38 protein-coding genes (2 of these 38 only partly in view) are annotated in these 57,671 nt (G+C 61.1%); 9 read left to right on the plus strand and 29 right to left on the minus strand.

The window, feature by feature from the left end; translation table 11 throughout:
- The 11 genes from AC5PZ0_RS01765 to tssB all read right to left on the minus strand — a co-directional run.
- Positions 1 to 1,174, minus strand: the 5' portion of a protein-coding gene (locus AC5PZ0_RS01765) for a type VI secretion system Vgr family protein (protein WP_493854170.1). It extends 812 nt beyond the left edge of the window; only the first 1,174 of its 1,986 coding nucleotides appear in the window; the start codon lies at positions 1,172 to 1,174; its stop codon lies beyond the left edge, outside the window.
- 73 nt (positions 1,175 to 1,247) lie between these two features.
- A complete protein-coding gene (locus AC5PZ0_RS01770) occupies positions 1,248 to 1,763 on the minus strand; it encodes an Hcp family type VI secretion system effector (protein WP_493854171.1) in 516 nt (171 codons plus the stop codon).
- A 132-nt stretch (positions 1,764 to 1,895) separates the two neighbouring features.
- A complete protein-coding gene (icmH, locus tag AC5PZ0_RS01775; RefSeq protein WP_493854172.1) occupies positions 1,896 to 2,702 on the minus strand; it encodes a type IVB secretion system protein IcmH/DotU in 807 nt (268 codons plus the stop codon).
- Positions 2,699 to 4,042 carry a type VI secretion system baseplate subunit TssK gene (gene tssK / locus AC5PZ0_RS01780; protein WP_493854173.1) on the minus strand — a complete coding sequence of 448 codons (1,344 nt, stop codon included), beginning with the start codon at positions 4,040 to 4,042 and terminating at the stop codon, positions 2,699 to 2,701. The genes icmH and tssK overlap by 4 nt, the downstream gene beginning before the upstream one ends.
- Before the next feature lie 55 nt (positions 4,043 to 4,097).
- Positions 4,098 to 4,892 (minus strand): type VI secretion system lipoprotein TssJ, encoded by a 795-nt coding sequence (gene tssJ, locus AC5PZ0_RS01785; RefSeq protein WP_493854174.1) that lies wholly within the window; start codon positions 4,890 to 4,892, stop codon positions 4,098 to 4,100.
- The gene (locus AC5PZ0_RS01790) at positions 4,889 to 5,455 is read right to left on the minus strand and encodes an FHA domain-containing protein (protein WP_493854175.1); all 567 of its coding nucleotides are present in this window, start codon (positions 5,453 to 5,455) and stop codon (positions 4,889 to 4,891) included. The genes tssJ and AC5PZ0_RS01790 overlap by 4 nt, the downstream gene beginning before the upstream one ends.
- Positions 5,452 to 6,468 (minus strand): type VI secretion system baseplate subunit TssG, encoded by a 1,017-nt coding sequence (gene tssG, locus AC5PZ0_RS01795; protein WP_493854176.1) that lies wholly within the window; start codon positions 6,466 to 6,468, stop codon positions 5,452 to 5,454. The genes AC5PZ0_RS01790 and tssG overlap by 4 nt, the downstream gene beginning before the upstream one ends.
- Positions 6,432 to 8,198 (minus strand): type VI secretion system baseplate subunit TssF, encoded by a 1,767-nt coding sequence (tssF, locus tag AC5PZ0_RS01800; protein ID WP_493854177.1) that lies wholly within the window; start codon positions 8,196 to 8,198, stop codon positions 6,432 to 6,434. Before tssF ends, tssG begins: the two co-directional genes overlap by 37 nt.
- 3 nt (positions 8,199 to 8,201) lie before the next feature.
- Positions 8,202 to 8,612 carry a type VI secretion system baseplate subunit TssE gene (gene tssE, locus AC5PZ0_RS01805; RefSeq protein WP_099428770.1) on the minus strand — a complete coding sequence of 137 codons (411 nt, stop codon included), beginning with the start codon at positions 8,610 to 8,612 and terminating at the stop codon, positions 8,202 to 8,204.
- Positions 8,609 to 10,099 carry a type VI secretion system contractile sheath large subunit gene (gene tssC / locus AC5PZ0_RS01810; RefSeq protein WP_493854178.1) on the minus strand — a complete coding sequence of 497 codons (1,491 nt, stop codon included), beginning with the start codon at positions 10,097 to 10,099 and terminating at the stop codon, positions 8,609 to 8,611. Before tssC ends, tssE begins: the two co-directional genes overlap by 4 nt.
- A gap of 17 nt (positions 10,100 to 10,116) precedes the next feature.
- Positions 10,117 to 10,620, minus strand: a complete 504-nt coding sequence (tssB, locus tag AC5PZ0_RS01815; RefSeq protein WP_099428772.1) for a type VI secretion system contractile sheath small subunit — start codon at positions 10,618 to 10,620, stop codon at positions 10,117 to 10,119.
- A 354-nt stretch (positions 10,621 to 10,974) separates the two neighbouring features.
- Here tssB and vasI point away from each other — a divergent pair, with 354 nt between their 5' ends.
- The 4 genes from vasI to AC5PZ0_RS01835 all read left to right on the plus strand — a co-directional run bounded on the left by vasI (position 10,975) and on the right by AC5PZ0_RS01835 (position 17,626).
- The gene (gene vasI, locus AC5PZ0_RS01820; protein ID WP_099428773.1) at positions 10,975 to 11,622 is read left to right on the plus strand and encodes a type VI secretion system-associated protein VasI; all 648 of its coding nucleotides are present in this window, start codon (positions 10,975 to 10,977) and stop codon (positions 11,620 to 11,622) included.
- Positions 11,610 to 13,064: a type VI secretion system protein TssA gene (gene tssA, locus AC5PZ0_RS01825; protein WP_493854179.1), complete on the plus strand. Its 1,455-nt coding sequence runs from the start codon at positions 11,610 to 11,612 to the stop codon at positions 13,062 to 13,064. Before vasI ends, tssA begins: the two co-directional genes overlap by 13 nt.
- 8 nt (positions 13,065 to 13,072) lie before the next feature.
- Complete coding sequence (tssM, locus tag AC5PZ0_RS01830) at positions 13,073 to 16,696, plus strand: type VI secretion system membrane subunit TssM (RefSeq protein WP_493854180.1); 3,624 nt, start codon at positions 13,073 to 13,075, stop codon at positions 16,694 to 16,696.
- Positions 16,697 to 16,771: 75 nt separating this feature from the next.
- Entirely contained in the window at positions 16,772 to 17,626 is an 855-nt protein-coding gene (locus tag AC5PZ0_RS01835; protein ID WP_454244232.1) for a DMT family transporter, read from the plus strand.
- A gap of 38 nt (positions 17,627 to 17,664) precedes the next feature.
- Here the strand turns inward: AC5PZ0_RS01835 and AC5PZ0_RS01840 are convergent, their stop codons facing one another.
- Positions 17,665 to 18,180 (minus strand): DUF4880 domain-containing protein, encoded by a 516-nt coding sequence (locus AC5PZ0_RS01840; protein WP_099428776.1) that lies wholly within the window; start codon positions 18,178 to 18,180, stop codon positions 17,665 to 17,667.
- A gap of 434 nt (positions 18,181 to 18,614) precedes the next feature.
- Complete coding sequence (locus AC5PZ0_RS01845; protein ID WP_027592789.1) at positions 18,615 to 18,926, minus strand: DUF6124 family protein; 312 nt, start codon at positions 18,924 to 18,926, stop codon at positions 18,615 to 18,617.
- Positions 18,927 to 19,014: 88 nt separating this feature from the next.
- Here AC5PZ0_RS01845 and AC5PZ0_RS01850 point away from each other — a divergent pair, with 88 nt between their 5' ends.
- A complete protein-coding gene (locus AC5PZ0_RS01850) occupies positions 19,015 to 19,713 on the plus strand; it encodes a LexA family transcriptional regulator (RefSeq protein WP_033693983.1) in 699 nt (232 codons plus the stop codon).
- A gap of 192 nt (positions 19,714 to 19,905) precedes the next feature.
- Here AC5PZ0_RS01850 and AC5PZ0_RS01855 read toward each other — a convergent pair whose 3' ends face one another.
- From AC5PZ0_RS01855 to AC5PZ0_RS01870, 4 genes are read right to left on the minus strand one after another with little or no spacing between them, the layout of a single operon-like run.
- Positions 19,906 to 21,858, minus strand: coding sequence for an acetyl/propionyl/methylcrotonyl-CoA carboxylase subunit alpha (locus AC5PZ0_RS01855; protein ID WP_493854181.1), 1,953 nt, complete (start codon positions 21,856 to 21,858; stop codon positions 19,906 to 19,908).
- On the minus strand, positions 21,855 to 22,670 hold the full coding sequence (locus tag AC5PZ0_RS01860; RefSeq protein WP_493854182.1) for a gamma-carboxygeranoyl-CoA hydratase: 816 nt from the start codon (positions 22,668 to 22,670) through the stop codon (positions 21,855 to 21,857). The genes AC5PZ0_RS01855 and AC5PZ0_RS01860 overlap by 4 nt, the downstream gene beginning before the upstream one ends.
- Before the next feature lie 3 nt (positions 22,671 to 22,673).
- Positions 22,674 to 24,281: a carboxyl transferase domain-containing protein gene (locus AC5PZ0_RS01865; RefSeq protein WP_027592785.1), complete on the minus strand. Its 1,608-nt coding sequence runs from the start codon at positions 24,279 to 24,281 to the stop codon at positions 22,674 to 22,676.
- A gap of 19 nt (positions 24,282 to 24,300) precedes the next feature.
- Positions 24,301 to 25,464: an isovaleryl-CoA dehydrogenase gene (locus AC5PZ0_RS01870; protein WP_493854183.1), complete on the minus strand. Its 1,164-nt coding sequence runs from the start codon at positions 25,462 to 25,464 to the stop codon at positions 24,301 to 24,303.
- A gap of 322 nt (positions 25,465 to 25,786) precedes the next feature.
- On the opposite strand from AC5PZ0_RS01870, the gene AC5PZ0_RS01875 reads away from it, so the two are divergent.
- Positions 25,787 to 27,460 carry an AMP-binding protein gene (locus tag AC5PZ0_RS01875; RefSeq protein ID WP_493854184.1) on the plus strand — a complete coding sequence of 558 codons (1,674 nt, stop codon included), beginning with the start codon at positions 25,787 to 25,789 and terminating at the stop codon, positions 27,458 to 27,460.
- A 126-nt stretch (positions 27,461 to 27,586) separates the two neighbouring features.
- Here AC5PZ0_RS01875 and AC5PZ0_RS01880 read toward each other — a convergent pair whose 3' ends face one another.
- The 4 genes from AC5PZ0_RS01880 to AC5PZ0_RS01895 all read right to left on the minus strand — a co-directional run bounded on the left by AC5PZ0_RS01880 (position 27,587) and on the right by AC5PZ0_RS01895 (position 37,436).
- Entirely contained in the window at positions 27,587 to 27,820 is a 234-nt protein-coding gene (locus AC5PZ0_RS01880) for a hypothetical protein (RefSeq protein WP_493854185.1), read from the minus strand.
- A gap of 70 nt (positions 27,821 to 27,890) precedes the next feature.
- Positions 27,891 to 36,824 (minus strand): Tc toxin subunit A-related protein, encoded by an 8,934-nt coding sequence (locus AC5PZ0_RS01885; protein ID WP_493854186.1) that lies wholly within the window; start codon positions 36,822 to 36,824, stop codon positions 27,891 to 27,893.
- Between the two features lie 143 nt (positions 36,825 to 36,967).
- Positions 36,968 to 37,177, minus strand: a complete 210-nt coding sequence (locus AC5PZ0_RS01890; RefSeq protein ID WP_256214928.1) for a hypothetical protein — start codon at positions 37,175 to 37,177, stop codon at positions 36,968 to 36,970.
- A 97-nt stretch (positions 37,178 to 37,274) separates the two neighbouring features.
- Complete coding sequence (locus AC5PZ0_RS01895; RefSeq protein WP_003251307.1) at positions 37,275 to 37,436, minus strand: hypothetical protein; 162 nt, start codon at positions 37,434 to 37,436, stop codon at positions 37,275 to 37,277.
- A 141-nt stretch (positions 37,437 to 37,577) separates the two neighbouring features.
- Here AC5PZ0_RS01895 and AC5PZ0_RS01900 point away from each other — a divergent pair, with 141 nt between their 5' ends.
- The 3 genes from AC5PZ0_RS01900 to glgB all read left to right on the plus strand — a co-directional run bounded on the left by AC5PZ0_RS01900 (position 37,578) and on the right by glgB (position 45,338).
- Positions 37,578 to 39,596, plus strand: coding sequence for an alpha-1,4-glucan--maltose-1-phosphate maltosyltransferase (locus AC5PZ0_RS01900; RefSeq protein ID WP_493854187.1), 2,019 nt, complete (start codon positions 37,578 to 37,580; stop codon positions 39,594 to 39,596).
- A 213-nt stretch (positions 39,597 to 39,809) separates the two neighbouring features.
- Positions 39,810 to 43,127, plus strand: a complete 3,318-nt coding sequence (treS, locus tag AC5PZ0_RS01905; RefSeq protein WP_493854188.1) for a maltose alpha-D-glucosyltransferase — start codon at positions 39,810 to 39,812, stop codon at positions 43,125 to 43,127.
- Entirely contained in the window at positions 43,128 to 45,338 is a 2,211-nt protein-coding gene (glgB, locus tag AC5PZ0_RS01910) for a 1,4-alpha-glucan branching protein GlgB (RefSeq protein WP_099454766.1), read from the plus strand.
- 159 nt (positions 45,339 to 45,497) lie between these two features.
- On the opposite strand, the gene AC5PZ0_RS01915 is transcribed toward glgB, so the two are convergent.
- From AC5PZ0_RS01915 to glgA, 8 genes are all read right to left on the minus strand, one after another.
- Complete coding sequence (locus AC5PZ0_RS01915; RefSeq protein WP_085272610.1) at positions 45,498 to 46,574, minus strand: autotransporter domain-containing protein; 1,077 nt, start codon at positions 46,572 to 46,574, stop codon at positions 45,498 to 45,500.
- A 317-nt stretch (positions 46,575 to 46,891) separates the two neighbouring features.
- Positions 46,892 to 47,686: an endonuclease/exonuclease/phosphatase family protein gene (locus AC5PZ0_RS01920; RefSeq protein ID WP_085272611.1), complete on the minus strand. Its 795-nt coding sequence runs from the start codon at positions 47,684 to 47,686 to the stop codon at positions 46,892 to 46,894.
- 64 nt (positions 47,687 to 47,750) lie between these two features.
- Positions 47,751 to 49,904 carry a glycogen debranching protein GlgX gene (gene glgX / locus AC5PZ0_RS01925; protein WP_085272612.1) on the minus strand — a complete coding sequence of 718 codons (2,154 nt, stop codon included), beginning with the start codon at positions 49,902 to 49,904 and terminating at the stop codon, positions 47,751 to 47,753.
- Between the two features lie 153 nt (positions 49,905 to 50,057).
- A complete protein-coding gene (locus AC5PZ0_RS01930; protein WP_099428789.1) occupies positions 50,058 to 50,306 on the minus strand; it encodes a DUF2934 domain-containing protein in 249 nt (82 codons plus the stop codon).
- 14 nt (positions 50,307 to 50,320) lie between these two features.
- Positions 50,321 to 53,095, minus strand: a complete 2,775-nt coding sequence (locus AC5PZ0_RS01935) for a malto-oligosyltrehalose synthase (RefSeq protein WP_493854189.1) — start codon at positions 53,093 to 53,095, stop codon at positions 50,321 to 50,323.
- On the minus strand, positions 53,092 to 55,161 hold the full coding sequence (gene malQ, locus AC5PZ0_RS01940) for a 4-alpha-glucanotransferase (RefSeq protein WP_493854190.1): 2,070 nt from the start codon (positions 55,159 to 55,161) through the stop codon (positions 53,092 to 53,094). Before malQ ends, AC5PZ0_RS01935 begins: the two co-directional genes overlap by 4 nt.
- Positions 55,158 to 56,900 (minus strand): malto-oligosyltrehalose trehalohydrolase, encoded by a 1,743-nt coding sequence (treZ, locus tag AC5PZ0_RS01945; protein ID WP_493854191.1) that lies wholly within the window; start codon positions 56,898 to 56,900, stop codon positions 55,158 to 55,160. Before treZ ends, malQ begins: the two co-directional genes overlap by 4 nt.
- A gap of 14 nt (positions 56,901 to 56,914) precedes the next feature.
- Positions 56,915 to 57,671, minus strand: partial view of a glycogen synthase GlgA gene (gene glgA / locus AC5PZ0_RS01950; protein ID WP_099428793.1) — the final stretch only. The gene runs 803 nt beyond the window's last position; 757 of the gene's 1,560 nt are visible here — the last part of the coding sequence; its start codon lies off the right edge, out of view — the gene reads right to left on this strand; it ends in the stop codon at positions 56,915 to 56,917.

Below are 57,671 nucleotides of genomic sequence, written 5' to 3' on the forward strand. Positions count from 1 at the left end.
GGCCGTCGATTCGCGGTTTTGCCAGTGGGGCAGGGCGCCATTCGGTCCGGCCGGGGACCAGCACGGCGGTCTGCTCGTAGCGCGTGCTGATATCGGCGCTGGCGGCCTCTTCCTGCAGGCTGGTGAACTGGCTGCCTTTATGGGTAACGGTTTTCACTCGCCAATGCTCATTGAGATCGTCACGTGGGTGCCCAGTCAGGGTGAAGCTCAGGCCCGGTTGCAGACGAACATCGTCACCTTGGACTTCGGCAGTGCGTACATCATGGCGAAGCGCGGTGATGCGGTTTTCGGTGAACGGCTTGCCCACGGCATCGCGTTTATAACGGCCCGGGTAATCGAAGTACTCGTACTCCTTGGACTGATGCTCCAGAAAGGGCCCGGCGGCTCTGTGTTCCTGGCGGTAGGCTGGGTTGGTAAAGGTGTGGTCGCGCTGAACCTGGCGAGCGGTGCGCACCTGCTCGCTGTAGCGCAAGCGACGAAGGCAGGGTATGGCTTGATCGCCACCACTGTTGGCTTGGTACAAGACGGTGTTGGGGTCTACAGGCTCGTCGTCGTCGAAGAAGCCCTCGTCTTCATCCTCGGTTTTGATGGAGCCATGGCTGATCAGTCCGAGGGACTGCAGGCGATCGGTGATGATCAGCTTGTGCAGCTTTTCACTGTGCGCGAAGCGGTAGACGAAGCCTTCTTCAGCAGCGATGCGGGCGATGAACGCCAAGTCCGTCTCACCGGCCTGAACGCAGAATTCGCGGACCTGATGGTTCATGCTGGCGCGCAGTTCGTACTGGTTGATCCCCTGGCGCTGGAACATCAGTTCAAGAATTTGCGGGACGGTCTTGTGCTGGAAGATGCGCCAGTTCGAACGGAGGTTGGCACGGGCCAGTTGCGGCTCGACCAGCGCGTGGTAGTAGGTGCGGTAGAAGCCGCTTTCAGCTTGGCTGAAACGGCTGACAAGGCCGTGCACGTAACGTACTGGGCGATTCCCTTCCCAGATGGCGAAGAGCACCGGTTTGTCGAGCAGGTGGCCGAAGTCGACATCGTTGTCGAAGCTGATCAATTTCAGCTCCAACTCGAAGGGCTTGCTTATCCCTTCTCTAAGTTCGAACGACACCACTTCGAATTCAGCGTTGCCAACCAGCGGCTGGAAGCTGTAACGCAAGTCAGATTGGCTAGGCATAAGCAATCCTTGTCCGCCGTCTGAAGAGGCACAAAGTCCGGGCAGGTTTACCCGCCCGGGGCCTTTGTAAATATCAGGCGACTGGTGCGCGCCAATCATCAGAGCCACCAGTACCGGCGACAGTGTGCTCCCAGACGATCTTCCGATAGGTCAGCGCAACCTCGACCAGCTGCGTGTAGTTTTCGTTCACCTTGTCTTGAACGTGGGGGAGGACGGTGTTGATGCTGACGATGGTTGCGTCTACAAGTGTGGTTGAGAAGAAGTGCTCTTGTTTGCCTTCCGTCGAGGTGCGGTACCAAATGACTTCGACGATCGGCAGCATTTCCCCGTCGACCAGCGCTTGATACATCAGCGGCGTGGCCTTATTGAGTGAACTGGTGAACTTAAACGGCTTGTGTACGCGCTGGCCGCTGGGTTGGCCAGTCTGTGGGTCAGTGGGCGTGGTCACTTCGTGCTTGATTTCCTGAACCAGAATTTTATCTTTATGGCCTTCCTGGTAAATATTGCCGACGGAGTTAGCGGTGAATGCGTCAGCAGTGATGAGGCCTTGAGTTTTACCAGTGATTTGGATGTAAGCGGGTGTTGGCATGGCAGTCTCTCCTGCGTCCATGTGGATAAACACGCGCACTCAGGGTGGCGTGGCCATCGGGAGCGATGGGCTTGTCAACGAAGCAAACGCCTCGCTAATTCGTTGAAATCAGTTGCGCCGTATGCCGGCTTGCTACTGCTGCAAAATGCCGTTCAGCGACTCCAGCACCTCGGTAGTAATCAGGTGCAGTCGGTAGCTGTAGATGCTGTAGGCCACCGCCATGACGAGGGCGGAGATAGCCAGCGGGCTCCACCATGGCCATTGCCGATTCATGCGGAAGTTGCTCGGGGCGACGTTGCTGTACGGATCGCAGACGGTCTCTGGTGTCGGGCCGCGCAGCTCGCGAATGATCCCGTGGAGTTGATGTATCAATGCGTTGAGGGACTCTTCGCCTTTCGGCGCGATGGCGTACTTGCCCTTCAAACCAAGGCATAGGGCGAAGTACATAAACTCCAACACGTCCTGGTAGCGCGTGGGTTCCTGCATGAGGCGGGAGAGCACCGTGAAGAACTTCTCTCCACCCCAGGTTTCGTCGTGGAAGATGCTGAGCAGGGGCTCATGGCTCCAGCAGCTAGCCTTACCCCAAGGTCGTTCCATGACGGCTTCATCGATGAAAAGGCAAAGACCGTATGAATACGCCAGCAACTGAGCGGGTTCGTAGCCGTGCTGGCGTATCTCCTCGCGAATGTTTTCGATCTGATTGCGCACCTGCTGGTGCACATCCTTGATATTGGGCAAGGCATCCAGTGTGCGCAGACGTATCACCAGGCCGAACAGAGGCACAGCGGCATCCAGCATCAGGTTGGCGTAGCCACCGCGCAGTTGAAAGTCTGGGTCTGCTGCATACCCTGGCGACTCATCCCTTTCTTTGTTGGCTTCCTGAATCGACGCCACTAAGCGCTGGCTGACATCGTCTTCATTGCTGAAATGCCTTGTCATTTCTGTTCTCCCCTGATCGCCCAGAACTGCAGCTCTAGCCCAGGGAAGTCCCCCGCAATATGAATTCCGAAGCCATTGGCTGTTTTCATGCACGCCCACGCAGGGTCACGTCGGTCCAGCTCGAAATAGCTGAAACCTGCATGGAAGGGCAGGTCGCGAGGTGCTACCGGCAATGGGTTCAAGGGGATACCTGGCAGTTGCAAGGGCACCAGGTCATTGAGGGATTCCAGTGACGTGACCTTGGCTTTCTGCACGAACATCTGCCGCAACACCTGTGGCGGCAAGTTAGCCCGCACGGCGAGAATGAAATCGGCTTCGTCGATTAGCCGGCGATCTTCCAAGGTGGTCGTCATTACGCCGTAATCCAGCGCTTCGAGCGGAAGCGATACTGCGCGCGGTTGCAGGACGGTGCTGAGGCAGCGGCGCAGCGTGTCTTCCAACGGTTTGAAGGAGGTACGCAGCGCCGTGTGGTGATACGCGGGGTATTCCTGCGGCAGCCTGCTCTCGTCGGTAAAGGTCACGAACTCGCCACACGCCTGGCTCATGCACAGGTAGAGCTGCTCAGGGTGCGTCTGCGCCTGCCTGGCCAAGTGCTGAAAGCAGGGCCACCAGCGGTTCATGGCTTGCAGCAGGTTGAAGTCGCGAATGTCGGCGATACCCGATTGGCCAGCGCCGCCAATACGGGCGGCGAGGTTGCGTGCCCGTTCGCGCAGGGTATTGGTAATTTCTTCAAGAAACCGCTGCAGCGCCGGTACCGCCCGCACCGTAACGCTGGTGGGGTAGAAGGCCTCATCCAGTCGCAGGCTACCATCGGGGCGCCGCTCCATAATGCGAGCCAGTGCCAGGCGGGTGAAGGCGCTGCTGTCTTCTGCCTTGCGCTTGAGCTGCAGGTTGGGTACGGCAAGGTCTACCTGGACCAGGTCACCGTCGGCGGTGTGGGTATCCTTGATTTCGTGCGCCTGGGCGATGTAGCGGAAGTTGGCGGCATTGTCGGGCCAGCTCACCTCGCGTCCGCCCTCGGTGCGCAGCGGTAGGCACAGGTAAACTTCGCTGTCATTGGCGCCGTCATCGTCTATTTCCAGCGGCGGCGGTGGCGGCAGGTCGGCAGGAATATCGAACACCGTGCCGTCGGGCATGATGCCTCGCGCGCGGGTGATGGCGATCTTGCCCAGGCTCAGGTACTCGTCGCTCAACTGAAGTTCGCTGAAGCCGTAGAAGGCTGCGTTGAGGCTGCCGAGGCGCTGATGCAGGGCCGCTTCGCTCGCCCGGGCCGCCTGCTGGAAGTGCTGTGGTTTGACGAACAGGCCTTCAGGCCACAGGACGGGATTACGTGAACTCATGAGCGCTCCGTGTCAGCGTGAGTAAGCGAAAAGGACAAGCGCTGTGGCCGCGCCATCAGTCTTCCTCCTTGAGCAGGATCTGCGTGTCGTTGACCAGCACCGAAAGAATGATCTGGCGCCCACGCGGTGGAATGCGCAGTACTTGCTGCCAGGTGGCGTTCTCCTGGTTTCGGTAATCGCCGATCACCGCGACGAAGCGGGTCTCGGGGTCGATGGGCACGAAGGGGATGAACTTGAACTGGCCGGGGCGCATCAGGTAATCGTCATCGCGGATGTAGGTGCTGCGCAGGACCTTGGCTGGGTCCTCATCCAGCAGTTGATACACGCTGTTGCGCAGCAATGAGTCGTCGCGCAGTTGCAGGATCTTGATGGCGATGGGAGTAGCGACAGGCTCTGTGGTCACGGTTGGGGTGCGCGGTAAGGTCAGCACTACCGTTGGGTCGTCGTAGCTGCCAGGTGTGCTTTCTTCCATGGAAGAGCGTTGCAGCTCATCTTCGTCGTCTTCGATGATCACGACAGGGGACATCGCTGGAAATTGCTCTTGCAGGAACGCGAACAGGCTTCCGACTTTTTCTGTCAATGCGTGAGGGTCGCCGGCACTCAGGCTGACCGCGTAGGGGCTTGGCTCCAGAGCGTTTTCATGATCGGCCGAAATGTCGAGGCTGTTCGGGTTGCCATTGAGGGTAGGGCTGGCATTGATGCTGAACGCAACCTGGGTCGGATGATCTTTGGGTGACCCAATGGGCAACGAGGGGTCCATGGCCACTTGGCTCACTCTGCTCAGGTAGGTGCAACCTGAAAGCCCTATCAGCGCGGTCAGCAGGGCGATTGTGAACAGATGGCGCGTCATGGGCGTGCTCCTGCAATCAAGCGTTGCAGTGGGTCTTCTAGGGACTCGCTTGTATCTCCCACTGCGTTCAGTGCTACCAAAGGGTCATTGCCCTTGTGCGTTTCAAAGGCCGAGCAAATCTCTGTGATGGCTTGGGTGGTTGTGCTGCTGCAACCACCGTTGGCGGGCGGGTCGGCGATCAGGCGATCAAGTACGCTCGCATCAGGGCTGAGCAAATCTTCCAGCGAGCGCGCGTTGGCATGCTCTTGCGAGTGCTGAACCAGCAATCGGTAAGCGCCAATACGGAGCTGATCGCCTTCAAGCAGACGCCGGGGCGAACGTGCCCCGAGGCTGTTGATGCTGTCGTTCAGATAGGTGCGTGCGCAGCGGTCGATCACGCAGAAGCTGTCTTCGATCCAGCGAATCTCGCAGTGGATCGACGCAACGCTGTGATTACGATCATTCATCATCCAACTCGCACCTTCACTGCCGATGGTGCCGCCTTTGCAATCGAACGTGTGTCGAACGATGACGTTAGGCTGTAACTGGTCGAGGTTGGTGATGCTCATCATCAACGTGCTCATGAGCGCCCCCGGAAACGAACGACAGGGCTGATTTCGCCATGTCGGTCATCGATGAAACTGGTCCAACCCAAGTAGGCGCCCTGGCTGCCGTGCAGGCAGAACGGTGACAGCGCGTTCTGCTTGAGGCGCAATTCCAAGTCGTAGGCCATGCCGTCCCGCAAGAGGAAATCGATCAATGCGCGTAAACGGTCAAAGTTGACGCCGCTGGGCAGCAACTGGCGCAGTTGCGTTTGATCGAGCTCGCTAATGACGATGGTGAATTTGCTGCTGCGGGTGCGCGAACGGCTACCGACGGTGAACGTACTCCCTAACTGGCCATTGCTACGCCCAAGGCTGACAAGCTGCCTACCTGTGGTGGGCACCGAGCGCGTTTCAAATTCGCGGATTTGCACATGCTTCAGGTCGAAGCAATGGCCAATGATGCCGGCGACGGTGCCGGGCGCGCGGCTGCGGCTGGCGATCACGCCAGCAAAGCTGAGCAGCCGGCTCCAGGGCAATGCCGTGTCACCTCGCAGCTGTTTGTCATTCAGCCCGAGCAGGGCAAAGACGTACTGTGAGAATCCATCTTTGGCGCCTGGCTGAAAACGGATGTAGTAGCGGTACTTGCGCCAACCGCGATGCAACAGGCTCAGCAGGTAGTGGTTGAAGAAGTCGAAAAAGGCCGGACGCACACCGATACCCTGCGCATGCTCATAAGCCACCTGCTCTAGGTAATAGGTGGGCAAAGGCGAATCTGTGCCGTGCAAGCCCATGAAGGTGGTGCAGACACGGTAGCGTTGCTCCTCATCGGGCATACGCTCGGCTTTGTAGACATCCGAGACCGGAAAGGTCAGCCGTGGGTCGCAGGCAAGCCGCACGCGCCGCCGGGTGGCCTCGTTTGGCCAACGGGGCTCCAGGTCATCTCCGTGCAAGCCATGCAAGCGCTCCAGCAACTGGAAGTAGTTGTAGCGGTGCGCGTCGGCGAGCAGCTTGTCGGCTAGATCAGCGGTTGTTTGCCGGTCTGGATTGGCCATGTGTAGTGCTCGTTGTTGGTGATATTGATCACTTCCAGTTGATGGAAGGAATTGATGCTGGCGTACAGGGCAAAGAAGTGCGCCAGCACACAGCTGAAGAGGTACAAGTCGCCCTCGCAAAGAAAGGCGGCCTGATCCAATTTCAGGCGGCTGCGCAGGCCGCGAATGGGTTGCCCTTTGATCAGCCAATCCATGGGTTCTGTGTGGATCTCGCGGATGCCGTCGAGGCGCTTGCGGGTGGTGCGTGTTTGCTGGATATCGTGCAAGGCCGCGAAGTCGTAGGCGCGGATGATCTCTTTCAGCGGGTCGGCCGAGAGCAGCGACAGGTAGTTGAGCGACATGTTTGAGATCAAGGCCCACTGCAATTCGCCGTCCAGCACCGGCCGATAGGCACGGGTGGGGATACGGATGTTGGAGTAGGTCGCAAGAGGCGGCGTAAACTCGGTTACAACGTTGATGTCATCGACACCCAGCGCCTGTGGCAAATCTCTGTTGGTGCAGGTCAGGTCAATGGACGCTGTTTCCAGCTCGCCAATGTAGTGGCTGGCATCGGCGCGGACGAAAGCGATGCTGTGGGTGACGCCATCGCCGCGCAGGGACTCTTCGAGCTGGTAGCGGTAGTACAGGGCCGTGCGCCCTTGAACATGTTCGATTTCATGTGCAAACGAGTCGAAAGGACGAAAGGTCCGCAAGTGCTCACGGGTACTGCCATCGGACGTCGTTCGGGTGCTGATAACCTGATCGACACTGAAAATCTCGTAAGCGTATTGTTCTGCGCCTTTAGGTTTCAGCTGCACCTGCGCGGTATTACAGGACAGGTCAATGGGCTCGGCACTGTGCTTGAACAAGTTGACCGCGGGGCTACAGAACAGGTTGAAGTCGTTCTTTCTAACACGCAGCGTTTCCGGCAACGGACGCGAGAACTGGAATTCGATGACTACCTGCGGGCTTTGTTGTGCCGGCCATAGTTTTTGCAGGTCGGTGATGCTGAAGAAATGGAACCGCTGAGGGAAGACGAAGTATTCCTGCAGGATTCGATAGCCATCGAAGACATTCTGCGGATAGGGCAGCAAGGCCTCTTCAGGGCTGAATCCAGGAAATGCGATACAGCTGGCGGGTAGTCGGCGAACCTCGTCATTGATGGTCACGCTGACATGCTTGAGGTATTGCGAGAGCCACAGGTACAGCGTACGCGCAGCGAGATCGTCCCCACCCAGGTGAAAGTCCAGCCGTGTACAGCCCAGGGTATTCAGTGGGCGTTCGACCAGCATTTCGAGGTTGATGCGTATAATCGAGTTGTCCAGTGTCTGTGTGGAGCCCACACTGCATATCGTAAAAGGGTGCACCTTCACTTCCGTGCAAGTGCGGTACTCGCAGGCGATACCGTCTACAAGCTTGGAAAAGAGACGCGAGCCTTTTGGGATACTCTGCGATTGACTCAGCGACTGCTTGCGTGGCGTGAATTGGATAATCGTCGCGCTAGGCAGCGGCCGCAGGTAGTTCGGCCACAGCAACTGCAGCATGGGGTGCGTCAGTTCTGGCAGGTCATCTTCCAGCTTGAGCCGCAGCTTGGCCGTCAGGAACGCAAAGGCTTCCATCAGCCGCTCGACATCGGGGTCGCTACCACTGCTTCCAAGAAACCGGGCAAGCTGTGGATTATCCTTGGCGAAGTCATTTCCCAGCTCACGCAAGTAGCGCAGCTCTTCGCTGAATCGGTCCTTCAATGACATGGTTCACCTAACTCGGGTGTGTCGGTTGTGCCCGTTGACCAACAACTCCAATTGCAACTGTTCCGTCTGGTTGTTGACCTGCACATGGCAGTCCAGCCTGAAATGCAACTCAAGCGGAGCGTGACAATCGGGCACTGCCTTAAGTGCACGTACCTTGATGCGTGGCTCAAAGCGCTGGAGGGTGCGGCGGATATCCGCACTCACTTGTGCGAGTAGGTCGCCGCTGCTTACGTCATGCCCGTTGAAGTCGCGCAGGCCCAGCTCAGGGCTGCTCTGGGAGCACCCCTGGCGAGCGTTGAGCAGGGTTTCGAGGTGGCGTTTGATGGCGGCGAATTTTTGGGGCGCACTCTCCTGCCGGGATGTTTGCCGGCAGATGGACTGATCCGCCATCAAGCGATCAAAGAAACCGGTCATTGCGTGTCGAGCCGCCCAACCAGCGAGATCTCGAAGTTCGCACCCATGTATTTGAAATGCGGGCGAACGGAGAGCGAGACCTGGTACCAGCCTGGATCGCCGGCAACGTCGGAGACCTCAACTCTGGCAGCACGCAGCGGGCGACGGCTGCGAACATCGGCCGAGGGGTTTTCCTGGTCGGCGACGTATTGCTTGATCCATTTGTTGAGCTCGGATTCAAGGTCGCGTCGCTCCTTCCAGCTGCCGATCTGTTCGCGCTGTAGCACTTTGATGTAGTGAGCCAGGCGGTTGACGATGAACAGATAGGGCAACTGGGTGCCGAGCTTGTAGTTGGTCTGAGCCTGCAAGCCTTCGGGGGTCTTAGGGAAGTTCTTAGGTTTCTGCACCGAATTGGCAGAGAAGAACGCCGCGTTGTCGCTGTCCTTGCGCATGGTCAGGGTGATGAAGCCCTCTTCAGCCAACTCGAACTCCTTGCGGTCGGAGATCAGCACTTCGGTAGGGATCTTGGCCTGCAGTTGGCCCAACGATTCGTACAGATGAACCGGCAGGTCTTCGACGGCTCCCCCCGATTGCGGGCCGATGATGTTCGGGCACCAGCGGTAGCGGGCAAAGCTTTCGTTGATGCAACTGGCCAACAGGAAGGCAGAGTTGCCCCACAGGTAGTTATCATGCCGACCGTTGATATTCTCGTCGTAGTTGAAGCTTCTGCACGGCTGGTCCTGATGATGGTAAGCGGAGCGAAGCATGAAGCGTGGTCCGGTCAGGGCGGCGTGGCGAGCATCCTCGCTTTCACGGAAAGCCCGCCATTTGGCATGGCGAGGGCCGGCAAAGATGTCCTTGATCTCCTTGAGGTTGGGCAAGTCTTCGAAGGTGCTCAGGTTGAAGAATTCAGGGGCCGGTGCAGCCAGGAAGGGCGCGTGGGACATGGCACCGACGGAGGCCATGTAACTCAAGAGCTTGATATCGGGGGAAGAAGGGCCGAAGTTATAGTTGCCAACGATGGCAGCAACCGGCTCACCCCCGAACTGTCCATAACCTGCTGTATAAACATGTTTGTAAAGTCCGCTGCAGGTGATGTCGGCGGCATTCTCGAAGTCATCGAGCAGTTCTTCCTTGCTGACATGCAATACTTCAAGCTTGATGTTCTCGCGGAAGTCCGTTCGTTCGACAAGAAGTTTGAGGCTACGCCAGGCCGACTCAAGCTGCTGGAACTCAGGTTGGTGCAGAATGGCATCCATCTGCTTGCCGAGCACCCGATCCAGTTCCGCAATCATTTGATCGACACGGTGCTTGTTGATGAGTTGATCTGGATCATTACTCTTGAGGATCTCGGCAATAAAGGCTGATACACCTTGCCTGGCGACTTGATAGCCCTCTTGAGCCGGCACCAGTTTGGTTTCCGCCATGATCTGATCCAGCAGCGTGGCCTTGCTTAATGTCTCGGTAGTTGTGTCGACGGCGACAGGGGTGCTGTTCTGCTTTGGCATGGGGACGCTCCGTGGTCTCAATCTTCTTTTGGCGCCTCAAGCACCAGGTCCAGTTCTTCGGCGAGCTGCTTGCGGGCCTGCTCGTTGTTCAACAGGTGTTGCAGCTGCTTGCGAAATGTCGGCACGTTGCCGAGTGGGCCTTTCAAGGCGACAAGCGCTTCACGCAGCTCCAGTAGCTTGTTCAGCTCCGGTACCTGTTGGGCGATCTGATCTGGCCCGAAATCGTTGATGGACTTGAACTGCAGGTTGACAGCGAGCTCGGCGTCTGGAGTTGCGCTGAGCATGGAAGGCACGGACATGTCCAAGCTCACATCAGCGTCATGCAACACGTTGTTGAAACTGTGTTTATCGATGCGCATGACCGGGCGGTCTTCCAGTGCGCGGCTGTCCTCCAAACCGAAATCTCCCAGTACCAACATCTTGTGTGGCAGCTCTATTTCGGCCTGTTCATCGCCGGTGGCAGGGACGTACTTGATGTTGATGCGCTCTTTTGGCGCAACGGAGCCAATGTTCTTAGACATCAATCCATAACTCCATGGTGTGGATTTGGTGTTGCGTAGTAGGTTTTTTACTGCGTGTTTAAATGTTGTGGTTGTTCTGGTTTATGAGTTGTGGGAAATTTCCTACATATCGCCGTTTGAGAGGTTTAGTTCCCCGTCGCTATAAAAACCATGCATGTGGCAAGGACTTTTGGTCGAGTTAAAAAATGTAAGTAAATATTTATTTGTGTGCAGTTGATTGTGTGTACTAGGCTCGTGGCGAAACACTTCTTGGTGGTGTGGGTATGGCGAGGAGTTAATGGAATATTGTTGTAGGAAAATTTACTCATTGACGCATATGAGTGTTCGTGTTGTTTGGCAAAGAGTGAGTATTCAATGATTATTCGCTGCGCATATGGCGCTGGTGTTTGGCTACTGTTTTGTTTGCAGCCAGCGTTGGCCAGTCATGCCCAGAACTGTCCTGGGATCGTTTCTAACATCGAGCGTCTGGCGTGTTTCGATCAGGCGGCAGGAACACCTGCGCATACGACCCAAAAGCCATGGTCCGCCCCGGAGCACGAGGCGCCCAGTGTATTGCGCGTGATGGCCAACGAGGCCGCACGCAAGGCGGATGACCTGACGTTTCGCAGCGGGGAACGAAGCGAGGGCAGTGACGCTACTGAACTGGTTATTTCCGCACCCGCCATTGCATCCGGTGACCAACGTTCTTATCTGGTCATCAGCTGCATCCAGAACATCTCCCGGCTCCAGTTGATCACCCATAAACACATCGATACGGGCTGGGTCACGGTACGCCTGAATGGGGACGGCGGTTCTACGAATGAGACCCCCTGGAAGGTGATGGAAAACGGGCAGGTACTCGACGCAGGACGAGGCCTCCCTGCCATCGAGCAGATCAAAAAGTTGATTAGGGCCCATCGGATAGAAGTGACGAGCAACCACAGCGAGGTCGATGGGCTGACGTTCGATGCCCAAGGTCTAGACCCGCTGATCAGCCAGGCGCGGAGCACATGCCGGTGGTAGTGCGGGTATCAGGGGATGAAGTCAGTCGGCTGCTCATGCCGATTGAGCCAGCGGTTCCGGCCGGGCTGTTCGACATCGAGGATGAAACCTACCAGGCCATTGACCAGGAGATGGTCAAACTGGGTGGTTTGCAGGCGTCTTCAATCGACTGGACCTACATCGAAGAGGCGTCCCGGCAGTATTTGGGCCAGCAGTGCAAGCACCTGCGGATCGTCGCGCACTTGAGTGTCGCGTGGCTGCGTAGCGGCTGCTGGGAGCGCTGGGGGTTCACCCTGGCATTATTAGCCGGCATGGTCGAATCCTACTGGGAGTCTTCTCATCCCAAGCCAGGGCCCAAGGGTTTCCTAGGCAAGCGTAAGCTGGTTGGCCTGGTCCTCAATCGCTTGACTGATGCGTTGCCGCGCCTTGACCGCTTCACCTATACCCCGACTCATGCAACTGCAGCACAGCATGCTTTAACACGCTTGCAACAGCAGCAGGCCGTTGCGCAACTGGACGCGGCCGTCATCCATGAACTTGAGCGCCTTCTGCGCAAGTATGCAGAACTTGGCGCGGGTGTCAGCGAAATCGCAGCGCCCCAGGCGCCTGCCGCAAACATCAAGCCTGTGCCTTTGGCCGATGTCATGGCCGCACCCATCCCCAGTGTATCCATTGGCAATGAGCGCGAGACACGGCGAGCGGTGTTGAGCATGGCCGAGTTCATCAACCAACAGGATCCCTATGACCCTACCGGCTACCAACTACGTCGCTTTGGCTTGTGGGCGCACATTCAAGCGGCGCCTCAAGCGAGGCAAGGTAACCGCACGGAGTTGATGGCGGTGCCGGTGGATATTTCCGGAAGCTATGACGATGCCATCGCCGGAACGGCAATTGACCCCGCGTTACTCCAGCGTATCGAAAAAAGTGTCGCAGCCTGCCCCTACTGGATTCGAGGCAGCTTTTTAGCCGCAACTGTCGCCACGCGGCTGGCGATGGGCGAGGTCGCGGAGGCTATTCGCTGCGCGACTGCGCGTTTTGTGCAGCGCATGCCAGCACTGCAGCAATTGTGCTTCAGCGACGGCACAGGGTTCATCGATGACGCCTGCATGGCCTGGCTCAAGGGGGCGCAAGGGCAGGGCGACCATGGAGCATCCACCGCTGAGTTCAGCAGCCTGCGCGAAGAACTGGTGAGTCAGCTGGACACGGCAGGTGTAGAGCCAGTCCTCCTCCGCTTGCAAAGCCTGCAAGCGGAGCTCCGTACGCCGCGTGAGCGCTGCCACACCACAATAATTGCCGCCGACTTGTTGGCCGCACGCGGCGTGTCCTGGTTAGCCCAGGACCTGTGCGCCGGTGTTGCCCAGACGATGCAGCGAACGACCGCCGATGCCTGGGAGCCCGAGGTATTCCGGCGGCTCCAGAAGTACGCCACCTCTCCAGCGCTAGCTGATCAGAACAAGGTTTAGGAGCCCTCATGAACCCACTATGGAAACAACTCAAACGATGGGGCATACCGTTGATTTCGCGCATCGGCTTGGCGATGTCGCTGTTGCTTGGGCTCGGTGCTGTACTGATGCTGATCGCCATTTGGTGGCTCGGCCCGCAATGGGCGTGGCGAGAGCACCAACCCCTCGCCAGCGTGGCGCACCGCAGTGTGGCCAGTCTGGTGCTCGTACTGATGCCATTGCTTTGCTGGCTTATTGTGTTGCGCACGCGCTTTCACCGCCTGCAAGCGGAGCACAAGGATGCAGTGGCCGCCGAACTGGATCGTGTGTTGCCGTTGATTCGCACACAAGAGAAGGCGTTGAACCAGGCGCTTTCGCGTTACCTCGACAACGCGGGTGGGCGAAGGGCGCTGTACCGATTGCCATGGTATCTGGTGCTGGGTGACGAACAGGCTGGCAAAACCAGCTTCATTGATCGCACTGACCAAAGTTTTTCCTTGACCCGCATCGACAAGGCCCAGGCGCGTGGCCGACAAGCGCAACCTCTCGCATATCCGGTCGGCTGGTGGGTCAGTGATGACGCGGTAATCATCGACCCGCCCGGTGCTTTCATCAGCCAAGCGTCTTCGGCTGGCACGATGTCCGGGAACGCCAATGAGTCTGAACCTTCCATACCTCCCGGAACCCCGGCCAGGTTGTGGCACCACCTGCTGAGTTGGTTGCTGCGTAATCGCAGCCAGCGGGCACTCAATGGCCTGTTGCTGGTTATTGATCTGCCTGCGCTGTTGCAGGGTACGCCCGAGCAACGTGTCGCACTGGCTCATGTATTGCGTACACGGCTGTATGAAGTCAGCAGTCAGCTGGGTTCGCGCCTGCCCTTGTATGTGGTGTTATCCAAGTTCGATCTGCTCGATGGCTTTGACGCGCTTTACAGCAAGCTCTCAGCGGCTAAGCGAGAGAACTTGCTGGGCTTTACGTTCAAGCTGGATGCAGTCGATTCTTACGACGCTTGGTTGGAGGAGTACAGCGACTTCTATGATCGCTTGATCAGGCTGTTGTTCGAGCAGGTCGTGGACCAGATTGATGGGCTGGGCAGTGCACCGCAGCGATCGCGCTTGTTCTCGCTGCATGCCCAGTTGGTTGGATTGCGCCCGATTCTACTGGGCTTCTTGCGTGAGACCTTGGCAAGTGATCGTTTCACCACGCCTACCCTCGTGCGTGGGGTGTATTGGTCGTCGGTCGAGCAGCAAGGCGACATGCTCAATGCATTCGTGCGTGAGGCGGCGCAGCCATTCAAAACCAAGCCCCCACTGCGCGAAGGCAAGCCGCACGGCAAAGCGTTGGTCTACTTCATCCAGCAGGCTTTCGGTCGTGTCATCTACCAGGAAGCCGGGCTTGCTGGGGATAACGTCAGAGTGGCGCGTAGCAAGCGGCAATTGCTCTGGGTGGGCTCTGGTGTAGGCGTGCTTGCTTTGTGTGTTGCCATTGCCAGTTGGCAGCGCTACTTCGATGTCAATGGTGCCAAGGCAGCCAGCGTGCTTGCGAAAAGTCGAGAATTCAGCAATCACGAAGTGGACCAGCACCTGGACCCGACAGGGCGTAACCTGCTGCAACCACTGGATCAAATCCGTGATGCAGTATCGGTATTCGGTGACTATCGCGCCGCCTGGCCGGGGGTGGCTGATTTCGGCCTGTATCAAGGGCGCGCCATCGGGCCTCGGGTCGACGAAGCTTACTTGAGCCTGCTCTCCAGGCGTTTCTTGCCGGCGTTGGCCAGCGGCGTGATTGATGCCATGAATGCGGCACCGCCCGGCAGTGAACAGCAGATGGCCTCGCTTAGGGTTTACCGCATGATCGAGGACCGTCACAGTCGCCGGCCCGAGTGGGTCGAAGACTGGATGGCCCAGCAGTGGCAACAGGCCTTCCCAGGGCAGGGACAATTGCAGCGCGACCTCATGCAGCATCTGAAGTACGCCCTGGCCTATGCCGACACCGACCTGCCGCAATACAAGCAGCGCGTCAGCGAAGTGCAGCAGATATTACGTAAAGTGCCTATGCCACAGCGCGTGTACGCAAGCCTCAAGCAGCAGGCCCAAGAACAGTTGCACGCCGGCTTGGACTTGCGTCACCAGGTAGGGCCAGCCTTCGATATCGTTTACACATCTTCTTCCGGGTCGAAGCTGGGCGATGATGGCGTCCTGCTTGCCCCCATGCTGACGGCCAAAGGGTTTAGGGACTATTTTGAGCCTCGCAGCCAGCGGTTCGCCGAGATGGCGATGATCGATCAGTGGGCATTGGGTGAGCGCGCTCAACTCGACTATTCGGACGCCGATCGCAATGCATTGAGCGAGCGCGTACGTAACCTCTACAGCGCGGACTACATCGACAGCTGGCGACGTGCCTTGAGTGCCTTTTCAGTGGCTGACTTCAGTGATCTAGACCATGGTGTCGATATTCTGGAGCAGCTGACCGGTCCTGCGGCGCCGCTGCACAGATTGCTGGAAACAGTGAAAGACAATACTTCGCTGTCTTCTTCGGTGGCTATCGAGGTGCCCGACGAGACAACTGGCCTGCGGCCTACCAACAGCAAGCCCGAGCAGCTACAAGCCGTGGCCATCCAGCGTGCGTTCGCTGGCCTGAATGCCATGCTGCAGGCAACGGGAGAAAAGCCGAGCTACTACGATGAAACGGTCGCTGCCATTGCCGCTGTTCATGAGTACGCCAAGGCCGTACAAGACAGCCCTGAGCGCGGCAAGGCCGCGTTGCACGCCGTGCTTCAACGTTTCTCCATGACCGGGCACGACCCGATTGGCACGTTGCAGCGGGTCGCTACCGGTTTGCCGGAACCGATCAATCAACAGGTCAAGAAAGTTGCGGACCAGACAGCGCGAGTGCTGAACGTTGAAGCGCTCCGTGAGCTGGAACGACGTTGGGATGCCGAGGTGTACAGCTTCTTCCAGCAGCGCTTGGCAGGGCGTTACCCCTTCGTGGTGCGAGCGCCCGATGCTTCTTTGGATGACTTCGAGGCGTTCTTCGGGCCGAAAGGGCGCCTGCAGCAGTTTCATGACCAATACCTCAAAGTCTTCCTCAAGGACAATCTCGAAGCCTTGCAGGCCAGTCGACAGGGGCAGTCGTTAATCCGCAGCGATGTGATCGAGCAGTTGGAACTGGCGGATCGCATTCGCGAAACCTTCTTCGATCAGCGCGGCAACCTGAGCGTGCAGTTCAGTATCGAGCCCTTGGGACTGAGTGCGAACCAGCGCACCAGCTTGCTGGATCTGGATGGCCAGCTGATTTCCTACACGCATGGGCCCACCCAGATTGTCGGCGTTGTCTGGCCCAATACGTTGGGGCAGCAAGTGCGCAGCAACCTCACCTTGCTCCGGCAGAACGGCACTAGCAGTAGTTTGGAGTATCGCGGCCCTTGGTCGATGTTCCGCCTGCTCAGCCGAGGGTCGCTTAATGGCCGTACAGCCACCAGTGTGGACTTGAGCTTTAGAGCGGGAGACGGCGTGATGCGTTATCGGCTAAACGCCGAAAAAGCATTCAACCCCATTACCCAGCAGCCCTTCAAAGGTTTCACGTTACCGCGAGGTTTGCTTGAGCAGCCAGCGTCAAGGGGGGGAGTGGCCGAAGTACCTACGGTCCTGTAGTGCTAGCCCACGCTTTACGGAGCGAGAGGCAATTCGACAATAAGAACTAAAAAGGAACTGATCTTGGACATATTGATGGGTGTCGTAGCAGCCCTGTGCTGGGGCGCTACAGACTTTCTGGTCGGCCTGAACGCAAGGCTCTTTGGTGTCCAGCGCTCGGTATTCCTCGGGCAACTGCTGGGCCTGATTCTACTCAGTACCCTGCTGTTGGTTCTCGGCCGGCAAATCGACCTTCTGTATGAAGTGAAATGGCAGTTGCTGCTGACCTGTATCGCAGCCGCACTCCTGACTGTAATGGGGGCGGTCGCTCTCTCGCGAGCGTTTGCGCAAGGGAAGACTGCCGTGGTCGCGCCACTGGTCACCTCCTATGGCATGTTTACAACGTTGCTGGCCTGGATGGGCGGTGAACACATCACTGCCATACAGTGGGTGGGATTGCTGATATGCGCCAGCGGTGTTGCGATAGTGGGTCGCGGCTCTGGTAATAATGACCGCAGGCAATACAGGTCGGCGGGGACGGCGAACGTTTTTGCGCTGGTTGCTGCCGCGTTGTACGGGACTAGCTTCTGGGTTCAAGGCCAATACACGTTGCCTGCTATCGGCCCGGTCAATATGCTTTGGATCAGCTATCTGGTGGGAGTGGTGTTTCTGTCGCCCATCATGTTCAAACTCAAACCTGCGGATTCACCGGGCCTAAAAGGCTATTGTGCGCTCTGTTGCGCAAGCCTGTTTAACTTGGCGGGTTTTACGGCGTTTTCGTACGGTGCGTTGAGTGGCGCTGTAGCTATCGTCACTGTGATAAGTACGATGTCGGGCGGAATAGCGGCCATTCTGGGTTATCTGTTCTATAAAGACAGGTTAACGCTGATGCAGATTGCAGGCGTCTGTCTCGTTTTACTGGGCGCGGTGGTGCTGCACTTCGTAGCCTGAGTTAGCGCGAGCCAATGAATGTGAGTGTCGTAGCGTCATCAGGCCCAAAAGCCAAACAGCACCAACGCCGCAACACCCAGCCCAACCGCAATCGAACACCCACCCAATGACAGTGCCGCACGGCCTTGCCGGTACCAACCGTCATGCCCCAGCTGCCGTGCTGGGGCCAGCAGGCTGCGCCAGCGCAGCTCTGTATCGTGAAACGCCTGCAAGTTAGCCTGGTCCGCATCCAGCCAACGGCGAAAGTCGATTCGCTCGCAGGCGGTCACCTGAGGGCTTTGCAACCGCACATACCATTGCCCGGCAACACTCGCCAACACATCGCGGCGGGAGCGGCCTGCTTGCAATGCCTGGTCCATATGCCGCTCGATGCTCGCCAAGGGCAAATCGAGCCGGGCAGCGATGCTGGCAAAGTCCAGTTGGTCGAGGCGGTTGAGCAGGAACACTTGCTGGACACGCCGAGGCAGCCGTTTCAAGGCGTGCAACAGTTCATTGTCGGCATCGTGCTCTGTGGTTGGGGATTCGTGCTCAAGGGGCAGCAGCAGACGGGTCATGGACAGCTCCTTGCTCAAAGGGGAGGGATGGGGGCATCTTCCTTGATGCGTAATCAGCGTAGTGGAAACGAGATTGATTCTCAAGTGCTGATTCCGCAAAGTTTTGTAATGAGCGTTCACGGTCTGACACACTTTTGCTATCATGCCGGCCATTCACGATCTTCATTAGCCTGAAGAGCCAAAAAAAAGACCCGGCAAAAAGCCGGGTCAAAAACCGTGATTAGCCTGATGAGGAGATAATCTGAGAGCGACCTAAGCTCCAGGTTATCCAGCAGATCTCGCGATCAGCTGAGTGCAATAATAATCGTTATCATTTGCCAGTCAAATGATATTTCGCTAATTCGGTAAAAAAGTTTTACCGATGCGCTTCCTTGTCCCGGCAATCGGGGCCATTGCCGTTACCCGGCCGTCACGTCTCTCCCTTCCTTTTTTACCTACAGACCCGTCTGCACGGTGCGTTTGTGCTCCAGCAGTGCGCGTGCCATGTCCATCATGTGCATCAAGGCGAAAGTCAGCTCGCGCTGCGTGCCGTGCTGGTGCACGGCGGTTTCTTGTGCGGTGGCGGCGGCGCAGCGGAGCAGGGCGATGGCGTGCTCCTGGGCTTGGTCACCGGTTACGCCTTCGTGCAGCGTCCAGATTTTGTTCTCGATGGTGGGGCGTGGCGGGTTGGGGTTGAGGTAGTAGTCGAGGGCGCGGCGGGCCGCTTCGCTGTCGAGATCTGTTTCTTCGTTTTTCGGTGGTTTCATCCTGATACCTGCAAATGCCAATAGGGAAAAGGTTCAGGCCGATACTAATACCTTAAGTATTTTCATGCTTTCTGATAAATAATACAGGATGTTTATTGAGCGCTTGAAGGCAGTCCGTATCGTGCCAGCGATGAATATGGATAAATGGATTGCCCTCGTCCGTGACCGGATGGAGGAGCTTGGGCTCACCCAAGAGCAGCTAGCCGAACGCGTTGGCGTGTCTCAAGGCAGCGTGGGGCATTGGGTGAACAAACGGCGCCAGCCGAAGATCGAGTCGATGAACCGCACGTTCGTCGAGATTGGCATGCCCCACTACAACGTCAGCTTGCAACTGCGCATTGTGGGCCAGGTAGGCGAGGACCGCGGCAGCTATGACATGGATGACACCGACGATGACCTGGACCTCATGCAATACATCGTGTGCTTCCGCTACCCGGTGCTGGGCTGGGATGAGCTAGAGGGGGCAGAGGCGAGCGTATTCGAGCAGACGGACTACCTGGCCAAGGGCAAGGCTTTCTGGCTGACCGTTGAGAATGAAGCGATGAGCGCCGCCAGTGGCCGCAGTGTGCCGCAGGGGATGCGGATGCTGGTGGACCCTGGGGTGGAGGTTGAGCCGGGGCGTTTGGTTATCGCTCGACAGCCGGGCAAACCGGCGATTTTCCGTGAGCTGGCTGAGGAAGGTGGGCAGCGGTATTTGAAGGCATTGAACAGCAATTACCCAACGCTGTTGTGCGAAGACGGCTGTGAGTTTTTGGGGGTGGTTGTGCGGGTGCATGGCAGCTTCTAGCGTACTGGGGCTGCTTTGCAGCCCTTTCCGACCGGCCCGGCGCCCTGGCAAGGCCGCTATTGGATGCACGGCTGGGTTGTCGTGGCGCCTGTGAGATCGAGCGCCGCCCGCGCGGCGCTTCGCAGCACAAGGCTGCTCCTACAGGTGTTTCGGGCCAATTATTCCTGTGGCATGGGCGCGCGGCCCCTTGGTTCACTCCACCAGCTCGACCAGCACGGTCCCTTCGCTGACCATATCCCCTTCCTGGCAGAACAGCGCCTTCACCGTGCCGGCATGCGGCGCACGAATGCTGTGCTCCATCTTCATGGCCTCCAGCACCACCAGCGCTGTGCCGGCTTCTACCACCTGGCCTGGCTCGACCAGTACCCGCACGATACTGCCGTTCATGGGCGCGCCCAGGCCGCCTTGGTGGCTGTGGCTGGCCTCGGCTTCGGCGATGGGGTCGAAGGCTTCGATGGCATGCATTTCCCCTTCCCAGCGCAGGTACAACGTGCCTCCGCGGCGTATCGCCAGGTGCTGGCGGCGCACGCCCGCCTGGTCGTGCACCAGTTGCTCGCCGTTGAGTTGCCAGGTGGAAGTCGCGCTACGTTCCAGTGCCACCGCCTGGTCTTGCCCGGCGCTGGTCAGGTGCAGGCTGCTGCGCGCGGGCAAGCCCAGGCGCAGGCCATTGCGTTCAGCCCACGGCGAGCGTTTGTCGTCGTCCCGTTGCTGGCCGGCCTGGCCTTGCAGCCAGGCTTCTGCGGCGGCTTCCCAGAAGGGCGCAGGCAGCGCTTGGGGGGCGGGCAGCAGAACGTCCTGGTGACGTGGGATAAACCCGGTGTCGAGCTCGGTGTCGGCAAACGCTGGGTGCGCGAGGATGCGCCGCAGGAAGGCGATGTTGGTCTTCAGCCCGCCGATGGCAAACTCATCGAGCATCGCCAGCAGGCGCAGGCGTGCCTGCTCACGGTCTTCACCCCAGGCAATCAGCTTGCCCAGCATCGGGTCGTAGAACGGCGACACCACGTCCCCCTCGCTGACCCCGCTGTCGACCCGGCGCCCTTCGCCCGGCGCCGACTCGCGGTACAACGTCAGCGTGCCAGTGGCGGGCAGAAACTCGTTGGCTGGGTCCTCGGCATACAGGCGCACCTCGATGGCATGGCCAATCAGCGGTACCTGGTCCTGCGTGATCGGCAACGCCTCGCCACAGGCGACGCGGATCTGCCAGGCCACCAGGTCGAGGCCGGTGATGGCCTCAGTGACCGGGTGCTCGACCTGCAGGCGGGTGTTCATCTCCATGAAGAAGAACTCGCCACGGGCATCGAGCAGGAATTCCACCGTGCCCGCACCCACATAGCCGATGGCCTGGGCGGCGCGCACCGCGGCCTCGCCCATGGCCCGGCGCAACTCGGGCGACAGGCCGGGGGCGGGGGCTTCTTCGACCACCTTCTGGTGGCGGCGCTGGATCGAGCAGTCACGTTCGTTGAGGTACAGGCAGTTGCCGTGCTGGTCGGCGAACACCTGGATTTCTACGTGGCGAGGCTTGAGTACGTACTTTTCAACCAGCATGCGGGCATCGCCGAACGACGATTGCGCCTCACGCTGCGCCGAGGCCAGGGCGTCGGCCAGTTGGCTTTCGTCCTCGACCACTTTCATGCCCTTGCCACCACCACCGGCGCTGGCCTTCAGCAGTACCGGGTAGCCGATACGCTCGGCGGCGGCGCGGAAGGTTTCCAAATCTTGAGCTTCGCCATGGTAGCCCGGTACCAGGGGCACGCCGGCAGCTTCCATCAGTGCTTTGGCCGCTGACTTGCTGCCCATCGCGTCGATGGCGCTGGCCGGTGGGCCGAGGAAGATCAGCCCGGCGTGTTCGATGGCGCGGGCAAAGCCTGCGTTTTCTGAAAGAAAGCCATAGCCCGGGTGGATGGCCTGGGCGCCGCTGGCTTTGGCGGCGGCCAGCAGTTTGTCGACCTGCAGGTAGCTTTCGGCGGCCTTGGTGCCGCCGAGGTCGACGCGGATATCGGCTTCGCGGCTGTGCCGGGCGTCACGGTCGGTGGCGCTGTGCACGGCGACGGTGGTCAGGCCCATGGCCTTGGCGGTGCGCATCACCCGGCAGGCGATTTCACCGCGGTTGGCGACCAGCAGGGTGGTCAACGGGGTGCGGCTCATGGGCGCGGCTCCTTGTTGTCGTCGGTTTGCCAGGCAGGGCGGCGCTTTTCGAGGAAGGCGCGCAGGCCCTCCTGGCCTTCGGCGCTGACGCGGATGCGGGCGATGGTGTTTTCGCAGTAGCGGCGCAGGGCAGGGCTCAGCTCGCCGTCGTCGACCTCGCGTAGCAGGTCTTTGCTGGCGCGCAGGGCTTGCGGGCTGTTGAGCAGCAGGTTGGCGACCCAGGCCTCGACGTGGGCATCCAGCTCGTGGGCGGGGTACACCTCGGCCAGCAGGCCCAGTTCACGGGCACGCACGCCGCTGAAGCGCTCGGCGGTGAGGGCGTAGCGGCGGGTGGCGCGTTCGCCGATGGCCTTGACCACGAATGGGCTGATCACGGCCGGGGCCAGGCCGATGCGCACTTCCGACAGGCACAGTTGGGCGTCTTCGGCGCCGATGGCCATGTCGCAGCAACTGATCAGGCCCAGGGCGCCGCCAAAGGCCGCGCCTTGCACCACGGCCAGGGTCGGCGCCTTGAGCCGGTGCAGGGCGTACATCAGCTCGCCGAGCTCGTGGGCGTCATCAAGGTTGGTGTTGAAGTCCAATTGCGCAGACTGCTGCATCCAGGCCAGGTCGGCGCCGGCGCTGAAGTGCCGGCCACGGCCACGCAGCAGCAGAAAACGCAGGCTGCTGTCTTCGGCGATCTGGCCGAGGACGACGATCAGTTCGCGGATCATCTGTGCGTTGAAGGCGTTGTTCTTGTCTTCGCGGCTGAGCCACAGGGTGGCGAAGCCGCGAGGGTCCTTGACCACTTCTAGGGTGTTGAAATCGCTCATGGGTCACATCCGGAAAATGCCGAAGCGGCTCTGTTCGATCGGGGCGTTCAGCGCGGCAGACAACGCCAGGCCGAGCACGTCGCGGGTTTGCGCCGGGTCGATAACGCCGTCGTCCCACAGCCGGGCGCTGGAGTAGTAGGGGTGGCCCTGGTGTTCGTACTGGTCGAGGATCGGCTGCTTGAGCTTGGCTTCGTCTTCGGCGCTGAACGGCTGGCCGCTGCGCTCGCTTTGTTCGCGCTTGACCTGGGCCAGCACGCCAGCGGCTTGTTCGGCACCCATCACGCCGATGCGTGCGTTGGGCCACATCCACAGGAAGCGGGGGTCGTAAGCGCGGCCGCACATGCCATAGTTGCCGGCACCAAAGCTGCCACCGATGATCACGGTAAACTTCGGCACTTGGGCACAGGCCACTGCGGTTACCAGTTTGGCGCCGTGCTTGGCGATGCCGCCTTCTTCGTACTTTTTGCCGACCATGAAGCCGGTGATGTTCTGCAGGAACAGCAGCGGGATGCCGCGCTGGCAAGCCAGTTCGATGAAGTGCGCGCCTTTTTGCGCGGCTTCGGCAAACAGAATGCCGTTGTTGGCCAGGATCGCGATTGGGTAGCCGTGCAGGTGGGCGAAGCCGCACACCAAGGTGGTGCCGAACAGTGCCTTGAACTCATCGAACACCGAGCCATCAACCAGGCGGGCGATGACCTCGCGCACATCGAACGGTTGCTTGGCGTCGGCCGGTACCACGCCGTACAGCTCATCGGCAGCGTACAGCGGGGCGATGGGCGCCTGGCACTGCAGTTTGCCCAGCTTGTGCCAGTTGAGGTTGGCCACGCTGCGCCGGGCCAGGGCCAGGGCATGTTCGTCATTGTCGGCGTAGTGGTCGGCCACGCCGCTGATGCGGCAGTGCACGTCGGCGCCGCCGAGGTCTTCGGCACTCACCACTTCACCGGTCGCGGCCTTCACCAGCGGCGGGCCAGCCAGGAAGATGGTGGCCTGCTGGCGCACCATGATCGCTTCGTCGGCCATGGCGGGCACATAGGCGCCACCGGCGGTGCACGAGCCCATGACCACGGCGAGCTGCGGGATGCCCAGCGCGCTCATGTTGGCCTGGTTGAAGAAAATCCGCCCGAAGTGCTCGCGGTCGGGGAACACTTCGTCCTGGCGGGGCAGGTTGGCGCCGCCGGAGTCCACCAGGTAGATGCACGGCAGGCGGTTCTGCAGGGCGATGGTCTGCGCGCGCAGGTGCTTTTTGACGGTCAGCGGGTAGTACGAGCCGCCTTTGACCGTGGCGTCGTTGGCCACGATCATGCATTCCACGCCTTCTACCCGGCCAATGCCAGCAATCACGCCGGCGGCCGGCACGTCTTCGCCATACACCTCGTGGGCCGCCAGTTGGCCGATTTCGAGGAAGGGGGAGCCTGCGTCCAGCAGGCGGTCGATGCGTTCACGCGGCAGCAGTTTGCCGCGTGAGGTGTGCCGTTCCTGGGCCTTGGGGCCGCCGCCCTGCGCAATGTGCGCGAGCAGGCCACGCAGGGCCTGGACCTGTTCGAGCATGGCCGCGCTGTTGCCGGCGAATTCCGCCGAACGCGGGTTGATCTGGGTATGCAAGGTAGCCATGTGCGCCCGTCCCTTGTGCTCAGCGGGTTTCGTTGAACAATTCGCGGCCGATCAACATCCGGCGGATTTCGCTGGTGCCAGCGCCGATTTCGTACAGTTTGGCGTCGCGCAGCAGGCGGCCTGCCGGGAACTCGTTGATGTAGCCGTTGCCGCCCAGAATCTGGATCGCTTCCAGGGCCATTTGCGTGGCGCGTTCGGCGGTGTACAGGATGACCCCGGCAGCGTCCTTGCGGGTGGTCTCACCGCGGTCGCAGGCCTGGGCCACGGCGTACAGGTAGGCGCGGCTGGCGTTGAGCTGGGTGTACATGTCGGCGATCTTGCCTTGGATCAGCTGGAACTCGCCGATGCTTTGGCCAAACTGCTTGCGGTCATGGATGTAGGGCACCACCAGGTCCATGCAGCTTTGCATGATGCCGGTCGGGCCGCCGGACAGCACCACGCGCTCGTAGTCCAGGCCGCTCATCAGCACGCGCACGCCGCCGTTGAGTTGGCCGAGGATGTTTTCTTCCGGTACTTCGACGTCATCGAAGAACAGCTCGCAGGTGTTGGAGCCGCGCATGCCCAGCTTGTCGAACTTGTTGCTGCGGCTGAAGCCTTTCCAGTCGCGTTCGACGATGAACGCGGTAATGCCGTGCGCGCCCTTGTCCAGGTCGGTCTTGGCATAGATCACGTAGGTGTTGGCGTCGGGGCCGTTGGTGATCCAGGTCTTGCTGCCGTTGAGCACGTAGCGGTCGCCGCGTTTTTCGGCGCGCAGCTTCATCGACACCACGTCGGAGCCGGCGTTAGGTTCGCTCATGGCCAGGGCGCCGATGTGCTCGCCGCTGATCAGCTTGGGCAGGTACTTGAGCTTTTGCTCATGGGTGCCGTTGCGGTTGATCTGGTTTACGCAGAGGTTGGAGTGGGCGCCGTAGGACAGGGCGACCGAGGCCGAGGCGCGGCTGATTTCTTCCATCGACACCACGTGGGCCAGGTAGCCCAGGCCGGCGCCGCCGTACTCTTCCGACACGGTGATGCCCAGCAGGCCCATGTCACCGAACTTGCGCCACATGTCGGCAGGGAACAGGTTGTCGTGGTCGATCTGCGCGGCGCGCGGCGCCAGTTCGGCGTCGACGAAGGTGCTGACCTGGTCGCGGAGCATGTCGATGGTTTCGCCTAGGGCGAAGTTCAGGGAGGGGTAATGCATGCGGGGGCACCTTCTTGTTCTTGAAATTGGGTAACACCGTAGCTCATGGATTCGCCGCCGACCCCTGTGGGAGCGGGCTTGCCCGCGAATGCGTCAGCAGGACCACCGTCATTGCCTGAGTGATCGCATTCGCGGGCAAGCCCGCTCCCACAGGGGTCGACTCTTGCCTGATGGCCGGTGTCGTTCATCACCTTTACGTTAACGTAAACCTGCCTTCGGTTACTGTCAATCGCCTCATCACCTTTACGTAAACGTAAATCTGCGCCAGAGTATCTCCCGCTTGCTTCAGTCGTGCCCAGAACAACCACAAGAAGGGACACCCATGAGTCAACCGAGCTATACCCGCGGTCGCCAGGACCGGCCCTTGCTGACCCAGACCATCGGCCAGGCCTTCGATGCCACCGTGGCCCGCTGCGCCGATGGCGAAGCGTTGGTGGCGCGCCACCAGGGCCTGCGCTACAGCTGGCGGCAGTTGGCCGAACAGGTCGATGTGCACGCCCGCGCCTTGATGGCCCTGGGCGTTAACACCGGCGACCGCGTGGGCATCTGGTCGCCCAACTGCACCCAGTGGTGCATCCTGCAACTGGCCAGCGCCAAGGTTGGCGCGATCCTGGTCAACATCAACCCGGCGTATCGCGTCGGCGAGCTGGAATACGTGCTGCGCCAGTCTGGCTGCCGCTGGCTGGTGTGCGCCGATGCCTTCAAAACGTCGGATTACCACGCCATGGTCCAGGGCCTGGTGCCGGAGCTGGCCAGCGTTGCCCCCGGTGAATTGGCCAGTGAACGCCTGCCCGAGCTGCGCGGGGTGATCAGCCTGTCTGCCCAGCCGCCGCAGGGCTTCTTGCCGTGGCAGGCGCTGGCCGAGCGGGCAGGGCAAACCACGCTCGAGGCCTTCACGGCCCGCCAGCAAAGCCTGCAGTTTGACCAACCGGTGAACATCCAGTACACCTCCGGCACCACCGGCGCGCCCAAGGGCGCCACGCTCAGCCACTACAACATCCTCAACAATGGCTTGATGGTCGGCGAAAGCCTGGGCCTGACCTCGGCCGACCGCATGGTGATCCCGGTGCCGCTGTACCACTGCTTCGGCATGGTCATGGCCAACCTCGGTTGCATCACCCACGGCAGCACCATGGTCTACCCCAACGACGCCTTCGACGCCGAACTCACCCTGCGCGCCGTGGCCGAAGAACGCGCCAGCATCCTCTATGGCGTGCCCACCATGTTCATCGCCATGCTCGACCACCCGGCCCGTCAGGCCATGGACCTCTCGAGCCTGCGCAGCGGCATCATGGCCGGCGCCACCTGCCCGATCGAAGTGATGCGCCGGGTTATCGACCAGATGCACATGGCCGAAGTGCAAATTGCCTATGGCATGACCGAGACCAGCCCGGTGTCCCTGCAAACCGGCCCGGACGACGAGCTTGAGCTGCGCGTGACCACGGTCGGGCGCACCCAGCCGCAGCTGGAGAGCAAGCTGGTGGACGCCGACGGCTGCATTGTTGCCAGGGGCGAAATCGGCGAGCTGTGCACGCGGGGCTACAGCGTGATGCTCGGGTATTGGGACAACCCGCAGGCCACGGCGGATGCCATCGACCCCGCTGGCTGGATGCACTCGGGCGACTTGGCGGTCATGGACGAACAGGGGTATGTGCGTATCGTCGGGCGCAACAAGGACATGATCATCCGCGGCGGCGAGAACATCTATCCGCGCGAGCTGGAGGAGTTTTTCTATACCCACCCGGCAATCGCGGATGCCCAAGTGATCGGCATCCCGTGCAACCGTTACGGCGAAGAAATCGTGGCCTGGATCAAACTGCACCCCGGGCACAGCGCCACGGTCGATGAGCTGCAGGGCTGGTGCAAGGCACGCATCGCGCACTACAAGGTGCCGCGGCATATCCGCTTTGTTGACGAGTTCCCGATGACCGTTACCGGGAAGGTGCAGAAGTTCAGGATGCGGGAGATCAGCCTTTCGGAAATCAACAGGACCTGATGATTCAAAGCACCCTGCTTGTTCATAACAGCTAATGCGAACATGAACCGACGCGGACCCTCCGTGCACCAGGCTGCGTACACACTGAGAAACCACTCAGAGTGTACGCAGCCTGGTGCACGGGGGCTATTCAGTCTCGTTTATCTTATTCAGCAAGTTACCAACGTTCTCAAGTTCGGTCAGTTCGCTATGGGAAATGTTCAACCCTTTGAACCCTCTCGCCAGCGCTATGGCCCATTTATTTCCATCTTCATTAATGCTCATGAGCGGTGTTGATTCGTTGACTTCGTCTTTATAGCCTAGGTGCTCTTCCAGGAACGCTTGGAATGTCTCAAGCGTTGTGTTTTCTGTTGTGCTCATTGTTGTGTCCTTGTGTGGGGTAAAATGCAAAACCTGTTTACGGCCCGAGGGCTGTTAGCATTACAGGTTTTCAGTCAACGGGCGCGTCTGTTATGGGGAATGTGTAACTTGTGTCATAGACCTCGTTTTTTAATGTGAACGTATTATTTTTTTTGTCGATACTGATCAGGGTGCCACGGTCGTAATAGGCGTTGCCGTTCCCTGTCCATCGGGTGATTCTGATTTCCTTGTTCATGTTCTTTTCCAGGTAGGCAATCTTCTTGGTGATCAATTCAGCCGCTTGATCTTTTTTAAGCTTGTAAGCGTCTTCGGCTGCCTTGCGGGCGTCGGCGGCTTTTTTCGCTGCGGCTTTCGCCTCGTCGGCCGCGCTTTTGGCTTCCTCCGCCGCTTTTTCTGCGTCATCCGCTGTTGCTGCGTTGTCGGCTTTTTCTCTGGCAGCCTTGGCTTTGCTGGCTGCGGTTTGGGCTTCGGTTACCGCTGTATTGGCCGTCGTAAGTTGATCGGCAGCTTCGGTGGCTTTGAGCGCATCGGCGTCGGCGTCGTTCTGCGCGGCCTTACTCCACGCAGCGGCCTCCTGATCAGCCTTCATGGCCTCGGCCAAGGCACTAGCTCGGCGCTGGATGTCAAGACCCTGCGCAGCCAGGCTTGCAGCGACTGCGTCAGCCTCTGCTTTGAGTGCGTCGTCTCTCGCCTTTTCTGCTTTGGTGGCTTCGGCATTGGCTTCGTTCACCTTGCCAGAGGCCGACGCCGCTTCGGTTTTTTCTCTGGCTGTTGTGGCTGCTTTGGCAGCGTTCTGCGCAGCAGTGACCGCCTGCGTTGCTTTGAGCTTCTCGCCCGCTGCCACAGAGGCAGTCAACGCGGGGGCAGCGGCAGCGGCCTCGGCGGCGAGCATTGCTGCGATGGCCACCTGTTCGGCTTTCTTGGCGCTGACAATTGCATTGTGGGCATTGCCAGCCGCTCCCGATGGATTCTCAGTTGTTCCAGACGGATTTTTAGTCGAGGCGGGGATGTCGGCGACGTTGACACCGGTTTGCTGCAGTAAAGTTTTTACAGCCTTACGAAAGTCGGCCGAGCCGTCCAGCGCGGAGTAGATGATATGCACTTTAATATCCTCGAGCTTACAGGTGTCACCCTCAAACAAACTGGAGTTATTTTTTGCGCCACGCGGAAATTCGAGTCTCCAGCTGGAAAGCAATCCAGTACCTTCGAATGGCTGGTAGCGAGACTTATCGGGGATCGAGGGTTGCAGTTCATAGGTGGCAAAGTTCTCTTTATGTGACCAGATGGCAATCTTCTGGTTGGGGTTCAGGTTTAGCAGTACGTTTTTTAGGCTGCCATCTTCGACGCCGTACAGGTAATTCGCGCCGTCGGAGTCATCCGTTAGCAACACCCTGTTGGCTATCTGGTAGAGCATGCCCGAGGGCGAAGTGGGTACCGTGCCCTTACTGTATGTGAACGTGAGAAAGATGCGCTCGATCCTGCGCAGATAATGGCCGGGGAAGTGCTTATCGAAGTGGTGGGGAGCAAGGCTAAACTGAATCGGGCTTTCTTTAAGCAGCTGCTGATGCAGTTGTTCTTTGGTAACCCCAAGGTCTTTGACAAGGGAGAGCTCTGCATGAATGTCCAGTGGCCGATGGTTGTCGCGGATGGCGGCCAGGTCCATCAGCATCAGGTCCCGCGCCAGGGCCTCGCCGGCTAGCATGCCGCGCCAGTTATCCAGCCAGGCGCCAGGTTTGATCCAGGTGCTCGTGAAATCACCCAGCTCATACTGCAGGCAAGACTCGGCCATCAGGCACAGTGACAGCGTGGCATCGTAGGCGGCGGCGTAAATCTGCGAGAGCCGGCCGATCAGCCACAGGTAGGTGGTGCGGCTGGGGAACACCGAGGTCATCACCTCATACTCGGCCTGGTGGGCTGCGCGGGTGGCGTGGGCTTCTTGCAGGGCGATGCGGGCGGCCTTGAGCTGCACGTCCCTTTCGCGCAGTTGTTTGTCGAGAACGGTGAGTTCGAGGGTGGCTTGCCCGGCTTCGTACTGCCATTGTTTGGCACGGAGTTGGAATTCAGCCCTCTTGTCGAAGGCGTTAGCCTTCGTTTCCAGTAGTTCTGATACTGATTCGATGAGGTTGGCGACCGCCTCGGGTGCCTCTTCAGGTGACCAACCACCCATTGCAGCTCCACCGATAGTGGGTATAAAAGACATAAAGGAAGTAAGGTAATAGAACGGAGCTGCGGCTATGCGGGTGTTATATGAATCGGTCCAATGCGAGAGCGCAGACTCCTCCAGGTTTTTAACCCCGACGTCGTTCAGTTCCTGGTAGTAATCCAGACGTTGCTGCACCATTGCTTTGCTAGTGAGTAACGTCTCACGCTCGCGCTTGGCCAACTCCAGTGCCTGTTGCTGAAGCTGGTAAGGGAAGTCCAACAGTTTGATCAGGTTGCGCTTGCTGAGCAATTCAAGCTGCTGGGTGGCTTCGGCCTGGTAATAGCCCAGCAGCGTCTGCCCCATGCCAATCAGCTGTTCCACGGCCTCCCGGGCGAATGTGCGCGCCTCGTCATAGCGGCAAGGTGGCAGCTGCAGGTGCGTGAGCTTGTCTAGCGGACCCTCGCTGGCACTGGTGTGCCCCAGGGCGAGGCGCTCCAGGAAGTCGGGGTCGAGCATGATCGGCACGGGCTTGCCGTCCAGGCTCAGGCCGTGGCGCAGGTTGAACAGGCGGTTGCGCAGCAGGTTGCGCAGTTCGACCAGTTTGTTGTTCAGCGGCGGGGTGAACTGGTCCGGGGTGGCTTGTGCCAGCGTCGGTGCATCGGCCGGGGCGCTCGACAGGTGCTCGGGCAACAGGCCGATCAGGCGCAGGGCCTTGTCGTAGCACTGCGCGGCGGCCTCCAGCGTGGCCAGGGTGAGCTGGCGGTACAACTCGTCGCCCTCGCGTTGCCAGTTTTCCACCACGAACAGGTGTAGCGCTTTGCGGTAGCGCTCGGGCTCTGCATAGGCGATCAGGTCGGGATCGTCGGTTTTCGTGTTTTTTCGATAGGCGCCATGGTCATCTCGGATCGGCTTGCTCAACCAGTACTGCGGGGTGTCCTGGTCTGTTCTCCAGGTTCGGTAGGGGTCGAACAGGTGGCCGGTGCTCCACTGCCAGGCACCCCGGTAGTCGCGGTTTTGACGTAGCAGCCAGGCAATCAGCAGCGGGGCATGGAAGAACAATTCCCAGAAATACATGCCATTGGCACCGCGGAAGTCGACGGTACTGCTGGTACCGCCAGGTTCCAGGCGCGGTTCGGGCAGGTGCTGGGTCGGCCAGGACAGCACTTGCTGGACCGATTGCGTGGCCTCAGCGACCAGGCGCTTGCCGAACAGGGTGTTCAGGCGCAGGTAATTGACCGATAGGGCGTTTGAGGGGTCCGCTTGATTGACTTCGGACAAATCCAGGTAGAGGGCCTGCTCGGCATTGCGCCTGATGTGTACGCTGTCCACGGCATCGTCGGCTATGTCGATCAGGTTGTAAGTCAGGTTCGTCGTCTTACTGTTAGTAAGATAATAGACGGAAAAGTTGAATGAATAGCTTTTGATGGCCCGATCACGGCTGATGGGAAGTTGAAAATCAATCGTGCTCTGGCCATCGAGGGGAAGTTCATCGGCGAAGACCGGTGGATGCTCGGGGCCGAAACGGAGCAGGATGCGAACACAGGCCTCAGGTTGAAAGTGCCGAAGGCGAATAAGCGAGTCCAGACGCTTCACCAGGGCCTGGTCAAGGGGCGCGTTTACTTCAGCCAGGATGGCGGACTTTTCCATTGCGATGTACTTGCTAACAGCCTCAAACTGGGCTGCGTGCTGCGCGCGAGTGATGGCTGCATGGACCGAAATCGTGCCAGCAGAGTGCTTCGAAACATCTTTGGACGGCTCCTCTGAATCAGGGCTTGAAGTGTAGCGGGCTTTCAAAATGGAGGTCTTTATGCTGCTTAGAGCGTCCAAGTGAATGGGGCTGGTTAAGGCAGACTCTAGGTCTGTTAAATTGTATTCTTTGAGATTGTTTAAGTCTGCGATAGATAAAGGTTGTTGGAGGGTGGCTAGGGTTTCGTTTGTTGGTGATACGAAAACTGTAAGCGTTGGGAAGGCTGGGGTCAGATTCTTGTGTTGAAGTTTAATGTCATAGGTTTCATCGAGGTTGTCGTGTGTTATAGTTATACCTAAAATGCAATCCTGGTAAGCTTCGCTGAGGTTTGAGCGATAAAAAATGATTTGGTCGTGTGGGTGGCTGTGATAACGCTGTATGGGCTTGTTGTGTGAGTCGAGTTGGGAGTCAAATAGGGTGATGTCTATTTTCTCGGGACTCTCGTCTCCTATCCCCCTAAATGTGGTGATTGTAACTCCCTGGATAAGTTGGTTTGTTATGGTTGTTTCGACTTTGTGGATGACGTATGGTGCGGTATAGGAGTTTGCATCAAGAGCCATGAGTTCTAGGATTTTTAATGTGCCAATAGCCCCGAGTTTATCATGCGTCAAGGCGATCTCTGGGTATTGAATCGAACTAATGGGCTTGGAGGTTATTGGTGCTCTAATTGTGTATTTTGTTTCATGTATCCTGTTTTTTTGGTTAGGGTTGAGGTCGTCGAAATCGATGGGGTCTTCGAAATTAATAATATTGTTTAACTTAATAGTTCCCCCTAGCATTTCCCATTGCGGCTTGCTTTTTTGGTCCTCTACGGTCTGACGAGGCCCAATATAGGGATGCTGCACCGTACGCGGGTCACGGAAAAGGGTTATCCAGTTTTTTACCAGTCTTTTCTCAATGGGCCTGCCTTTCGAATCGTCCTCATCCAATGTCTTGGTGTCGAGCAGTAGGAGATCCTTGCCAATCAGGAAATATTCGTTGTCACGCTCCCAGGTGCTGGTATTGACGTTGCCCTCCGAATCCTTGACCTTCTCCACATCGAACAACATCACCATCAACCAAGGGTCATTTTCGCGCCCCCCCAGTTGATTCACCATCACCATCAAACCCGCCTGGAACTTTTTGGTCTTCAAAAATTTGTTGTTCAGGGTGCCTTTATCATCTTTACTTTCATCAAAATGTCCTTCTGCATCATGCCCATCCAGCCGCATCAACACATTGGCCGGGCTCCAGTTCCCGTCAATCTGCTGGTAGGCGAAGCACACTCGCAGCGCATGGTACTCGCTCGGTTTTTTATCCGCGCCCATGGGAATTGCCGCAGTGTCCCGCTCGACCCACACCACATACCGGCGCCCGGCGATGATGACCGGACGGATCAGGTCTACTTCCGTACGTTGGTCATCTGCGTTTTTTTGCTTCTCCAAGAGTTCCTGTGCAAGGGTCTCAGCGCTTTTGTCTTTAGTTGCTGAGTCGTTCTTCTTAGTCGTAATTTCTTTCTCGACACCCTCGACCACCGGCAGTGGCCCCTTGACCATCTCGCCACTCATTGCCAGCGTGATCTCCTCCCACTCTCCCCAAGCCAGCATGCTCGGTGCGTTGTCGGCGTCGCGTTGTTTCATGTCCAGCGTGCGCCAGTAGTACTCGGGTGGCTCGACATTGCTCTTGCCGATGAAGTGGTAGGTATCGCCCAGTGGATCAATACCGCTGGCGTACGCCGAAAGCGGCTGGATATTGCTGACGTGCTCGAAGGTACTCAGGTAGCCGAGCAGGGCGGTCTGGATTTCGTCCGGTGTGCACTTGCCTTGGGCCAACTGGGTTTCAAGCTCGGCGAAGGCGCTGCTCGTGCGCGTGCGGCGCGAGGGGTCGATGAAATTCTGCGGTTCGTTCTGGGCATCTTTGCGCAGCTTCCAGCGCTCGAAGCTGCAAGAAAAATCATCCCACTCGTCGCGCATGGCCTGGGGGATTGCCTTATCGCCATAGCCGTCCTCCAGGCGTGAGTGGATCTGTTGCAGGCAGCGCTGCAGGCTGGCGATGGCCGAGAGCACCCGGGTGGTAAGAGGTTCGTGAGAGACCTGCAGGTCGATCAGCAGGTAATCGGCCAGGGCTTCAGGGCTTTTGATCCGCTTCAGGTCCTTGTGCGGGGCGGCCCAGTGCACCAGCATCCATTGCATCAGCGCATCGCGCCAGGCCAGCTTGAGCTGGGCATCCAGCGCCTGGCATTGCTGGCTGGAGCAGCTTTGGCGCAGCGCGATGGCCGCCTGTTCGAAGGCGTTGTCATCGGTCGACGCGGTGAGTGCGCCGATGACCAGCAAGCCATCCACCGACAAGCCTTGTCGGCTCGCTTGCTGTGTCAATTGCAGTACGCGGGCTAAGGCGTGCAGCGTGGTGGGCAGAGGGATGCCGAGCTTGGCCAGGCCACCCTGGTCGTGCCCTAGCAGTGCTTCCAGGTCGGCCCAGGCCTTGGCCTTGCCTGGGGCGTCGAGCGGGGTTCGCACCTGCTTGAGGTAACGTAATAAGTCCGGCTCGTGCTTGTCGGTGGCCAGCCCGCCCAGCAGTGTCGTGTAGCCACCAAGCTGGTGCAGGGTGGTGAGGTCGAGCGGGCGAGGGATGGCGCCGAGGTTGAAGTGGTGCGGCATGATCTGGTCAAGGGCGGCATGCCCGATGCCGAACAGGCTGACCGCGCGGCTGTAACGCTGCAACGTCAACCACTGCGCCCGGTCGTCTGCGGTAAAACACTCGAGCGGTTGGCGTTTGCCTTTTGACTTCTGCACTTCTTGGTGAATGGCATCGATGCGTTTTACCAATACGTCTTCATCGACTGCGACCCAGTGCAGCAGTGGCAGCAGGTGCTCCTTGCTTGGCAGGCCTAGCGCGGTGCTCAGCTCCTGGCGCAGGTCGGGCTTGCCAGAGGCTGGTTTCGCCTTGGACGCGTACAGGCCGAACAAGGTTTTCAACCCAGACTCTTCCAGTGGCCCGTCGTGGAGGAGCACTGCCATGTCCAGAGCGTTGACGTTCTGTTGGGCAAACCACTCCATCGTTGCCATCACCCCGGCGATGGCATCGACAATGTCCGCTTGCGGTTGCTCAGCAACGACGGCGGCGCTGGCGAGGCTCGCCTTGGCATCCTGCGGCAGTGCACTTAAACGCAGGGCTAGCGCGTCGACAACCTGCCCGTCTTCAGCCAGCGCTGGTGGTAACTTCAAGGCGCCTGCGACGTGCTCGACAAGCTCGGCCTTGGTGGTGTCATCCAGTTGGTTCAGCTTGTCGGCGAGCACGTCGACGAAATCGGGTAGGGGCAGGTCCGCCAGCAGATTCAGCCGGTCCGTGACCAGGTTGAAGATTTGCACCTTGTCGGCGTCGTGCAACTCGATCAACTGAGTGAAGTGCGCGTTGACATCCTGCGTTTCGGATGGATCATCTTCCGACGGTTGTGACCGCTCGTCTGGCCCGCCTGGTAGTTCCGCGCTGGGCTGGTCTGCGGGTGCATGGGCCAGCAGTTGCTTGACCACCTGGGTGAACAGCTCGGCCTTTTGCGCGTCCTGCAAGGGTTGCGGCTGTGCCCCCAGGCTCGGGCAGCCGGCCAGTTGCTGCTGGTAAACCGGGGACTGCTTCATCAACAGCTTCAGGAGGATCCAGCCGTCCAACTGCGAGGTGCCGAAGAGGCGCGTGAGCGTGGCCAGGCGGTAGCAGGCCGACACCACCGCAAGCGAGCGCTGTGGTTTGTCCAGCTCTTGTTCTGTCGTGACGGTGTCGAGGATGGCGAGCAGTACGGGGGGGGCGACTCGCAGCGCCAACCCTAGGCGCTTGACGGTCAAGGCATCCTCACCCGTGGTGGCATTGGGGTCGAACGGCTGGTCATCGAGCACCAGTACATCCGCCAGTTTTTGCCCTTCGCTATCGTGCCGGGGCGCGAATACGCTGTCGTAGAACGACAACTGGCGCTCGGTGCCATGGCAGGGGATTTCGTGCAGCAGTGCTGCGAACTGCAGCGGCTGTACCTGGTACTTTTGTTGCAGATGGCGGAACAGGCCCAGGGCGCGCAGGGTGCTGGCAGTCAGCTGGTGCTGGGCGGGGCGTTGGCCTTCGGCGCGCAAGGCCGCCATGACCAGGGCATCGGCCTCGTCGGGGGCCAGGCCAAGTGCGCGCTGCAGGCGCAGGATGCGTTGCAGGCGATCGATATGCTGGGTGCTGATCCCAGCGATCGTGATGGTCTTCTTGGCGGTTTTTTTTGCACCGCTTGATGGCGCATCGGCCTTCTGGGTACCGGCGGCTTCCACCAGATACAGAGGGGCGCCTCCACCGGTGATGAACGTTGCGCCGTAGGCTTTGCTCGAAGCCTCGGCCACCGTTTGGCTGGTGACGTAAGGGCTGCGGGTCACCGAGGTGTTATGTTTGCCGAGGGCGCTCACGGCCAGCAGACGGCGCAGCTCCCTGCGTGTCAGGCCCAGTGCCCGGGTCAGTTGGTAGGTGGTATCGAGGTTGCCTTTCGGGCCCGTGGCGGGGATGTGGAACTGCGTCTTGTAGAAGTCCTTCGCCGCGCTGGCGGGTTGCAGCAGCAGGGTCCGCAATTGCGGCGAGAAACCGCTGCTCAGCAGCGCGGCGTTGTGCTGGGCGTTAAGCGTTGCAGCATCGAAGCTGAAGGCGGGCATGCCCATGTTCACGCTGTACAGCAGGTCCCACAGGGGCAGCTGCTTCATGGCCAGCGTGGCCTTGATCGCTTCCCAGGCGTTGTGGAAGGGAACATTACCCTTGTACACGCCCTCGGCCACAGCCCTTGGCAAGTCATTACGCGCCACCCCCGCATGCCGTTCGAGCACCTCGAGCACGATGTCGATCTTCGCCAGGCTTTTGCGGATGTTCCTGTTACTCAGCTTGAGTTGCAGCAGGTCTGGGCGGCGAGTCTGCAGCGTCACCGGCTCGGCGACCTTTGCCTCTTTCTGCAGTTCTTCAATCAGGCCCTTGAGATGGACCAAGTAGGCTGGCCGCTCATTGTCTGCCCACGGCGAGGCTGGGGCGCAGCGTTCCCGGGTTTCGGGGAACAGGTTCATGTAGGTGGCGGCGTCCGAGCGCTGGGCGGGGGTATCGTTACTGTTCGCGGTGGTGAGGTCGTTCATACCCAGCTCCCTTGCGCTGCGGTCGGCGGCCCAGGCTAGGGCCAGTGATCAAAGCCTATAGGGAGAGCAGAACGTGCACACCTAGCAAAAATGACAGGTGTTGGGTGGGTCGTAGAGGGGGAATCATTGATAAGCCTGCTGTGTCAGCGAAACCTTATCGCCTCGTCAAGCGCCTCGGCCAGCTCGCCTAGCGTGCGGTAATCGCGATCCAGAGGGATACCGTGGCATATCTCCAGCCACATTAACGCGAATTCACACTTGTCCTTGTCCAGGTGCGCAAGGCGAGTGCCCTTGTCGGGATCGACCACACCAGCATTCTGGAAACAGTCGATTACATGCCGTGTGATGTCCACAATGATGAGTTCTCCTGCCCTCAGTAAGGAGAACTCATCATCAGCACAACCGGCAGACACCGCTACTGGCAAAAATATCAGTAGCGGTGGTCTACCCTTAAGCCTTCACCGGTGGCTCCTGGCTCGGCGGGTCGCCCACCGTTGGCGGCACGGTCGGCTTGATCGGCAGCTCGTCCGGGTCCTCCTCCGGCACGGGTGGCGGCAAGCTGGGGTCGTCGATGTTTGGATCGGGGGTTTCCGGTGGAATGGGAATGTTCATGGCCTGACCTCGCGTGGGTGGATGAAGAGGTGCTGCAGGCTCTGACTGTCAGGGGCTGCCGTTCGCTCAATTTATTTGAACCCCTACGCCCGCGCCCGGCTCTGAACCCTTACCGCCACCAGCCTAAGGGAGCAAGGTCCGATGTCACGAAACGAGCCCTTCGAAAGCGTGCCCATGGCGAACGATCACCCAGACCAGGCCATCAGCCTGGCCCAGGCGCTGTTGGCGCCGCGCATCGTGATCGAAAGCACGCAACCTGCGCTCGATGGCGGCATGTTCGCCACCAAGGCCATCAGCGGCCAGGCGGTCGCGGTCAGCAGCAAGGTTTACAGCGACGGCCATGACCGCCTCGCTGTGATGCTCAACTGGCGCCAGGCCCACAGCCGACGCTGGCACTGCGTGCCTATGCATTCGCCCGGCAATGACCTGTGGCTGGGCGAGTTCACCCCAACTGAGCTGGGCCAGCACCTGTTCAGCATCGAGGCCTGGATCGACCCGTTCGCCACCTATTGCCACGACCTGGAGAAGAAGTACCACGCTGGCGTCGAGGTCAAGCTGGAGCTTGAGGAAGGCCGTCTTCTGCTGGGCAAAGGCGCAGAGCGCAGCGAGGGCTTCTTGCGTGAACAGATCGAAGCCTTGCAGGCGCGGCTGCCGACACTGCCTGAGGATGACCGGGTGGCGCTGTTGCTGGGCCCCGAAGCCACACGGCTGATGACCGAAGCCGAGCACCGCAGCTACCTTACGCGCAGCAGCGAATTCCCCGTCGACGTCGACCGCCCGGCGGCGCAGTTCGCCAGCTGGTATGAATTGTTCCCGCGCTCGATCACCGACAACCCCGAGCGCCACGGCACCTTCAACGACGTGCACGAACGCCTGCCGATGATCCGCGACATGGGCTTTGACGTGCTGTACTTCCCGCCCATTCACCCGATTGGCAAAAAACACCGCAAGGGCCGCAACAATGCCTTGCAGGCAGAGCCCAATGACCCAGGCAGCCCTTACGCCATCGGCAGCCCGGAAGGCGGCCACGACGCCATTCACCCAGCGCTGGGCACCCGCGAAGACTTCCGCCGCCTGGTGGCCGCCGCCGCCGAGCATGGCCTGGAAATCGCCCTGGACTTCGCCATCCAGTGCTCGCAAGACCACCCTTGGCTCAAAGAACACCCCGGCTGGTTCAGCTGGCGCCCCGACGGCACCATCCGCTATGCGGAAAACCCGCCGAAAAAGTACCAGGACATCGTCAACGTCGACTTCTATGCCCCAGAGGCCGTGCCTTCGCTGTGGTTGGCCCTGCGTGACGTGGTGGTTGGCTGGGTCGAGGAGGGCGTGAAGACCTTCCGCGTCGATAACCCTCACACCAAACCGTTGCCGTTCTGGCAATGGCTGATCGCCAATGTGCGCAGCCAGCACCCGGACGTGATTTTTCTGGCCGAGGCCTTCACCAAGCCGGCGATGATGGCGCGCTTGGGCAAGGTCGGTTACACCCAGAGCTACACCTATTTCACCTGGCGCAACAGCAAGCAGGAGCTGCGCGAGTTTTACGAAGAGCTCAACCAGCCGCCGTGGAGCCTGTGCTACCGGCCCAACTTCTTCGTCAACACGCCAGATATCAACCCGTTTTTCCTGCACACTTCGGGGCGGGCGGGTTTTCTTATTCGCGCGGCCTTGGCGACCATGGGCTCGGGGTTGTGGGGCATGTATTCGGGCTTCGAGCTGTGCGAAGCCACGCCGCTGCCCGGCAAAGAGGAATACCTGGACTCGGAAAAGTACGAAATCCGCCCGCGTGATTTCACCCAACCCGGCAACATCATTGCCGAAATCGCCCAGCTCAACCGTATCCGCCGGCAGAACCGCGCCTTGCAGACTCACCTTGGGGTGGCGTTTTTCAATTGCTGGAACGACAACATCCTGTACTTCGCCAAGCGTACGCCCGAGCGCGACAACTTCATTTTGGTGGCGATCAGCCTCGACCCGCACAACGCCCAGGAAGCCAGCTTCGAGCTGCCGCTGTGGGAGTTGGGCCTGGACGACAACGCCGACACTGTTGGCGAAGACCTGATGAACGGCCACCGCTGGACCTGGCATGGCAAGACCCAATGGATGCGCATCGAGCCCTGGCATCAGCCGTTTGGTATCTGGCGAATTGAAAAGGCCCGTTAGGCCTTCAAACCGGGGGCCGCTGTGCGGCCCATCGCCGGCAAGCCGACTCCCACAGGGGCCGGCGTCGGCTGCAAGCTTTTGCAGACAAATGACAGGCCCGGTGCTGCCTGTGAAACCAGCACAAAACCTGTGGGAGCTGGCTTGCCGGCGATGGGCTGCGCAGCAGCCCTAAAACCAGGTAGCGCGCATCCGCAGAACTGAAAGGAGTCACCCATGGCCAAGCGTTCCCGACCAGCAGCCTTCATCGATGACCCGCTGTGGTACAAGGACGCGGTGATTTATCAGCTGCACATCAAGTCGTTCTTCGACGCCAACAACGACGGCATCGGCGATTTCGCAGGCTTGATCAGCAAGCTCGACTACATCGCCGAACTGGGCGTCAACACGCTCTGGCTGCTGCCGTTCTACCCCTCGCCACGGCGCGATGACGGCTACGACATCGCCGAATACAAAGCCGTGCACCCCGACTACGGCAGCATGGCCGATGCGCGGCGCTTCATCGCCGAGGCGCACAAGCGCGGCCTGCGGGTGATTACCGAACTGGTCATCAACCACACCTCCGACCAGCACCCGTGGTTCCAGCGCGCCCGCCTGGCCAAGCGGGGCAGCAAGGCACGCGACTTCTACGTGTGGTCGGATGACGACCAGAAGTACGACGGCACCCGCATCATCTTCCTCGACACCGAGAAGTCTAACTGGACCTGGGACCCAGTCGCCGGCCAGTACTTCTGGCACCGCTTCTATTCGCACCAGCCAGACCTGAACTTCGACAACCCGCAAGTGCTCAAGGCGGTGATCGGGGTGATGCGCTTCTGGCTCGACCTGGGCGTCGACGGCCTGCGCCTGGACGCCATCCCCTACCTGATCGAGCGCGACGGCACCAACAACGAAAACCTCCCCGAGACCCACCGGGTGCTCAAGGCGATCCGTGCCGAGATCGACGCCAACTACCCCGACCGCATGCTGCTGGCCGAAGCCAATCAATGGCCCGAAGACACCCGCCCGTACTTTGGCGAGGGCGATGGCGACGAATGCCACATGGCCTTTCACTTCCCGCTGATGCCGCGCATGTACATGGCCCTGGCCATGGAGGACCGCTTCCCGATCACCGACATCCTGCGCCAAACCCCGGAAATCCCCGCCAACAGCCAGTGGGCGATTTTCCTGCGCAACCACGATGAGCTGACCCTGGAGATGGTCACCGACCGCGAACGCGACTACTTGTGGAACTACTACGCCGAAGACCGCCGCGCCCGCATCAACCTTGGCATCCGCCGCCGCCTGGCGCCGCTGTTGCAGCGTGACCGACGGCGCATCGAACTGCTGACCAGCCTGCTGCTGTCGATGCCCGGCACACCGACCTTGTACTACGGCGATGAACTGGGCATGGGCGATAACATCTACCTGGGCGACCGCGATGGCGTGCGCACCCCCATGCAATGGTCGCCGGACCGCAACGGCGGGTTCTCTCGCGCCGACCCGCAGCGCCTGGTGCTGCCACCGATCATGGACCCGCTGTACGGCTACCAGACAGTCAACGTCGAGGCCCAGTCCCACGACCCGCATTCGCTGCTCAACTGGAACCGCCGCCTGCTGGCGGTGCGCAACCAGCAGAAGGCGTTTGGCCGTGGCAGCATCCGCATGCTCACACCGAGCAACCGGCGCATCCTCGCGTACATCCGCGAATACACCGACCAAGAGGGCAACAGCGAAGTGATTCTTTGCGTGGCCAACGTGTCCCGCGCCGCCCAGGCTGCGGAACTCGAGCTGTCGCAATACGCCGATAAAGTACCCGTGGAGATGCTGGGCGGCAGCGCCTTTCCCCCGATCGGCCAACTGCCGTTTTTGCTGACATTGCCGCCCTATGCTTTTTACTGGTTCCTGCTGGCGTCGCACGACCGCATGCCCAGCTGGCATATCCAGGCCACCGAGGGGTTACCCGAATTGACCACACTGGTGCTGCGCAAGCGCCTGGAAGAGCTGCTCGAGGCGCCTTCCAGCGAGATGTTGGAAAGCTCGATCCTGCCGCAATACCTGCCCAAACGGCGCTGGTTCGCCGGCAAGGAAGGGCCCATCGACCAGGTTCGCCTGCGTTATGGCGTGCGTTTTGGCACGGCCACCACGCCGGTATTGCTCGGCGAACTGGAAGTGCTCAGCGATGGCGTCGCCAACCACTACCAACTGCCGTTCGGCCTGTTGCCTGAAGAGCAGATCAACAGCGCCTTGCCCCAGCAGTTGGCATTGTCGCGCGTGCGCCGTGGCCGACAGGTTGGTTTGATCACCGACGCCTTCGTCCTTGAACCATTCATCCGCGCTGTACTGCGGGCCTGCCAGGAACGCCACCGGCTGCCCTGTGGCAATGGCCTGGGCGAGCTGCGTTTCGAGTGCACCGAACAGCTTGCCAAGCTGGGGCTCACCGAAGAGAGCCCTGTGCGCTACCTCAGCGCCGAGCAGTCCAACAGCTCGGTGGTGGTTGCCGATCGGGTGGTGCTCAAGCTGATTCGCCGGGTCAACCCGGGCATTCATCCAGAACTTGAGATGAGCGCCTACCTGACTGCGGCGGGCTTTACCAATATTTCACCGTTGCTGGGGTGGGTCAGCCGCGTGGACGAGCACGCCACCCCGCACCTGTTGATGATCGCCCAGGGCTACCTGAGCAATCAGGGCGATGCCTGGGCCTGGACCCAGAACACCCTGGAACGGGCCATCCGCGACGAGATGGAACCGACCAGTTCTGCCAGCGAAGCCCACACCGATGCTTTGGCCGAACTCGATGGCTTTGCTGCCTTGCTCGGCCAGCGTCTGGGCGAGATGCACGTGTTGTTGGCAGCGCCAACCGAAGATGCGGCCTTTCAGCCGCGCACAAGCGATGCCCAGGACAGCGAGCGCTGGAGCACCCAGATCACTGCCGAGCTGACCCACGCCCTCGACCTGCTGGCCCAGCACCGCGACAGCCTGGACAGCGACAGCCAGGCGTTGGTCGACGACCTGCAGCAACAGCGCGACGGCCTGACCCAGCACATCGACAACCTCGCCCGCCAGGCCCAAGGCGGCCTGTTGATGCGCGTGCATGGCGACCTGCACCTGGGCCAGGTACTGGTGGTTCAGGGCGATGCTTACCTGATCGATTTTGAGGGCGAACCGGCGCGCCCACTGGAAGAACGCCGGGCGCGTCACAGCCCCTACAAAGATGTCAGCGGCGTGCTGCGATCCTTCGACTATGCTGCTGCGATGATTCTGCGCAACGCCTCTGCGGTGGACCTTTCCGACCCGGCGCGCAAGGCTCGGCAACGGGTTGCCAGGCACTACCTGCACCAGTCCCGCCATGCGTTTGTCGAGGCTTATGGCTTGGCTACCGCTGCCATGCCCCACGCCTGGCAACAGGCCGAAGGCGAGCGCGCCGCGCTGGAATTGTTCTGCCTGGAAAAGGCCGCGTACGAAATTACATACGAAGCTGAAAATCGACCGAATTGGCTGGCCGTGCCTTTGCATGGCTTGCATGGACTGATCAGTACCTGGGGAGAGTCATAGATGAATGCAACCACGCGTGATACCGGCGGTCTTCGGCAACGGGACCTCGACGCCCTGGCCCGCGCCGAGCACGCCGATCCATTTGCGGTACTTGGCCCCCATGGCGACGGCGCCGGCGGGCAGTGGGTCCGCGCCTTCCTGCCTAATGCCCTGAATGCGCGCGTGCTGTCGCGCCACGACGGCCGCGTGCTCGCCGAAATGGTGCAGGCCAGCTTGCCTGGGCTGTTTACCGCGCACCTTGATGACGCACAGCCCTACCTGTTGCAAATCGGCTGGGCCGGTGGTGAGCAGGTGACCGAAGACCCGTACAGCTTTGGCCCGCAGTTGGGTGACATGGACCTCTACCTGTTCGCCGAAGGCAACCACCGCGACCTGTCCGGGCGCTTTGGTGCCCAGCCGATGCAGGCCGATGGCATCGACGGCGTGTGCTTCTCGGTGTGGGCGCCGAATGCGCGGCGGGTGTCGGTGGTGGGTGACTTCAACAATTGGGATGGCCGCCGCCACCCCATGCGCCTGCGCCACAGCGCTGGGGTGTGGGAGCTGTTCGTGCCGCGGCTTGGCGTGGGTGAAACCTACAAGTTCGAAGTGTTGGGCAAAGAGGGCGTACTGCCCCTGAAAGCCGACCCGCTGGCCCGCGCCACCGAGCTGCCGCCGAGCACCGCGTCGAAGGTCGCCGGTGCGCTCAGCCACCCCTGGCAAGACCACGACTGGATGGCGCAGCGTGCGCAACGTCACGCCTACAACGCGCCCCTGTCGATCTACGAATTGCATGTCGGCTCGTGGCAGTGCGAGCTGGATGACCTGGGCGAGGTGGCGCGTTACTACAACTGGCGCGAGCTGGCCGAACGCTTGGTGCCCTATGTGCAGGCGCTGGGCTTCACCCACATCGAACTGATGCCGATCATGGAGCACCCGTTCGGCGGCTCCTGGGGCTATCAGCCCCTGTCGATGTTCGCGCCCACCTCGCGCTACGGCAGTGCCGAAGACTTCGCGGCCTTCATCGATGCCTGCCACCAAGGCGGCATCGGCGTGATCCTCGACTGGGTACCGGCGCATTTCCCTACCGACGAGCACGGCCTGGCCCGCTTCGACGGCACGGCCCTGTACGAATACGAAAACCCCCTGGAGGGCTACCACCAGGACTGGAACACGCTGATCTACAACCTTGGGCGCAACGAGGTGCGTGGCTTCATGCTGGCCTCGGCATTGCTCTGGCTCAAGCAGTTCCACATCGACGGCCTGCGTGTCGATGCGGTGGCGTCGATGCTGTACCGCGACTACTCGCGCAAGGCCGGCGAATGGGTGCCTAACCGCCATGGTGGGCGCGAGAACCTGGAGGCCATCGATTTCATCCGCCACCTCAATGGCGTCGCGGCGCACGAAGCCCCTGGCGCGTTGATCATCGCCGAAGAATCCACCGCCTGGCCCGGCGTCAGCCAGCCGATCCAGCAGGGCGGCCTGGGCTTTGCCTACAAGTGGAACATGGGCTGGATGCACGACACCTTGCACTACATCCAGAACGACCCGATTCACCGCACTTATCATCACAACGAGATGAGTTTCGGGCTGATCTATGCCTATTCCGAGCACTTCATCCTGCCGATTTCCCACGATGAGGTGGTGCACGGCAAGCACTCGCTGATCGACAAGATGCCAGGCGACCGCTGGCAGAAGTTCGCCAACCTGCGTGCCTACCTCACGTTCATGTGGGCGCACCCGGGCAAGAAGCTGTTGTTCATGGGCTGCGAATTTGGCCAGTGGCGCGAGTGGAACCACGACAGCGAGCTGGACTGGTACCTGCTGCAGTACCCTGAGCACAAGGGCGTGCAGCGCCTGGTCGGCGACCTTAACCGCCTGTACCGCGAGGTGCCTGCGCTGCATGAGCAGGACTGCCAGCCCCAGGGCTTCCAGTGGCTGATCGGTGATGACGCGCAAAACAGCGTGTATGCCTGGCTGCGCTGGAGCAGCAATGGCGAGCCGTTGCTGGTGGTGGCCAACTTCACCCCGGTGCCGCGCGAGGGGTACCGCATTGGCGTGCCGTTTGGCGAGCGTTGGGAAGAGCTGCTCAACAGCGATGCCGAACTGTATGCCGGGTCCAACGTGGGTAACCTGGGGGCGGTGGTAAGTGAAGCCGTCACCAGCCATGGGCAGCCGTTGTCGCTGGCGCTCAACCTGCCGCCGCTGGGCGTGTTGATTCTCAAACCTGCCTGAGCGGGGCAAACATTGCCCGTGTAGGAGCAGCCTTGTGCTGCGAAGAGGCCGGTGAAAGCACAGTGACTCTAGGCTGCTTTCACCGGCCTCTTCGCAGCACAAGGCTGCTCCTACAGGCAGGCATACCACCGCATGCGCAGCACAAGGGCTACAGGCCGGCTACCACCGCATCCGCACCCCAAGGCTGCCGATCAGCCCATTGAGGTCATTGTCATCCACATCGCTGCTGTAATCCGCACTCACGAACAGCGCCACATTCGGCGTCACCCGGGCCACCAGGCCCAACCCTAATTCCACGGTGGTCGAGTACCGCGAGCTGGAGATCTTGTCGACCTGGTCCAGCTTCACCTCTTCAGCATTGCTGAAGTCATACCAGACGTTGGTGCGTACATAAGGTTCGATGGGCATGCCGCGCACTTCGTAGCGCCCGGACAATTTGGCACCGACCCGGCCGCTCCAGCTGGGCTGGCTGTCGAACGCCTGCAGCGTCTCTTCCTGCACGCGGCTGCCGGGGAAAAACTGTTGGTTGATCAACTGCGCCTGTGGCTCGATCACCCAACCGCCGCCCAAGCCGATCGGGAAGCCGCCTTCCAGGGAGAAGGTCATGGCATGGCCGCTGTCGTCCAGGCGCTGGCCGCTTTCGCCACGGCCATTGATGTCGATGCGCGAACCCATGGCCACGGCATCCAGGTGCCAACCCCGTTCATGGGTCATGCTCCAGTACACCCCCAGGCTCTCGCCACTCAGGTTCACCGCATTGCGTTGCTTGTCGCCCAGCAGCGGGCGAATACCGTTGAAGCTGCTTTGCAGGTTGTTGTGGCCAACAAAAATACCCGCGCGGTGCACATTGCCTGCGCCGGTCTCCCGCAGGAACAGGTCTGGGCCAACCAGCAGTTGCTGGCTGGGGGCTTCAAGCTGGTCAGGCGGTTGTGCACCGGTGCGCGTGGCACCCGGGAAAAACTGCGACCACTGGCTGGCGACCAGGTCCGGTGCCGCCTGCCCGTGGCGTTCGGTCATTTTTTCCGAGAACGCGTTCAATGTGCCGAGGCTCACGCCGCTGGCGCTGACCGGGTCGAGCGATAGCTGCGGCATCGCCGGTTGTTGCAGGAAGCTGGGGGAGGTTGGGTCGTCCTGCAGTTCGAATGCGAAAGTTTCCACTGGGGTTGCCAGAAGCAGCGACGTGGAAACCGCGTAGAAAATGCTGTCGAAGCGCAAGGGATTCGAGGTTCTTTTCATGGCGGATCTCCGTTTATTTTTGTGGTACAGCCCAAGGACCTGGCCTGTTGTCACGAGCTGTACGGCAAAAACAGTGGGCGACCCAAACCAGCACGCCTGCTTTCGCAAACGCGCACGAAGGCGCGAGCTAGAGGCCCGGCGCGAGATCTTTACAACTAGATAATGTTCAGCTAAGGAGAGGGAGCGGCTTGCGTCAAGAAAGCGTGAAGGTTGTGTTCATTGCACATGATTTGGTTCAAGTGGCTGATTTGTTGAGTTAAATAGTCGGGTATAGCAAGGTTCGCTATTTGCCGCTGCCTGGCTATGAAGAATGATTGCTACAGCTTGACCTCGACCGACAGCGGCAGATGGTCGGAGAGGTGCGTCCAAGGTTTGTGTCCCAGAATCTGCGGCGCATGGCTTTGCGCGTTGCGCAGGTAGATGCGGTCCAGGCGCAGCAGCGGCATGCGCGCCGGGTAGGTACGTGCGAGGTGGCCGTGGTGGCGTTCGAACGCTTCGTGCAGGTCGTTGCGCAGGCCCAGGGTGCGATTGCCGCGCAGCTTCCAGTCGTTGAAGTCGCCAGCGATGATAACGGGTGCACCTTCGGGCAGAGACTCGAGCAGCCTGCGCAGCAACTGCAGTTGCTGTTGGCGATGGCTCTCCAGCAGCGACAAGTGCACGCAGATGGCATGCACCTGATGCGGGCCAGGCACGTCGAGGACGCAATGCAGCAAGCCGCGGCGCTCGGGGCCGGTGATTGACACGTCGAGGTTGCGGTGTTCGATGATCGGGTATTTCGACAGCAGGGCGTTGCCATGGTGGCCGTCGGGGTATACGGCATTGCGGCCGTAGGCGAAGTCACTCCACATGCTGTCAGCGAGAAATTCGTACTGGGACGTCTGCGGCCAGCCGGGGTAGCGCGCGGCGTGGCGATCGTGGCTGCCGAGCACCTCCTGCAAGAACACGATATCGGCCTGAGTACTGCGCACCGCTTCGCGCAGTTCCGGCAGGATGAAGCGCCGGTTGAAGGCGGTGAAGCCCTTGTGGGTGTTGACCGTCAGCACCCGCAGCCGGTGCACGGCTGGGGCCTGGTCAACAGTGGCGAAACCGGGGCTGCTGGCTTCGAGCTTCACAGGGGCTCCCACAAGGTCATCATCGGGGCGGTTTAATGCTAGGACCTGCCTAGGGTAGGTGGGTTCACTCTTCCTCGTGCTGCAACACCATCAACAACATCGAGCGCCCCTTCACCTCGAAGGTACTCTCGAACTGCAAGTGCTGGCCCTTGCGCAGTTCTGGCCGATCCGTGTCGACCAGGCAGCTCCAGTAGTCCCCTTCGGGCACCGCCGGCAGCTGGAATGGCACGGTGTCGTGGTGGGCATTGACGATCAGCAGCACCGTCGCCTCGGCGCCGGGCCGGGCGATGCCGCTGACCTGTGCACGCCCGTCGATCAGCATGCCCAGGCAGCGGCCATGGGGGTCTTCCCACTGCTCGACGCTCATCTCGCTGCCATCCGGTGCCAGCCAGGTGACATCCTTGACCCCGATCGCCTCGTTGTAGTCGCCGACCAAAAAGCGTGAGCGGCGCAGCACCGGGTAGGCCAGGCGCAGCCGGGTCAGGCGCTTGACGAAGGCCAGCAGCGCGGTGCCGTCTTCGTCCAGGTCCCAGTTGACCCAGCCGATCTCACTGTCCTGGCAATAGGCGTTGTTGTTGCCATGCTGGGTGCGGCTGAATTCGTCGCCAGCGACAATCATCGGCGTGCCCTGTGCGAACAGCAGGGTGGCGAAGAAGTTGCGCATCTGGCGCATGCGCAGGGCGTTGATTTCAGGGTCTTCGGTAGGCCCTTCGGCGCCGCAGTTCCAGGACAGGTTGTTGTCGGTGCCGTCCTGGTTATTCTCGTCGTTGTCCTCGTTGTGCTTGCCGTTGTACGACACCAGGTCGCGCAAGGTGAAGCCATCGTGGGCGGTGACGAAATTGACCGAGGCATAGGGGCGCCGACCACGGTTGTTGAACATGTCCCCTGACGCGGTCATGCGCGAGGCGAAGTCGGCCAACTGGCCTTCGTCACCTTTCCAGAATGCCCGCACGGTGTCGCGGAAGCGGTCGTTCCACTCTGCCCAGCCCGGCGCGAAGTTACCCACCTGATAGCCGCCAGGGCCGCAGTCCCAAGGTTCGGCAATCAGTTTGACCTGGCTCAGCATCGGGTCCTGGCGGCAGGCGACGAGGAAGCCGTGGCGTTCGCTGTAGCCGTCGTGGTAGCGGCCGAGGATGGTGGCCAGGTCGAAGCGGAAGCCATCCACATGCATCTCGCCGGCCCAGTAGCGCAGCGAGTCGGTGACCAGCTGCAGCACGCACGGGTGGCTCAGGTCGAGGGTATTGCCGGTGCCGGAGTCGTTGATGTAGTAACGCTTGTCGTCGGGCATCAGCCGGTAGTAGGAGGCGTTGTCGATGCCGCGCATGGACAGCGTCGGGCCTCGCTCGTTGCCCTCGGCGGTGTGGTTGTAGACCACATCCAGGATCACCTCCAGCCCGGCGTCATGCAGGTGCGCGACCATCTCCTTGAACTCGGCGATCTTGCCGCTGGCGAGGTAACGGGGGTGTGGTGCGAAGAAGGCGATGCTGTTGTAGCCCCAGTAATTGTTCAGGCCTTTGTCCAGCAGGTGCTGGTCGTTGACGAAGGCATGGATCGGCAGCAGCTCGATACTGGAAACGCCCAGCTCTTTGATGTGCTTGAGCAGCTCGTCGTTGGCCAGGCCAGCGAAGGTCCCGCGCAGTTCTTCCGGCACCGCCGGGTGGCGCATGCTGATGCCGCGGGTGTGGGCTTCGTAGAGGATGGTGCGCTCCCAGGGCACCTGCACACGCTGATCGCGGCCCCAGGTGAAGGCCGGGTCGATGACTTTGCATTTGGGCACGAAGGGCGCGCTGTCGCGTTCATCGAACGACAGGTCGCCGTCGGGGTGGCCGATGGTGTAGCCGAACAGCGCCTCGGACCATTTCAGGCTGCCGACCAGTTGTTTGGCGTACGGGTCGATCAGCAGTTTGTTGGGGTTGAAACGGTGGCCGTTCTCGGGCTCGTAAGGGCCGTAGACGCGGTAGCCGTAGACCAGCCCCGGGTGCGCGTCGGGCAGGTAGCCGTGGTAGATCTCGTCGGTGTATTCCGGCAGCTCGATGCGTTCGATTTCCTGCTCGCCGGTGGAGTCGAACAGGCACAGCTCGACCTTGGTGGCGTTGGCCGAGAACAGGGCGAAGTTGACCCCAAGCCCGTCCCAGGTGGCGCCGAGGGGGAAGGGCATGCCTTCGCGAATGCGCGAGGGGGCGACCGAGCGGGTTTTCTTCGGGGTACGGGGGCTCATGGCAGTCCTCGAGTGACCGTGGTGGAAGGGGGATATGTAGGCCTGACCGGGCCTCTTCGCGGGGCAAGCCCGCTCCCACAGAGCCCCCACTGCCTCAAGCATGGTGATGATCCTGTGGGAGCGGGCTTGCCCCGCGAAGGGGCCCGTTCAGGTTTAACCGGCGGCGGGCTTTTTCACCGCGCGTGGCTTCTTCACAGCTGCAGGTTTTGCAACCGGTTCTGCCGCTACCTTCGGCTTGGCCGCGGCTTTCTTGCGCGGTGCTGCCTTGGGGGCAAGTGCTTCAGCTTCGGCAAGCTTGCGCGCCATCTCCCAGTGGCGTTCCTCCTCACCCACAGGCTTACCTTCCGATTCCCAGATCTGGTAGGCAAATTCACGGATACGTTTCTCATCGACACTCATCATGACGCTCCTGATGCTCAAGATTGTTGTATCAACACATTGACCGGAAATTCCGACAGTACGGCGCTCAACAGCAGCTCCTTTGTAGGGCTGACCGCAGCACTGGGGAAAAGTCCCGTCGAGTTGGCAGGCGACAAGGCAAACGGCAGTATCAGCCGGGTGTCGTCCCAGTTATGGGCCGGGATCAACGGTGTAGGGGCGCCGCCGAGCAGGCTGCTGGCCAGGCGTGGCGCAATGACAATGGCGCGTTCGTCGTCACCCAGGCGGGCAAAGGCCAGCACCTTGTCGGCATGCCGACCCTGCACGGTCAGCGGCAGGTAGGCGCCACGCCGGAACAGCTCGGCGTGCGCCTGGCGGCAGTCCAGCACCCGCGCGATCAAGGCCTGCTTGATGCGGCCGTCGCGCCAGTGCGCCAGCAACTCGGCGGGGGTAGTGGCGTCGTCCAGGGTGCGGCGCCTGAGCGTGTAATCGACGGGGCGGCGGTTGTCCGGGTCGACCAGGCTGAAGTCCCAGTATTCGTTACCCTGGTACAGGTCGGGCACGCCGGGCACGGTCATGCGCAACAGCGTCTGGACCAACCCATTGAGTGCGCCAGGGCAGGCGATGAGCTGGGCGGCATCGGCCACGGACTTGCGCAACTGCTGGTTCTCGTCATCCAGCAGCAGGCCGTCGATGTAGCTGGCGCAGGCGGCCTCGTAGGCCTCGTTCGGGGCATTCCAGCTGCTGCGCAACTTGGCTTCACGCAGGGCCTTCTGTTGCCATTGCCGCAGGCGCTCGGCGTACTGGCGCAGGGCGCCGTCATCGTGCGGGTCGAGGTTCAGCGGCCAACTGCCCAGCAGCGTCTGCAGCAGCATCAGCTCATCGCCAGGGCTGGGGGCCAGGCCGTCGTCCAGTTGCGCCCGCAGCGGCGCCGCCAACTCGCGCCAATGCTCCACCCGGCTGGCCAGCCACGGGCCGCGTTCGCTGAGCACGGCCAGGCGGGCGCGGGTGTCTTCGCCGCGCTTGTGGTCGTGGGTGGCGGTGGCCAGCAGGCTGTCGGGGAAGTCGCGCAGGCGCCGCTGGGCTTCGTTATGGAACACTTCGCTGCCTGCGCTGAAACGCTCGGCCTCGAAGCCCACATCGTTGCGCGACAGCAACCGGGCGCTGCGGTAGAACGCCGTGTCTTCCACGGCCTTGGCGGCGCTGGGCGCGGTCAGTTGCTGGAAGCGCACACAGGCATGGCGCAAGTGCTTGCGTGGCCGGCCCGGTGGCAGGCGGCGCCAGGGCTGGCCACCGAGCCATTGTTCGAGCTGGTCGAGCAGCGGCCAGTCCGCTTCGCTGAGGTCGTGGCGGGCATTGGCCAAGGCTTGCTGGAAGAAGGCTTCATCTTCTGCAGGGCGGCCGCAGGCGTTGAAGTAGGTGCGGTACACCGGGTAGTGCGCGACCAGCGCCTGCAACGCCCGGCGGATTGCGCCCAGGGTCAGGTCGCGGGTCATCAGGTCGTCGCGGGCCACCTGCAGCAGGGCCTGGGCCACCGATTCGCAGTCACCGGCCAGGCTGGCATTGAGCACCAGGTGGCGTGCCAGGCGCACTTCCTCGGGGAAGTCTGGGCGCTCGCTGACGTTGGCCCACAATTCGGTTAACGGCGCCTCGCCGGCCGGGTCGTGTTGCAACAGCGAGACCTGGTTCATGAACTCGTAGCCGGTGGTGCCGTCGGTATGCCAGTCCTGGTGCAGGTGCTCGTCGGCGCCGAGGATTTTTTCCACGTAGAGGGGGAAGTGTTCCAGCGCCGCGTTCAGCGGCCGCTGCGCCAACAGGCTGTCGACCCGGCGGCGCAGTTTGCGGCAATAGCCGCGGGGGTCGGCCAGGCCGTCGATATGGTCGATGCGCAGGCCATCCACCAGGCCGCGCTCGATCAGCTCGAACAGCTTGGCGTGGGTGGCCTCGAACACCGCTGCGCGCTCGACCCGCAGGCCGCCCAGCTCGTTGATGTCGAAGAAGCGCCGCCAGTTGATGTCGTCGGCGGCGGTGCGCCAGCTGGCCAGGCGATAGGTCTGGCGTTCAAGCAGCAAGTGCAGGCGTTTGAGGCCAGCTTCGCTGCGGCTATCGAACGCGATCAAGGCCGATTCGAGGTCGGCGCCGTCGTTTACCAGGCGTGCCAGCTCAGCCTGTAAGGGCAGGGCATCGTTCAGCGGTTGGGCACTGTCGCTCAGCGCGGTGAAGTGCGCGGCCAACGCCTGCAAGGCGGGCTCAGGGCTTTGCGCAAGGATCCAGCCATAGTCGATTGGGCAGATCGGGAAGCGATGGTCGTAATGGGCAACTTCCAGCACGCCTTGCTGCTTGTCGAAGGTCAGCGGGATCTCGCCTTGCTTCAGGGCTGCGCCGTAGTCGCTGCCGAGGAAGGGCAGCAGTAACTGGCCGGCCAGCAGCGGGTCGCTGGAGTGCCACTGAATGTCGAAAAACTCCGCATACGGGCTGCGCCGGCCCCAGGCCAGCAGGCTTTGCCACCAGGGGTTGTCGGCACCGCCCACGGCCATGTGGTTGGACACGGTGTCGAGGATCAGCCCCATGCCGTGCTGGCGCAGGGCAGCGACCAGGCGCTGCAGCGCCGCCTCGCCGCCGAGCTCCGGGTTGACCTGGGTCGGGTCGACCACGTCGTAGCCATGGCGTGAGCCGACACGGGCTTTGAGGATCGGCGAGGCATACAGGTGGCTGATGCCCAACTGGGCGAAGTACGGCACCAGCGGCACCGCGTGGTCGAGGGTGAAGTCGCTGTGAAATTGCAGGCGTAAGGTCGCGGTCAGGGGTTTCATCGGTCACGCTCCCAGGCTTGTTCGCGGGCCTGGGCCAGCAGTTCCAGACGCCGTGCGGCGTCTTCGTCGTCGAGCAGTTCGCGCACCGGCAGGGCAAAGCGCCGGCGCCAGTTGGGGTGGCCTGCAGTGGTGCCAGGCAGGTTGGGTTGCTCGTCGCAGCCCAGCAGGTCTTCGAGGGGCACCAGCACCAGCGGGGCGCGGGTGTGGCCGACGTAGCGGATGGCGGCGTCGATCACGGCGTCGTTATCGGGTAGCGGGCCGTAGTTGGTCTCCAGGGCACGGCGCAGGCCGTTGTGTTCTTTTTGGCGGTCGTGACGCCACTGCAATTCGGTGGCGGCATCGATCAAGTGCAGGCGATGGAACCAGTCGATGTCACGGTTTTCCAGCCAGCCGGCCAGCGGCGCCAGGTCATGGGTGCCGGTGGTGGCCAGGGCGCTGTCGGGCCAGTCGAGAATGGGCTTGAAGTGGCCAGGTTGGGTCTGTTCGAAAGGCAGCACGCGCATGCCCAGCACGGCCTTGTCGGCCAGCTGTTCGCGCAGGCCATCGGGCACGGTGCCGAGGTCTTCGCCGAGGATGACCGCCTGGTGCCGAACCGATTCCAGCGCCAGCAGGCGCAGCAGGTCGTCGAGCGGGTAATTCAGGTAAGCGCCTTCGCTGGGTTTGGCGCCACGCGGGATCAACCACAGCCTGCGCAGGCCCATGACGTGGTCGATGCGCAGGCCGCCGGCGTGGGCGAGGTTGGCCCGCAGCATCTCGATGAACGCGCGGTAGCCGTTGCGTTTGAGGCCTTCGGGCGAGAACGCGCAAATGCCCCAGTCCTGCCCCGAACGGTTGAGAATGTCGGGCGGCGCGCCGACCTTGAGGTTGGCCAGCAACTCGTCCTGGCGGCTCCAGGCCTGGCTGCCGGCGCCGTCGGCACCCACCGCCAAGTCGGCGATCAGGCCAATGGTCATGCCATTGCCACGTGCGGCCTCCTGGGCGCGTTGCAGGCTACGTTCGGTCAGCCACTGGCAAAAGGCGTGGAACTCGACCTTTGCCGGGTAGGCGTTGGCGAAGGCTTCGACTTCGGGGTGGTAGGGGTCGTGCCAGGCGCGGGGCCAATTGCGCCAGTCAGCGCCCAGGCCATGCTCCACCGCTTGCGCTTGCAACACTTCGAAGCGGCAATGGTGTTCCAGGGCTTGGCCAGCGGCAGCGCGGTAGCTGTCGAAGTCCTTGCGCAGCGGGTGGTCGCCCTGGCTGAAGTCCTGGTACAGGGCTTCGAGCAGGCGCAGGCGAGCAGCAGCGGCGCGCGGCCAGTCGACCAGCGGCTGCTGCTCTAGGTCTTCGAGCACCTGTTCCAAGCCGCAGGCTTCGATCGCCATGCGCACGGCGCGCTCGCCGAACAGGGCGGCTGGGCTGGCATAGAGGGTATTGAGCAACAGGCGGCTGGATGGCGAGTAGGGGCTGTAGTGCTCCTGGTCGATGGCCGACAGCGCGTGAATCGGGCTGATCGCCAAGGCATCGGCGCCGCGCTCGGCGGCGGTGCGCGCCAGTTGTTCCAGTGCCAGGCAGTCGCCATAGCCACCATCGCCAGTGCGCCGCAGGCTGTACAGTTGCACGGCCAGGCCCCAACAGCGTGGGGGCGGTTGCGCCACGCTGTCGGCCAGGCTGTAGCAGCGTGAAGGCGCCACGGCCACGGTGCAGGTGCGGCCGTCGATTTCCAGTGCGTGGTAGCCGAGGGGCAGCTCGGCAGGCAGGCGCCCCTGGTTGTCCAGGGTGAGGGTGCGCTGGCTGTTGTCTTCCAAGGTGCAACGCACGGTGCTGTTGGCGCTGAAGTAGCGGCCCAGCGCCAGGGGTTGGCCAAGCTCTGCGGTCAACAAAGGTGGCAGGTGTTCGCTGTCTTCGGCGGCCTCCACGGCGCGCAGGCTGGCTTGGATGGCGTTTTCGTCGGCGGCGGGGTGGCCGAGGCCTTCGAGGACATTGCGCAGTACGTCATCGCTGACTTGCTGCGGCCGGGCATTGGCATCGATCCAGTCGCGGCTAAGCCCGACGCGGGCCGCCAAACGGTGCAGGGCGGTTTCGCTCATGGGCGCTCCTGGCCAGGGGGAAGCAGGCTGACCACGCAGCTGTACGCGGCCAGGGACGTATCGGGGTGGCGGGTGTCACTGCTGTCGAACAGCCGGCTTTCGGCGGGCGGCAGCGCGACGGCTTGGGGGCTTGCGGACAGGTTGAGGTCAATGCGCAAGGTGTTGCCGTCGCCCAACTGCCAGCGTGCGGTCAGCGCTTTGTCGCCGTGCACGTCAGCGCCCAGCGCGCGGCTGCCCGGCAAGTGCGGGATGACGTGGCGGCGGCGCAGGTCGAGCAACTGGTGATAGAGGCCATGCCAACCGGCAATGACGTCCTTGTTTTGCGGCCGTGAAGAAGCGAAGGTTTGCGCGGCATTTGGGTCGGGGATGCGTTCACGCTGCTCGGGGTCGGCGAACGCGGCGAAGTGGGCGAACTCACCGCGCCGGCCTTCGCGCACCGCATCGGCCAATTCGTCATGGAAGTCGGTAAAGAACAGGAACGGGCTGCAACTGCCATCATCCTCACCCATGAACAACAACGGGATCATCGGCGCCAACAGCAACAGGCCGGTGGCTGCCCGCAAAGCCTGCGGCGGGCAGAGGCGGGTCAGGCGCTCACCCAGTGCGCGATTGCCGATTTGGTCGTGGTTTTGCAAGAACAGCACGAATGCGCTGGGCTCGAGATGCCCGCTTGGCTCGCCACGCGGTGTGCCATGGCGGTTGGCCTGGCCTTGGAACACGAAACCTTCCGACAGGCAGCGGGCCAACTGGTCGATGGGACGGTGTTTATAGTCGGCGTAGTAGCCTTCGGTCTCGCCGGTGAGCAGCACGTGCAGGGCGTTGTGGCCATCGTCGTTCCACTGGGCATCGAAACCCTGCTCCAGCAAAAAGGCTTGGTTGTGCTCGTTCTCCAGCACCAGCCAGATATGCCGGCCGGGCGCCACGGCAGCACGCACCCGCTGCGCCAGCTCGACCAGAAAGTCCGGCTGGTCGATGGCATGCACCGCATCCAGGCGCAGGCCGTCGCAGCGGTAGTCGCACAGCCACATCAGGGCGTTCTGGATGAAAAATTCGCGCACTTCTGCGCGGCGGAAGTCGATCGCCGCGCCCCACGGCGTTTGCCGGTCTTCGCGAAAGAACGGGCTGGCGTACTGGTGCAGGTAATTGCCATCCGGGCCAAAGTGGTTGTAGACCACGTCCACCAACACCATCAACCCTTCGCCGTGCGCCTGGTCGACCAGCGCGCACAGTTGCTGCGGGGTGCCGTAAGTGTTTTGTGGCGCGAACGGCAGCACGCCGTCGTAACCCCAATTGCGTTCGCCTGGGAACTGCCCCAACGGCATCAGCTCGATAGCGCTGATGCCGATTTCGGCCAGGCGCGGCAACTGCCGGGCAACCCCGGTGTAGCCGTCCAGCACGCCGACGTGCAATTCCTGGATGACCGCCTCATGCCAGGGCCGGCCCTGCCAGGGGTGTTGCCAGGCATAGCTGGCAACATCCACCACCTCGCTGGGCCCTTGCACCCCTTCAGGCTGGTAGCGCGACGCGGGGTCGGCGACCAGCAATGTGCCGTCGACCCGGTAACGATACCGATCACCGGCCTGACACGGGACAACGCCCGTGTACCAGCCATCATTGTCGGGCAGCAGTGCTACAGCAGGCTGCTGCTCCAGTTCCACGCTCACGCTGCGCGCATCCGGCGCCCAGAGGGCGAAGCGCGCCGACGTGGCGTCCAGCAAGTGTGCGCCATGCCTGTGCATCTTCGGTTCTCCGCTCAGTAATGGCTGACCTGTGCCTGCTTGACCAAGTCCTCGTAAAGGCGGGCGTAGGGTTCCACCGCCTGGCACCAGTTGAACGGCTGGGTCATCGACAGGCAGCGCATGGCGTTGAGCAGGTCTTTCTTACCGTAGACATAGAAGGCGCGGCTGAGCGCCTCGCGGTAGCTCTCGACGGTCGATTCGTTGAACAGGAAGCCGGTGACACCGCACTCGATGGTGTCGGCCAGGCCACCGGTATTACGCGCCACCGGCAGCGAACCAAAGCGCTGCGCGTACATCTGGCTGAGGCCGCACGGCTCATAGCGCGAGGGCATCAGCAGGAAATCACTGCCGGCGAACATGCGCCGGGCATCGGTTTCGTTGAAGCCGATGCGCACGCCGATGCGGCCTGGGTGACGCAGCGCCAGTTCGCGCATGGCCTGTTCTTCTTCCGGTTCGCCACGGCCGATGATCGCGATCTGCCCGCCTTGCTCGACGATGTAGTCGGCCACGCCCAGGGTCAGGTCCAGGCCTTTCTGGTAGACCAGGCGCGAGACCACCGCAAACAACGGCCCTTCGGAAGGTTCCAGCTCGAACAACTGGCGCACCGCTTCGGTGTTACGCGCCTTGCCGGCCCAGTCGTTGATGCTGAAGTTGTGTTGCAGGTGTTTGTCGGTGGCCGAATCCCAGCTTTCGTCGATGCCGTTGGGGATGCCACCTAGCAGGCCTTGCTGGGCCTTGGCCGAGAGGAAACCATCCAGGCCGCAGCCAAAC

It is taken from the genome of Pseudomonas sp. 5.2, from assembly GCF_059025405.1.

What these genes read in the sequence shown, in the direction of transcription:
- vasI (WP_099428773.1), top strand. Translation starts at nt 10,975, where the DNA reads ATGATTATTCGCTGCGCATATGGCGCTGGTGTTTGGCTACTGTTTTGT.
- tssJ (WP_493854174.1), bottom strand. Translation starts at nt 4,892, where the DNA reads ATGACGCGCCATCTGTTCACAATCGCCCTGCTGACCGCGCTGATAGGG.
- tssE (WP_099428770.1), bottom strand. Translation starts at nt 8,612, where the DNA reads ATGACCGGTTTCTTTGATCGCTTGATGGCGGATCAGTCCATCTGCCGG.
- AC5PZ0_RS01915 (WP_085272610.1), bottom strand. Translation starts at nt 46,574, where the DNA reads ATGAAAAGAACCTCGAATCCCTTGCGCTTCGACAGCATTTTCTACGCG.
- AC5PZ0_RS01875 (WP_493854184.1), top strand. Translation starts at nt 25,787, where the DNA reads ATGAGTCAACCGAGCTATACCCGCGGTCGCCAGGACCGGCCCTTGCTG.
- AC5PZ0_RS01885 (WP_493854186.1), bottom strand. Translation starts at nt 36,824, where the DNA reads ATGAACGACCTCACCACCGCGAACAGTAACGATACCCCCGCCCAGCGC.
- treZ (WP_493854191.1), bottom strand. Translation starts at nt 56,900, where the DNA reads ATGCACAGGCATGGCGCACACTTGCTGGACGCCACGTCGGCGCGCTTC.
- AC5PZ0_RS01930 (WP_099428789.1), bottom strand. Translation starts at nt 50,306, where the DNA reads ATGATGAGTGTCGATGAGAAACGTATCCGTGAATTTGCCTACCAGATC.
- AC5PZ0_RS01835 (WP_454244232.1), top strand. Translation starts at nt 16,772, where the DNA reads ATGGGTGTCGTAGCAGCCCTGTGCTGGGGCGCTACAGACTTTCTGGTC.
- treS (WP_493854188.1), top strand. Translation starts at nt 39,810, where the DNA reads ATGGCCAAGCGTTCCCGACCAGCAGCCTTCATCGATGACCCGCTGTGG.
- tssB (WP_099428772.1), bottom strand. Translation starts at nt 10,620, where the DNA reads ATGTCTAAGAACATTGGCTCCGTTGCGCCAAAAGAGCGCATCAACATC.
- AC5PZ0_RS01895 (WP_003251307.1), bottom strand. Translation starts at nt 37,436, where the DNA reads ATGAACATTCCCATTCCACCGGAAACCCCCGATCCAAACATCGACGAC.
- AC5PZ0_RS01840 (WP_099428776.1), bottom strand. Translation starts at nt 18,180, where the DNA reads ATGACCCGTCTGCTGCTGCCCCTTGAGCACGAATCCCCAACCACAGAG.
- tssM (WP_493854180.1), top strand. Translation starts at nt 13,073, where the DNA reads ATGAACCCACTATGGAAACAACTCAAACGATGGGGCATACCGTTGATT.
- AC5PZ0_RS01880 (WP_493854185.1), bottom strand. Translation starts at nt 27,820, where the DNA reads ATGAGCACAACAGAAAACACAACGCTTGAGACATTCCAAGCGTTCCTG.
- tssK (WP_493854173.1), bottom strand. Translation starts at nt 4,042, where the DNA reads ATGAGTTCACGTAATCCCGTCCTGTGGCCTGAAGGCCTGTTCGTCAAA.
- tssA (WP_493854179.1), top strand. Translation starts at nt 11,610, where the DNA reads ATGCCGGTGGTAGTGCGGGTATCAGGGGATGAAGTCAGTCGGCTGCTC.
- tssF (WP_493854177.1), bottom strand. Translation starts at nt 8,198, where the DNA reads ATGTCATTGAAGGACCGATTCAGCGAAGAGCTGCGCTACTTGCGTGAG.
- AC5PZ0_RS01850 (WP_033693983.1), top strand. Translation starts at nt 19,015, where the DNA reads ATGTTTATTGAGCGCTTGAAGGCAGTCCGTATCGTGCCAGCGATGAAT.
- AC5PZ0_RS01865 (WP_027592785.1), bottom strand. Translation starts at nt 24,281, where the DNA reads ATGGCTACCTTGCATACCCAGATCAACCCGCGTTCGGCGGAATTCGCC.
- AC5PZ0_RS01790 (WP_493854175.1), bottom strand. Translation starts at nt 5,455, where the DNA reads ATGAGCACGTTGATGATGAGCATCACCAACCTCGACCAGTTACAGCCT.
- tssC (WP_493854178.1), bottom strand. Translation starts at nt 10,099, where the DNA reads ATGCCAAAGCAGAACAGCACCCCTGTCGCCGTCGACACAACTACCGAG.
- AC5PZ0_RS01870 (WP_493854183.1), bottom strand. Translation starts at nt 25,464, where the DNA reads ATGCATTACCCCTCCCTGAACTTCGCCCTAGGCGAAACCATCGACATG.
- AC5PZ0_RS01855 (WP_493854181.1), bottom strand. Translation starts at nt 21,858, where the DNA reads ATGAGCCGCACCCCGTTGACCACCCTGCTGGTCGCCAACCGCGGTGAA.
- icmH (WP_493854172.1), bottom strand. Translation starts at nt 2,702, where the DNA reads ATGACAAGGCATTTCAGCAATGAAGACGATGTCAGCCAGCGCTTAGTG.
- AC5PZ0_RS01845 (WP_027592789.1), bottom strand. Translation starts at nt 18,926, where the DNA reads ATGAAACCACCGAAAAACGAAGAAACAGATCTCGACAGCGAAGCGGCC.
- malQ (WP_493854190.1), bottom strand. Translation starts at nt 55,161, where the DNA reads ATGAGCGAAACCGCCCTGCACCGTTTGGCGGCCCGCGTCGGGCTTAGC.
- AC5PZ0_RS01860 (WP_493854182.1), bottom strand. Translation starts at nt 22,670, where the DNA reads ATGAGCGATTTCAACACCCTAGAAGTGGTCAAGGACCCTCGCGGCTTC.
- glgX (WP_085272612.1), bottom strand. Translation starts at nt 49,904, where the DNA reads ATGAGCCCCCGTACCCCGAAGAAAACCCGCTCGGTCGCCCCCTCGCGC.
- glgB (WP_099454766.1), top strand. Translation starts at nt 43,128, where the DNA reads ATGAATGCAACCACGCGTGATACCGGCGGTCTTCGGCAACGGGACCTC.
- AC5PZ0_RS01900 (WP_493854187.1), top strand. Translation starts at nt 37,578, where the DNA reads ATGTCACGAAACGAGCCCTTCGAAAGCGTGCCCATGGCGAACGATCAC.
- AC5PZ0_RS01770 (WP_493854171.1), bottom strand. Translation starts at nt 1,763, where the DNA reads ATGCCAACACCCGCTTACATCCAAATCACTGGTAAAACTCAAGGCCTC.
- tssG (WP_493854176.1), bottom strand. Translation starts at nt 6,468, where the DNA reads ATGGCCAATCCAGACCGGCAAACAACCGCTGATCTAGCCGACAAGCTG.
- AC5PZ0_RS01935 (WP_493854189.1), bottom strand. Translation starts at nt 53,095, where the DNA reads ATGAAACCCCTGACCGCGACCTTACGCCTGCAATTTCACAGCGACTTC.